The organism is Gordonia sp. NPDC057258 (assembly GCF_042668985.1).
Classification (GTDB): Bacteria; Actinomycetota; Actinomycetes; order Mycobacteriales; family Mycobacteriaceae; genus Gordonia; species Gordonia hongkongensis.
The window spans coordinates 1-48,823 of sequence record NZ_JBHUXZ010000036.1; the positions used below are offsets into that span (position 1 = coordinate 1).

A 48,823-nucleotide genomic window follows, 5' to 3' on the forward strand; every position below is an offset into this window, starting at 1 on the left:
CGTTCGCCCAGCAGGGACGCCAACCCGGTCGACTCAGCCACCGCCATGACCGGTACCAGCCCGGCGTGCGACACCAGGTTGTCGTCGTCGAAGACCGCGGACTCGGCGGAGAACGTGTGCGATACTTTCACTGAAAATGCCTTCTGAGCTGGAATGTTTTGTTGTCTCAACACCACCAATCATTCCAGCTCAGAGGGCATTTTCTTGTCATCGACACCCCGCACCCATCCACGGATCCAGGCTCAGGGAGCGGGGTTGGTCGCCCTCCGCAAGCTCCGGGCGCTCCTCAGGGAGCAGGGGCAGGGCGTTCTTTCGGATCCGGGAGCAGGGCTGGTGAGTAGCTTGGCGCGTCGAGACGTTCCGCATTCGTCGGTTCGCCTAACAGCCCACGCCCTCCCCGTGCCGACCCGCCCCACCGGCGAATCTGCTTGCGCCGGCCAGGGTGTCGGTGGCGAGCGAGACCATGCCGTGTCGGAGTTCGTTGGCGATGGCCGCGTCCGTGTCCAGGCCGTCCTGTTCGAGGACCGACATCCGGTCCTCGCGCATGCACGTCTGCGGGAACGCGGCGATCTCGGCGGCCAGCGCGATCGCGGCCGGTAGCGCGGTCCCGGACGGCACGACGCGATTGGCGAGCCCGATCGACAGGGCCTCACTGGCGGGTACCGCCCGGCCGGTCAGCACGAGATCCATGGCCCGGCTCTCACCGATCAGGCGCGGAAGTCGAACGGTCCCACCGTCGATCAGCGGGACGCCCCAGCGCCGGCAGAACACCCCGAAGACGGCGTCGTCGTCGACCACATGCAGGTCCGCCCACAGCGCCAGCTCCAGTCCGCCGGCCACGGCGTGCCCGGAGATCGCCGCGATGACCGGCTTGGACAACGTCATCCGCGTCGGGCCCATCGGACCGTCACCGTCGGGTGCCACCCGATTCGGGTCACCGTCCGAGATGGCCTTGAGATCGGCTCCGGCGCAAAAGGTCCCGCCTTCGCCGTAGAGCACCGCGACCGACACCGAGTCGTCGGCGTCGAACCGCCGGAAGGCATCCGCCAGCGCATCGGCCGTCGCCCGGTCGACGGCGTTGCGCCGATCCGGCCGGTCGATCCCGATGATCCGCACCGGCCCCTCGGACCGCTCCAGAACCGTCATCGCCTGTCCCCCGTCCCTCGATCCGGTGGCGAAGTACGTCAGGTGTTGAAGTACTTCGCCTCCGGATGGTGCAACACGAACGCGTCGGTCGACTGCTCGGGATGCAACTGCAACTCCTCGGACAGTTCGACGCCGATGCGCCCTGGCTCGAGCAACTCCATCATCTTCGCCCGGTCCTCGAGGTCGGGGCAGGCGCCGTAACCGAACGAGAAACGCGCGCCGCGGTATTCGAGGTCGAAGAAGCCCTGGGCGTTCTCCGGGTCCTCGCTGGCCATCGTGCGGTCGCCGAACGCGAGTTCGCTGCGCACCCGCTGGTGCCAGTATTCGGCGAGCGCCTCGGTCAGCTGCACGCCGATGCCGTGCACCTCGAGGTAGTCGCGGTAGGCGTTGTCGGCGAACAGCTTGTTGGCGAAGTCGGCGATCGGCTGTCCCATGGTGACGAGCTGGAACGGCAGCACGTCGACCTTGCCGGCCGCCTTCGCGTCGGCGCGGGACCGGATGAAGTCCGCGATGCACAGGAACCGCGACCGCTGCTGACGCGGGAACGTGAAGCTGAACCGCACCGGCGCATCGGGTTCCGGCTCGGTGAGCACGTGGACGGTGTCGCCGTCGCTGACCGCCGGGTAGTACCCGTAGACCACCGCGGCGTGCTGCAGGATGTTCTCGGTCGACAGGCGATCGATCCAGTACCGCAGTCGCGGACGGCCCTCGGTCTCGACGAGGTCCTCATACGACGGCCCGTCACCACCGCGGGCGCCCCGAAGACCCCACTGACCCAGGAACAGCGCGCGCTCGTCGAGGAGCTGCATGTAGTCCGCGATCGGGACGCCCTTGACGATCCGCGACCCCCAGAACGGCGGGGTCGGGATCTCGTTGTCGGCGGCCACATCCGAGCGGGCCGGCACCTCGACGGGTTCCTCGGCGGCCTTGCGCTTGGCCGCGATGCGCTTCGATCGCTCATGGCGGGCCTTGCGTTCGGCGGCCTTCTCCGCCGCGGCCTTCGCCTCGTCGCTGTCCGGGTCGGGTCCCCCGCCACGCTTGGTCGCCATGATGTCGTCCATCAGGCGCAGACCCTCGAAAGCGTCGCGCGCATAGTGCACGTCGCCCTCGTAGGTCTCGGAGAGATCGTTCTCGACGTAGGAGCGGGTGAGTGCGGCGCCGCCCAGCAGCACCGGGTACTCGTCGGCGAGCCCACGGGAGTTGATCTCCTCGAGGTTCTCCTTCATCACCACGGTCGACTTGACCAGCAGCCCGGACATCCCGATGACGTCCGCCCGCTTGTCCGCGGCGACGTCGAGGATGGTCGCGATCGGCTGTTTGATGCCGATGTTGACGACCTCGTAGCCGTTGTTGGACAGGATGATGTCGACGAGGTTCTTGCCGATGTCGTGCACGTCGCCCTTGACGGTGGCGAGGACGATGCGTCCCTTGCCGTCCTCGCCGGTGGCCTCCATGTGCGGCTCGAGATGCGCCACCGCGGTCTTCATCACCTCGGCGGACTGCAGCACGAACGGCAACTGCATCTGGCCCGAACCGAAGAGTTCGCCGACGGTCTTCATCCCGGCCAGCAGCGTGTCGTTGATGATCGTCAGCGGCGGGACCTGGGTCATCGCCTCGTCGAGGTCGTCGGTCAGACCGTTGCGCTCACCGTCGACGATCCGGCGCTCCAGGCGCTCGAACAGCGGCAGCTTCGCCAGTTCCTGGGCCCGCGACTCACGCGCCGAGGCGGCCGAGACACCCTCGAACAGCTCCATGAGCTTCTGCAGCGGGTCGTAACCCTCACGTCGACGGTCGTAGACGAGGTCGAGGGCGACCTCGCGGTGCTCCTCCGGGATCCGGGCCATCGGCAGGATCTTCGACGCGTGCACGATCGCGGTGTCGAGGCCGGCCTGTACGCACTCGTGCAGGAAGACCGAGTTGAGCACCTGTCGCGCAGCGGGATTGAGCCCGAAGGAGATGTTCGAGATGCCCAGCGTGAAGTGCACGTCGGGGTGGGCCTCGTGCAGCCGGCGGATGGCCTCGATGGTCTCGATGCCGTCGCGTCGGACTTCTTCCTGACCCGTCGAGATCGGGAAGGTCAGCGTGTCGAGGATGATGTCTTCTTCGGCGAGTCCCCAGTTGCCGGTGATGTCGGCGATCAGCCGCTCGGCCACCCGGACCTTCCAGTCCGCGGTACGCGCCTGCCCCTCCTCGTCGATGGTGAGCGCGACGACCGCCGCCCCGTGTTCGACGACGAGCTGCATGATCTTGGTGAACCGCGAATCCGGTCCGTCGCCGTCCTCGTAGTTGACCGAGTTCACCGCGCAGCGCCCGCCCAGCGACTCCAGACCGGCTCGGATGACCTCCGGCTCGGTGGAGTCGAGCATGATCGGCAGCGTCGACGAGGTGGCGAACCGGGTGGCGAGAGCCGTCATGTCGGCGGCACCGTCGCGACCGACGTAGTCGACGTTGAGGTCGAGCATGTGCGCGCCGTCGCGGGTCTGGTCCTTCGCGATGTCGAGGCACTTCTGGTAGTCCTCGGCGATCATCGCCTCGCGGAAGGCCTTGGAGCCGTTGGTGTTCGTGCGCTCACCGATCACCAGGAAGCTGGCGTCCTGGTCGAAGGGCACCGCGGAGTACAGCGACGACGTCTCCGACTCGTGTTCCGGGGTCCGGGTCGCCGGGGTCACCTCGGACACCGCGTCCGCGACCTGCCGGATGTGTTCGGGTGTCGTGCCGCAACAGCCGCCGACGAACTGCAGGCCGAACTCGCCCACGAACTGCGACATGGCCTGCGCGAGTTCCTCGGGCGTCAGCGGGTACTCGGCGCCGTTGGCACCGAGGACCGGCAGACCGGCATTGGGCATCACCGACACCGGGATGCGCGCGTGCTTGGAGAGGTACCGCAGGTGCTCGCTCATCTCGGCGGGACCGGTGGCGCAGTTCAGGCCGATCAGATCGATACCGAGCGGCTCCAGCGCTGTCAGCGCGGCACCGATCTCCGAGCCGAGGAGCATCGTGCCGGTCGTCTCGACCGTGACGTGGGAGATGATCGGGATCCTGCGGCCCACCCGCTCCATCGCACGGCGGGCGGCCACCACCGCCGATTTCACCTGCAGCAGATCCTGCGAGGTCTCGATCAGGATCGCGTCGGCACCGCCCTCGAGCATGCCGATGACGCATTCCAGGTAGGCGTCGCGGATGTCCGCATACGTGGTGTGGCCGAGGCTGGGCAGCTTGGTGCCCGGCCCGATCGAACCCAGGACGAAACGGTCGGTGCCGTCGGCCGAGGGACCCATCTCGTCGGCGACGTCGCGCGCGATCGTCGTTCCCTTGTACGACAGCTCCCGGATCCGGTCCGCGATGTCGTAATCGCCCAGATTCGAGAGGTTGCACCCGAAGGTGTTGGTCTCCACGGCGTCGGCGCCGGCCTCGAAGTACGCACGGTGGATGCCCTCGAGGACGTCGGGCCGGGTGTCGTTGAGGATCTCGTTGCAACCCTCGAGGCCACGGAAGTCGTCGAGCGTCAGATCCGCGGCCTGCAGCATGGTGCCCATCGCCCCGTCGCCGATCAGTACCCGACGCGACATCGCCGACAGAAATGTCGTGTCGAAATCGCGTGGATCGGTTCCGGAGAAGTCAGGGGACATGGTTGACAGCGTAGTTCGCCCTCTCTGCGTGTTCGGTCGTAGGCTGGATCGGTGAACGCTGAGCAGACGTCGAACCTTCCCCAGCTGCGCAGACCCATTCTGCTCGCGGCCTTCGAGGGGTGGAACGACGCCGGGGACGCCGCCAGCAGCGCTGTCGAGCACCTGGCACTCGAATGGGACGCCCGACCCCTCGCCGACATCGACTCCGATGAATACTACGACTTCCAGGTCAATCGCCCCACCGTGAATCAGATCGACGGGGTCACGCGCCGGATCGACTGGCCGACGACGTCCATCTCGTACTGCAGCCCGCGGGGCGCCGACCGCGACATCGTGCTGGTCCGCGGCATCGAACCCAACATGCGGTGGCGGGCGTTCTGCGCCGAGATCGTCGACCTCGCGCAAGAGCTCGGTGTCGAGACCACGGTGATGCTGGGCGCGTTGCTCGCCGACACCCCGCACACCCGCCCGGTGCCGGTGACCGGCGCGGCCTACAGCAGCGAGTCCGCGGCCCGGTACAACCTCGCGGAGAGTCGCTACGAGGGACCGACCGGCATCACCGGCGTGCTCCAGGATCTCTTCGTCCAGGCGGGTCTGCCGGCCGTCTCGTTCTGGGCGGCCGTCCCCCACTACGTGTCGACGCCGCCGAACCCGAAGGCCACGGTGGCGCTGCTGACCCGGGTCGAGGAGGTCCTCGACATCGAGGTGCCGCTCGGCACCCTCCCCGAGCAGGCGGAGGAATGGGAACGCGCGGTCACCGAGATGACGGAAGACGACGAGGAGATCGCCGACTACGTGCGCGGGCTCGAAGAGCGCGGGGACGCCGAGGTCGACACCGACGAGGTCATGGCGAAGATCGACGGCGACGCGCTGGCCGCGGAGTTCGAGCGGTATCTCAAGCGTCGCGGCCAGGGCCCGTTCGGACCCTGAACCAGGCGTCCGGCCGGAATCCGGGTCGTCAGCCGATCTTCTCGATGGACACCACGGGGGTGGTGATCCGCCACGTGCGGACGTCGGGATCGTCGGCGGCGCGCACCCAGAATTGCGCGGACTCCCCCAGGCGACAGGACTTCACCCCGAGCAGCGGGATGTCCTCGGAGTCGCGTCGGAGCCTGCTGACCGTCCAGTCCTCGTTCTCGGTGCCGCCGACCCCGGGGGCCCGGAGCAGCGTCATCTCGGTGAAATCCAGCAGGTAGGTCGACGTCCGGGTGACGACGGTGTACACCCCGGCGTCGGTCTCGGGTCGGATCTCTTGCACGCGCGCCACGTCAGCACTCTACCCAGACGTCGGCGCGCGGACATCCGGGCGTGGGGACAACGCCTATCGGACGTCGGGGACGAGCGGGATTCCCAGCAGCGCGTCGACCGCGGCCGCGAGTTCGGCGGGCGCCGTCGTCGACGAACCGATTCCGTTGCGCACATCCGCGCACCAACCGTCCACTGCGGCAAGCGCTTTGGGGGTGTCGAGATCGTCGGCGAGATGCTGGCGGAGCCGCGCGATGACCGGTTCGGCGTCGGGTCCGGCGCCGGCGCCGAGCGCCGCACGCCAGCGACCGAGGCGTTCGACGGCCGTGTCCAGGACCGCGTCCGTCCACATCCGGTCACCGCGGTAGTGGTCGGCGAGCAGTGCGAGTCGGATGGCCGCGGGGTCCACGCCCTCGCGACGCAGGACCGACACGAACACGAGATTGCCACGACTCTTCGACATCTTCTCGCCGTCGAGCCCGACCATCCCGGTGTGCACGTAGTGCCGGGCGAACCGCCGCGAGCCGGTGAGGGCCTCCCCGTGGGCCGCCGAGTACTCGTGGTGCGGATAGATGAGATCGTTACCGCCGCCCTGGATGTCGAACTCGATCCCGAGCCGGTTCAGCGCGATCGCCGAACACTCGATGTGCCAGCCCGGCCGGCCCGGACCGAACGGCGACTCCCACGACGGCTCACCCGGACGTTCGGCGCGCCACAGCAGCGCGTCGAGCGGATCGCGCTTACCGGGACGATCGGGATCGCCGCCGCGCTCGGCGAAGAACCGTTCCATGGTCTCGCGGTCGTATCCCGACTCGTAGCCGAACTGTTCGGTGGCATCGGCGCGGAAATAGACGTCCGGGAACTGCGCGTCGTCGACGGTGTAGGCGGCCCCGGAGGCCAGCAGCTTGCCGACGACCTCGACGACCTCGTTGACCGACTCGACCGCGCCGATGTAATCGCGCGGGGGCAGGACGCGCAGAGCGGTCATGTCGTCGCGGAACAGCTGCGTCTCCCGCGCCCCGAGATCACGCCAGTCGACGCCGTCCCGGTCCGCCCGTTCGAACAGCGGGTCGTCGACGTCGGTGACGTTCTGCACGTAGTGGACCTCGTGGCCCTGATCGCGCAGGATCCGGTTGACCTGGTCGAAGGTCACATAGGTGGCGGCGTGCCCCAGGTGGGTCGCGTCGTAGGGGGTGATGCCGCACACGTACATGGTCGCGGTGGCCCCGGGGGCGACGGGACGGACCGCACGGTCGGCGGTGTCGTAGAGACGGAGGGCGGGTCCACTGCCCGGTACGGCGGGGAGTTCGAGATCGGGCCACGTCTGCATGCGTCCACTGTATTGCCCACCGCGCGCAGGCCCTTCACGGCCTCGTCCGGGACGGAGCGCACTCGCTCAGAACGGCGGCCACGGGATGGGCCGGTGACCGGGCGGGTGCGGCATGGTCGCGCTCTCGGCGACCACGATCGCGCGGATCGCGAGCGACTCGATCTCGTCGGGCGTGATGTGTTCGGCGAGCTGTGCGCGCAGCGCCGAGCCGTCGGTCGCCAGGCGTTCGGCGAGTTCGGCGACATCGGCGACGAGGTGCCCGGGTACCGGTTCGCCCGCCCAGCCCCACAGCACCGTGCGCAGCTTGTCCTCCTCGTGCAGGCAGATGCCGTGGTCGATCCCGTAGACGGTGCCGTCCAGACCTTCCAGGACGTGACCGCCCTTGCGGTCGGCGTTGTTGAGGATGACGTCGAGCACCGACATGCGCTGTAACCGCGGGTCGTCGGCGTGCACCAGCACGACGGGGTCGCCGTACGGGTCGTAGGCCTGCAGGACCGCGAGGTAGCCGGTGGGTACCGCGCCCACCGGGCACAGGTCGACCAGGTCGACCCGCGGTTCGGTCTCCGGGATCGGGTGATCGGTGTTGTCGGGTGTATCGACCCAGCGCTGCACCATCCCGGGCCCGAGCGGCCCGTCGCGGTGCACCGTGGTCGGGATCGTGTCCCACCCCAGCGCCTCCGAGATCAGATACGACGCCACTTCCCGTCCGGCGAGCGTGCCGTCGGGGAAGTCCCACAGCGGCACCTCACCGCGCACCGGTTTGTACACACAGCGCACCGAGGTCCGGTCGTCGAGCACCGCATCGCACACGAGCGTCGCGTTGCTGGCCGAGGGGATCCGGCCGAGGATGGTGAGTTCGCCGTCGCGGAGGACGTGGTCGACCGCGGGCTCGTCAGTCACGTGCGGAAGAGCCGGCGTCACCGGGCTCGTCGGGGTCGTCCGGGTCACCGGACGGCGGGGTGTCCCCCGCCTGACCGAAGGGGTCGTCATCAACCGCCAGGCCCGGATCATTCTGTGCGGCAAGGCTGTTGAAGACATCGGGGTCGATGAAGTCGAGGGATTTGCTCAACTCCGCGGCCCGTTTGTACCCGTTGGTCCGGATACACAGGTGACCTTCGGGATCGAGCGGTTCGCTGCACAGCGGGCACGGCTGTCGTCCCGCGGATATCACCCTCGACGAACGGGCGGCGAACTCACGGGCCGCCGCGGTCGTCAGGAAGACCCGCACCGCGTCCGGGCCCTCGTCGGTGTCGTCGAGGACCACGCTCTCGTCGAACTCCCCCTCGGTGATGGCGAGCAACTCGACCACCACCGCCTCGGATTCGGCGTCCCAGCCGAGACCCATGGTGCCGACCCGGAACTCGGCGTCGACCGGCATCACCAGCGGACTCAGGTCACCGACCCGGTCGGTCTCCGGCGGGATCGGCGTGCCGAAGCGTCGGTGGATCTCGTCGAGCAGGGCACCGATCCGGTCGGCGAGGATCTGGACCTGCTGCTTCTCCAGCATCACGCTGATGATGCGGGCCTCGTGGACCGCCTGGAGGTAGAACGTGCGGTCACCGGGCTGCCCGATCGTGCCCGCCACGAAGCGGTCCGGGCTCCGGAACACGTGAATCGCTCGAGACATCACACCTCCTTCGTCGTCTGGTTCATTATCCCGATGTCGCCGGGATCGTCGCGGCACCGTTGGCGGACGGCGCGACATCCGCGCCCGTGTCGCCGCCCACCACCGCGTCGTCGGACGGTCGCTGCCCGTCCTGCGCCGGCGGCGGGGGCTTCGGGATGGACAGCAACTCGGTCGCATTCACCGTATGGACATACGGACGCGACGGCGTGTAGCGGATCACGCTGATCGACGCCGGTTCGACGACGATGCGCTGGAAGGCGTCGAGGTGGCTGCCCATGGCGTCGGCGATGATCGACTTGATCACGTCACCGTGCGAGCAGGCGATCCACACCCCCGAACCGTCCGGGCCGCCGTGGACGCGGTCCAGTTCGCGGATGGCGCGTACGGCCCGTGCCTGCACATCGGCGAGTCCCTCCCCGTCGGGGAAGATCGCGGCCGACGGCTGCCGCTGCACGACCTTCCACAGCGGTTCGGTCAACAATTCCGAGATCGGACGCCCGGTCCACCCGCCGTAGTCGACCTCGGCGAGATCGTCGACGACGATCTCGGGTGGCGCCTGCCCGTCCCCGGCCAGCGCCGCCAGCAATGGCTGGACGGTCTCGGCGCACCGATCGAGCGGCGAACGCGCCACCGCGCGGATGGACCCGAGATGGTCGCCGAGCCGACGAACCAGATCATCGGCCTGGGCGCGCCCGCGGTCGTCGAGGTGGACGCCGGCGCTGCGACCGGCGAGCACCCCTGAGGTGTTCGCCGTCGAACGGCCGTGCCGGAGAAGGATCACGGTCATCCCACAACCATAGGCACCGGCCCGGCGGGACCGCACGGCGCGACCGCCCGGCGCCGCGGCCGTGGCATCAGGTCGCCGAGACGACGCCGGTCGACAACAGGATGATCAGCGTGACGCCCAGCACGATGCGATAGGCGCCGAACCAGTTCATGGAGTGCGCGCTGACGAACTTGAGCAGCCAGGCGATCGCGGCATAACCGACGACGAACGCGACCAGCGTCGCGACGAGCAGCTGGGGCCCGCTGGCCTCCATGCCCTCCCCGCTCGGGTTGAACGCGTCCGGGAGGCTGAACAGGCCGGATGCGGTGACCGCGGGGATGGCCAGCAGGAACGAGAAGCGGAAGGCGGCTTCGCGTTCGAGTCCGAGGAACAGGCCGGCACTCGCGGTCGCACCGGAGCGCGACACGCCCGGGATCAGCGCCAGACATTGGGCGCCACCCATCACGAGGCCGTCCCGCAGGGTGAGCTGTTCGAGGTTCCGCTGCTTCTGCCCGTAGCGCTCGGCCAGCCAGAACACGCCGGCGAACACGATCAGCATGATGGCGACGAGCCACAGATTGCGTCCGGTGGTGCGGATCTCGTCCTTGAACAGGAAACCGATCAGGCCGATCGGGATGGTCGCGAAGATCACGTACCAGCCGATCCGGTAGTCGACGTTCCGCTCGTCGGCATGACGGAGCCCGCGGAACCACGCGGTGATGATGCGGACGATGTCGCGGGCGAAGAAGACGAGGACCGCGGCCTCGGTGCCGAGCTGCGTGACCGCGGTGAAGGAGGCCCCGGCGTCCTCGCCGAACATCAGTTCGGAGGCGATCCGGAGATGCCCGGACGACGAGATCGGCAGGAACTCGGTGAGGCCCTGCAACGCCCCGAGGACGATCGACTGGGTCCACGTCATGGTGTCGGTCACGGCGCCCGATGCTACTTGGGACCGCCGCAGCCGACCCGACACGACGACACGGCCCCGACCCGCCTGAGCGGCGCGCGGAAGCGGTCGCGCAAGATGGGGACATGCTCTTCCCGCGACCTTCACGCCCAAGTCACCAGCCCCACACGGGCGTGTCGCGGCTACGGGGTCCGATCGCGGCCACGGCGGCACTGGTCATCGGTGTGGGCATGATCACCGCGTGCGGCTCCGACGACGGCACCCCCGACGTACCGACCGTCGTGCCCGCGACCGCGCCGGAGGCGCCGGCGAATTCGACGACGGCTCCCGCGGGCACCGTCGCGCCCGCCCCGGCCGAGGCGCGTGCGCTCGCCGCGTCGGGTGGCAGCGTCGCCGTCCTGTCAGCCGACGGCAACCAGATCCTCCGATACGACGCCGGGGCGCTGACGACCCCGCCGCAGACGATCGCGGTCCCGGGCCTCACCGCCCTGGCCGCCGGCGACGACGGCGGGTTCGTCGGCGCGGGCCCGGGTGCGCTCGTCGTCGTCGATGCCGACGGACGGGTCCGCACGGGCGACCTCGAGTCCGACCAGCCGACGGCGATCGCCCGGACCACGGCCGGGCTGCTCGTCGTCGGCACGGCCGATGGACGAGTCCTCGTGTACGACAACGATTTCGCGAAGAAGCACGACGTCGATCGCTTCGTACGGGTGGACTCGGTGACGGCCGCGCCCGAGTCTGCGGAAGGCCTCGACGGCCAGGTCGTCGTCCTGGATCGGGCGCAGTCGTCGGTGACCCCCGTCGACCCCGAATCCGGTGAACTGGGGCCGGCGCTGCGTGCGGGCAACGGGGCCACCAACTCGACCGTCGACGAGTTCGGACGCGTGCTGGTCGCCAACACCCGTGACGGCGAGATCCTCGGCTTCTTCGGATCACCGCTGGTGATGCGCTTTCGCTACCCGGTGGCCGGCGGACCGTACGCCGTAGACTACGACGACACCCGGGACCTGCTCTGGGTCTCGACGACCGGCGACAACGAGGTGGTGGCATTTGACCTGGCAGACGGTGAACCCACCGAGGTCCGGCGGTTCGCTTCGGTCGTACAGCCCGACCGCATCGTGGTCGACGGATCGGGCACCGTCTACGTGCTCTCGGCGCGGAACGGCGGACTCCAGGTGGTTCCCGACGACGGGCGGGCCGAATGAATCCTGACCGGCGTCCGCACGCTCGTAGTGCGCGTACTGCTGCGCGCCTCGGTTCGCGCTATCCCGACGGGTGGGAGGTCACCTCGGAGGATGTCGAGTGCATCCTGCTGCGTCTTCCCCCTGACGTCACCCGGGTGACCGCCTCGATGCGGTTGGCCCTCGAGGCGGAGTTCGGCGGTTGGGAGCTGTCCCGGGTGCGGCTCTACTCCGACGGAACCCGCAAGGTGCTGCTCAAACGGCGCCGGCCGCCGCGAGGTTCACGCGGGCCCGACACCGCCGACCCGACCGGCGACCGGTCCACCGGATTGACCGACAACGACCCACGGAGCGCCCGCGCATGCTGATGTCCCGCAGCACCACCCGAGTACTTCCCGTGCTCAACCGGTGGTGCTATCCCCTGCTGCGCTCGATCATGTTCCGCGTCGATCCGGAGCGAATCCATCACATCGTGTTCTCGGTCCTGCGCGTCGTCGGGCGGTTTTCGCCGTTGGCGTTCCTGACCGCGAGGCTGTTGGCCCGGCATGATCCGATCCTGCGGACGCGGGTGTTCGGCGTCGACTTCCCCGCCCCGATCGGTCTGGCGGCCGGGTTCGACAAGACGGCCGGCGCGTTGAACACCTGGGGTCAGCTCGGCTTCGGGTTCGCCGAGATCGGCACGATCACCGGTCAGGGGCAGCCCGGGAACCCGACGCCGCGATTGTTCCGGCTACCCGCGGACCGTGCGCTGATCAATCGGATGGGCTTCAACAATCCCGGTGCCGAGGTGGCCGCACAGCACCTGACCGAGGTACGACGGGGGCCGGTGTCGGTCCCCATCGGAGCCAACATCGGCAAGACCAAGGTCGTCCCGGTCGAGGACGCCATCGACGACTACCGGCGTTCGGCGGAACTGCTCGGACCGCTCGCGGATTTCGTCGTGGTCAACGTGAGTTCGCCGAACACCCCGGGACTGCGCGATCTGCAGGCCGTCGACTCCCTGCGGCCCATCCTGGCCGCGGTACTCGCCGCCGTGGACGTCCCGGTGCTGGTGAAGATCGCCCCCGACCTCGTCGACGACGACATCGACGCCGTGGCGGACCTGGCCGTCGAGCTCGGACTGGCCGGGATCGTCGCCACCAACACCACGATCGGCCGCGAGGGTCTGCGCACCGCGTCGCACGAGGTCGACGAGATCGGTGCCGGTGGCCTGTCCGGGCCGCCGGTCGCCGCTCGGTCGCTGACGGTGCTGCGTCGCCTCTATGACCGCGTCGGCGGACGTGTCGCGCTCGTCAGCGTGGGCGGCATCGAGACCGTCGACCAGGCCTGGGAGCGGATCTGCGCCGGCGCCGACCTGTTGCAGGTCTACACCGGCTTCATCTACGGCGGCCCGGTGTGGCTCGCCGAACTCCATGCCGGACTCGCCCGGCGCGCCCGGGACGGTGGCTTCGCCTCGATCTCCGACGCGGTCGGTTGCGCGGCCCGCAACCGGCCCTGACGGCCACCGATCGCCCGGTACGCAGGTGCACCGGGCGATCGGCCGTGCGAGAACTCAGACGTTCTCGGCTGGTTGTTCGTAGGTGCCGACGAGGGTCGCCCGCGCGATCGCATGCGAGAACAGGTTGAAACCCAGGTAGGCCGGTGTCGCGTTCTCCGGCAGCCCGAGCGATTCGGTGTCCACGGCGTGCACGACGACGAAATAGCGGTGCGGGCCGTGTCCGGGAGGCGGCGCGGCACCGATGTAGCGGCGTAGCGAAGCGTCGTTGGTGAGGGTGACCGCGCCGTCGGGGAGCCCGGACCCGTCGTCGTCGCCGGCGCCCTCGGGCAGGCTCGTGACCGAGGCGGGGATGTCGGCGACGGCCCAGTGCCAGAACCCGGCGGCGGTCGGAGCGTCGGGGTCATAGACGGTGACGGCGAAACTCTTGGTCTCGGCGGGGAAGCCGGACCAGCTCAGCTGCGGGGAGAGGTCCTCGCCACCCGCACCCATGATCCCGCTCACCTGCCCGTTGGCGAGTGCGGCCCCGTCGGTGAAGCTCTCCGAGGTCAGGGTGAAACCGGGAAGGCTCGGCAGCGGGGAGTACGGGTCGAATGACGACATGTGTTCACCTTTCTCACGTTTCGCGCGTCGGAAGAGTGCCGGTCACCCTCCGAACCGGTGCGCCCGGATCGGCGGGAAGGCCGTGCCGCCCACTGTAGTGGTGTGCTCAGCTGTGCCGCAGAAAGTGCTCGAAGACCTTGGTGCCGAACAAAACCGAATCGACGGGCACGCGCTCGTCGACGCCGTGGAACAGGGCCGCGAAGTCGAGTTCGGGCGGCAACCGCAACGGCGCGAACCCGAAGCACCGGATGCCCAGCTTCGCGAACGCCTTGGCGTCGGTGCCGCCGGAGAGCATGTACGGCACCGTCTTTCCCTGCGGATCGTGCTCGAGGACGGCGGCGTTCATCGCATCCACCAGGTCACCGTCGAAGGTCGTCTCGTAGGAATCGAGATGGGTGATCCACTCCCGCCGCACGTTGGGGCCGATGAGTTCGTCGATCTCCTTCTCGAACGCGGCCTGCCGCCCGGGGAGCACGCGGCAGTCGATGACCGCCTCGGCCTTCTGCGGGATGACGTTGGCCTTGTAGCCGGCCTTGAGCATCGTGGGATTGGCGGTGTCACGCAGGGTCGCGCCGATGATCCGCGCGAGGTTGCCCAGCTTGGACAGCGACGTCTCCAGGTCGGGGGCCTCGGGACTCAGGTCCAGGCCCGTCTCCGCACTGACCTCGGCCAGGAACTGGCTGACCGATTCCGTCATCACCAGGGGGAACGTGTGCCGACCGATCCGGGCGACCGCCTCGGCGACCTCGGTGACGGCGTTCTCGTCGTGCAGGAACGATCCGTGCCCGGCCCGCGCCTCGGCGGTGAGCCGCATCCACGCGAGCCCCTTCTCGGCCGTCTCGACCAGATAGAGACGTTTCTGCGTGCCGTCGGGCCGGTCGACGGTGAGCGAGAAGCCGCCGACCTCGCCGACGGCCTCGGTGATGCCCTCGAACAGGTCGGGCCGGTTCTCGACGAGCCAGTGCGCGCCCCACGCCCCGCCGGCCTCCTCGTCGGCGAGGAACGCGAACACCAGCTCCCGGGGCGGCACGGTGCCGTCTCGTTTGAACTGACGCGCGAGCGCCAGGGCCATTCCGGCCATGTCTTTCATGTCGACCGCGCCGCGGCCCCAGATGTAGCCGTCCTTGATGGCACCGGAGAACGGATGCACGCTCCAGTCGGCCGGTTCGGCGGGCACGACGTCGAGGTGGGCGTGGATCAGCAGCGCGCCGCGATCGGAGTCGGGCGGGCCGGCGAGGCGCGCGAACACGTTGCCGCGGCCGGGACGGCCGGACTCGACGTACTGCGTGGTGTAACCCACCTCCTCGAGCTGCTGGGCCACCCACTTGGCGCACTCCTCCTCGCCCTTGGTGGTCTCGGGCTCGCCCGTGTTGGAGGTGTCGAAACGGATCAATTGGCTGACCAGATCGACCACTTCGTCGGTCGCAGACTGTGAAGACACCCCTCACTCCTACGGGATTTGGGATACACGGGCAACCTCGGTTAGGGTTATCCCGCTGCAGCGAGACGGGGTCGAGAGACCACCGGCGGGAGATCGCCGGACGCTCACCGCGGCACGCAGGTCCGAGTGGCGGAATGGCAGACGCGCTAGCTTGAGGTGCTAGTGTCCTATTAACGGACGTGGGGGTTCAAGTCCCCCCTCGGACACCAGAACAACGAGAAGAACCCCGGCTCACCGCCGGGGTTCTTCTCGTTGTGCCGCAGGCGATCTCCGCGTCAGGGTGCGACCGAATCCGCGAGCGCCGCCCACGCCCGCGAGTACGGCAGATCGATCGAGTTCTCCACGAAGGCCCGCAGGATCGCCCGACGCAGTCGCCGCTGCACCGCCCACTGGCCGTTCGGTTTGGTCTTCACCGTCAGACGCAGGACGACCTGATCCGACGACACCTCCTGGACGCCGAGCATCTCGATCTGGCCGAGGATGTCGGTCGAGTCCTCCTCCACCGCGGTGCGGGCCGCCTCGTCGGCCACCTGCTGCGCCTTGTCGATGTCGGCGCCGGGCGCCACCGGGACGTCGACGCGCGCGACCGCGAACTCCTGGCTCATGTTGCCCACGCGGGCGATCTCGCCGTTGCGGACGTACCAGAGAGTGCCGTCGATGTCGCGCAGGGTGGTGACGCGCAGCCCCACCGATTCGACCTCGCCCACGGCCTCGCCGAGATCGACGATGTCACCCACGCCGTACTGGTCCTCGAGCAGCATGAAGACGCCGGTCACGAAGTCGCGCACCAGGTTCTGCGCACCGAAACCGATGGCGAGGCCGACGATGCCGGCCGAGGCGATGAACGGCGCGATGTTGACGCCGAGGACGCTCAGGACCGACAGCACCACCCAGACGAGCAGCACGATCGACACCGTCGACTTGAGCACCGACCCGATCGTCGCGGCCCGCTGTGCACGGCGTGCGGCGATCTGGGCGTTGCGCTCGGTGGAGGCCGACTTCGACCGCAGTCCGCGCATGAGAGCGGAGCCGCGGCCCGGCTCCCCGCCGGCGGTCCGTGGCCGGGTGGCGCGGTCGATGGCACGGTGGATCACGAAGCGGACGATCAACGCCACGGCCACGTAGGCGACGATGCGAGCGGGATTCTCGATCAGCCATTCGCGGTTCGTTTCCGTCCATTCGAAGGCAGAGTCCTGAATCGACATGGGTCCGACCGTACGGATGATGAGATCGTTGTCCAGTCGTGACCGACCCCGTGTTGGGTGCCGGTTGGGAGGTGGTGACGCCGGAAACCGTTGTCAGCCTGCGGTGAACGTGACGATGTTCTGATCGAGGATCATCTGCTTCTCGTGTGTGCTCTCCGTCACGCCGGGGGCGAGCCGCAACGGCACCCCGGTGGCCTCCGAGGCGTCGAACGCCGCATTGTCGACCACCCGGCCGGTGATCGTGAACTCCTCGGTCACGCTGGGCACACCCTGCGAGCCGAGGAACTCCGGCCCGTTCATGACGTGGACGTGCAGGTGCGGCGCCACCGAGTTCCCGGTGTTGCCGACCTTGCCGATGACCTCACCCCGGCGCACCCGGTCGCCAGGGGCGAAGCGGACCGACCCGGGTTGCATGTGCGCATAGTTCACGTAGAAGCCGTCGCCGATGTCGAGGACGAGGTTGTTGCCGTCGGCGTCGCCGATGGCGAGATCCGGCGGGAACGTCCCCGGTGTCTGCTCCGGCAGGTCGTTGCGGCTGGCGACCACCGTGCCGTCGGCGACGGCGAGCGCGTCATCGCCGAAGATCCGGTAGCTCGCCGGATTCTTCGCGTCGCCGACGAAGATCCGACCATCGGCACCGGCCTGCTCCCAGTCCACCGCGTACCGCTGGGCGAGGACCGGTGATCCGTTCAGTGGGAGAAGCGCGCGTGTGTGCCGGACGGCGTCGCAGCACGCGTCGGCGGCGATGTAGTGCTCACCGAGCAGGGGTGGTCCCAGGACCGGGACGGTTGAATCGCCCACCGTGACGGGCGCGAGGCGTTCGTCGACATCCCGCATACCCGGTCGCGCCGCGTCGGCACGCACGGAGATCTCGTGGATCAGCTGCTTCGGCGCATTCCCGGAGAAGGTCACGTGGAGGAAGAGGACGCCGTTCTGTCCCGGCGCCAGCACGTCGGAGTACCCCTCGGGTGCGCCCGGACCGGGCGGCACCGACGGGGCGCCGGTGGGCTTGAGCCGGTCGCGGACCCCGTTGTCGTCGAGTGTGAGCAGCGGTTCGCGGTCGGTGGTGGCGTCGAGCACCTCGACTCCGGCGACCGTCACCGGTGTGCGCCCGTAGTTGGTCAGCGAGATCTCATAGACGAGGTGGTTGTCGCCGTCGGAACCGGCGAACGGTGTCGGCGCGAACATCACCGACCCGACCACCGGTGTGACGACGGGAGCCGACGGCGTACCGCTAGCGCCGGCCGAACCACTCGTCGAGGAAGCCTCGGGCTCGGCGCTGTTCGCGCCGCACGCGCTCACCAGGAGGACCGCACCGGCACCCAGGGCGGCCAGCGTGTGTCGTGTCGGGGCCATCGGTTCCTCCGGGGCTCATCGGGCCGACGACGGTCCGCCCCGGCTGCCGTGAGCCTAGGGTCCCGACGGGGTGGTGGACCCGCGTTCGCAGCGGACCCGGCACAATTGTGCGGTGACCCAGCGCCTGTTCTTCGACTGCGACACCGGCATCGACGACTCACTCGCGCTGATCTATCTGCTCGCGCGCACCGATGTCGACCTCGTCGGAGTGGCCTCCACGGCCGGCAATGTGCCCGTCGATGTCGTGACGGCCAACAATCTCTCGTGGCTGGAGCTGTGCGGACGCTCCGAGGTGCCCGTCCACACCGGCCCGGCCACTCCCCTCGTCGCCGCGCTGATGACCACCGAGGACACCCACGGTCCGCTGGGCGTCGGACACGCCGAACTGCCGGCCCCGACCACGACGCCGAGCCATCTCGACGCCGCCGACGCCTGGATCGAGGCGTCGCAGGCGCACTCCGGCGAACTCGTCGGCCTGGTGACCGGCCCCCTCACGTCCCTGGCGACCGCGATCCGACGCGACCCGGACCTGCCGGCGCGCCTGCGGCGCCTGGTCATCATGGGCGGCGCCTTCCACACCCACGGCAACACGACGCCCACCTCGGAGTGGAATGTGGCCGTCGACCCGGAAGCAGCGGCCGAGGTGTTCACCGCCTTCGGCACCGCGGGCGCCCCGGAACCGATCGTCTGCGCGCTCGACCTCACCGAGTCGGTCGTCCTGACACCCGATCACGTGGTCCGACTCGCCGCCGCGGCCGGCAGCACACCCGTCGAGTGCCCGGACCCGACCGACGAACGCGGACTCCGTTCGGTCGCCGACAACGAGATCATCCGGCATCTCGTCGACGCGCTGCGGTTCTATTTCGAGTTCCACGACGATCACGACGAGGGTTACATCGCCCACCTGCACGACCCGTTCGCCGCACTGGTCGCGCTGGCCCCCGACACGGTCGAGACCCGCCCGGCGCGCGTCGACGTCGAACTCGCCGGGACGCTGACGCGGGGCATGACCGTGGCCGACGAACGCGCGATGACCGCGCCCGGACCCAACGCCCGCATCGCGACCTCCACCGACGTCGACGCCGTATTCGACGAATTGATCGAGACGATCGGCGCGTTCGCACGCAGTCGCGCACCCGAAATCGTCGGCACCGCGCCGGAGGAGTCCACCGGACTACTCTGAACGGGTGACTCGACTCGGTTACCAGATCCCGAACTTCACCTACCCCGGCGTCGCCGCCGACCAGTTGTTCCCCACCGTGGTCGCGCAGGCGCAAGAGGCCGAGAACTCCGGTTTCGACACCGTCTTCGTGATGGATCACTTCTATCAGTTGCCGATGCTCGGTGAGCCCGACGACCCGATGATCGAGTGCTACACCCTGCTCGCGGCACTCGCCCAGCACACCTCGAAGGTCCGTCTGTCGTCGCTCGTCACCGGCAACACCTACCGCAACCCGACGCTGCTCGCGAAGACGGTCACGGCGCTCGACGTGGTGTCGGGTGGTCGGTCCCAGCTCGGCATCGGGGCGGGATGGTATGAGCTGGAACATGATTCGCTCGGGTATGAGTTCGGGACGTTCACCGACCGGTTCGAGCGCCTCGAGGAGGCGCTGCAGATCATCCTCGGCATGCTCGCCGGCGAGGCACCCAGCCTCGACGGTGACCGCTATCGGGTCACCAACGCTCTCAATGTGCCTGCGCCGCTGTCGAAGATCCCGGTGATGATCGGCGGCGGCGGCGAGCGCAAGACGTTGCGGATGGTCGCGCAGTACGCCGACGAATCGAACCTGCTGTGCACACCCGCCGACATCCCCCGCAAACTCGACGCACTCGCCGAACACTGCGAACGACTCGGCCGGGACCGCTCGGAGATCACCGTGACCGTGCAGACGTCGGCGTGCGTGGCGCCGACCGCCGCCGAGGCGACCGCCGAGCTGGAGGCGTACCTGGAGCGCACACCGGCGGCCGAGGTTCGCCGCGGATCGACGATCGTCGGGGATCCCGACGAGGTGGCCGCCCGCTACGCCGAGCTGCTCGCGACCGGTGTCGACGGTGTCACGGTGAACGCTCCCGCCAACGGCCATGTGCCGGGGCGGGTCTCGCTACTCGGCGAGACGCTGGCACCGCTGTTGGCCTGATGCTCTAACCCCGGGGGCGCCGGGCCGCACCAGATGTCCGCGCCGCCGCCGGGATTGACGTCGCATGCGACCTCAGTCCGTTGACGCGACCTCGATCGAGGTCGCACGGACGGATCGAGATCGCATGCGACCTCGATCGGTGCACTCAACGCTCGTCGAACGCGTCCACGATCCGTTGCGCGGCGAGGGCCGGGGTCAGCGACCCGTCCCGCAGTTGCTGCTCCACGTCGCCGCGGATCCCGCGCACGGCCGGTGAGTCACCGAGCCGTGACAGCACGATGTCGTTGACCATCGCCCAGGTCCAGTCGATCTGTTGCTGGTTGCGGCGGGCGGTGAACTCTCCTGCCGCGGTGAGGGTCTCGTTGTGGCGTACCACGGTCTTCCAGAACTCGTCGACGCCGGTGTTCTCGATCGCGCTCATGGTCAGCACCGGCGGCATCCACAGCGCGTCGTGCGGATAGATCAGCTTCAGCGCGTTCTTCAACTCGCGTGCCGCGCTCTTCGCCTCGTTGAGGTGTTTGCCGTCGGCCTTGTTCACCACGACCACGTCGGCGAGTTCGAGGACACCCTTCTTGATGCCCTGCAACGAATCCCCGGTGCGGGCCAGGGTGAGGAACGTGAACGTGTCGACCATGTTCGCGACCGTCACCTCGGACTGCCCGACTCCCACCGTCTCGACCAGCACGACGTCGAACCCGGCCGCCTCGACGAGCACGATGCTCTCGCGGGTGGCCTTGGCCACGCCGCCGAGCGTGCCCGACGTCGGCGACGGCCGGATGTAGGCGTTCTCGGCCGTCGACAGCCGGCCCATTCGGGTCTTGTCGCCCAGTATCGAGCCCCGCGTGCGCGTCGAACTGGGGTCGACGGCGAGCACCGCCACCTTGTGGCCCAGCTCCAGCAGGTGCATGCCGAGCGCCTCGATCGTCGTCGACTTGCCCACCCCGGGGACGCCGGTGATGCCGACGCGGAACGACTTGCCCGCGTGCGGCGTCAGCTTCAGCAACAGCTCCTGGGCGGCGGCCCGGTGATCGGCGCGCTTGGACTCGACGAGCGTGATCGCACGCGCCAGATCGGCGCGGCGATCGGCCAGGACAGCGTCGGCCAGCGCGTCGACGTCGATGGGACGTCGCGGTTGGACCGCCATCAGTTCGCGGTCGCCCCGGGCAGTTCCAGGCCGAGGGTGTCGGCGAGCTTGCCGATGAGTTCCACGGCCGAGTCGGCGATGACCGATCCGGGCGGGAAGATCGCGGCGGCGCCGGCCTCGTACAGTTCGGCGAAGTCGCCGGGCGGGATCACGCCGCCGACGACCACCATGATGTCCTCGCGGCCGACCTCACGCAGCGCCTCCCGCAGGGCCGGGACCAGCGTCAGGTGCCCGGCGGCCAGCGACGACACACCCACCACGTGCACGTCGTTGTCGGCGGCCTGCGCGGCCACCTCCTCCGGCGTGGCGAACAGCGGGCCCACGTCGACGTCGAAGCCGAGGTCGGCGAACGCGGTCGCGATCACCTTCTGGCCGCGGTCGTGGCCGTCCTGACCCATCTTCGCGACCAGGACACGCGGCTGGCGGCCCTCCGCCTCGGCGAACTGGCGCACGGCCTCGATCGCCGCGTCGATGTTGCTCACCTCGCCCGCCTCATGTCGGTACACCCCGCTGATCGTCTTGATCTCCGCCTGATGGCGACCATAGACCTTCTCGAGTGCCTCGGAGATCTCACCGACCGTCGCCTGATGCCGTGCTGCCTCGATGGCCAGCGCCATCAGGTTGTTCTCCAGGCCACCCTCCGACGACGCGGCCGCGCGGGTGAGATCGGCCAGGGCCGCCTCGACCGCAGCCGAATCGCGTTGTCCGCGAAGCCGGTCCAGCTTCTCCAGCTGCTCGGCGCGCACCTTCGAGTTCTCGACCTTGAGGACCTCGATCTCCTCGTCGTCGGCGACCTGGTACTTGTTCACGCCCACCAACGGCTGCTGGCCGGAGTCGATACGCGCCTGGGTGCGTGCCGCGGCCTCCTCGATGCGCAGCTTCGGCAGGCCCTCGTTGATGGCCTGCGTCATGCCGCCGGCCTCTTCGACCTCGCGGATGTGCTTGCGCGCCTTCTGCGCCAGCTGATGCGTGAGCCACTCGACGTAGTTCGAACCGGCCCACGGATCGATCGGACGGGTGGTGCCCGACTCCTGCTGCAGGAGTAGCTGGGTGTTGCGCGCGATGCGGGCCGAGAAGTCGGTCGGCAGCGCGATGGCCTCGTCGAGGGCGTTGGTGTGCAGCGACTGGGTGTGACCCTGCGTGGCGGCCATCGCCTCGACGCAGGTGCGGGCCACGTTGTTGAACACGTCCTGGGCGGTCAGCGACCAGCCCGAGGTCTGCGAATGTGTGCGCAGCGACAGTGATTTCGCGTTCTTCGGACCGAACTCGGCGACGAGCTCACTCCACAGCAGACGCGCCGCACGCAGCTTCGCGACCTCTATGAAGAAGTTCATGCCGATGCCCCAGAAGAACGACAGTCGCGGGGCGAACTTGTCGATGTCCAGGCCGGCCTCGAGTCCGGCGCGGATGTACTCGACGCCGTCGGCGAGCGTGTAGGCCAGCTCCAGATCGGCCGTCGCCCCGGCCTCCTGGATGTGATAGCCGGAGATCGAGATCGAGTTGAACTTCGGCATCTTCTGGCTGGTGTACTCGAAGATGTTGGAGATGATCCGCATCGACGGCTTCGGCGGATAGATGTAGGTGTTGCGGACCATGAACTCTTTGAGGATGTCGTTCTGGATGGTCCCGGCCAGCTTCTCCGGCGGCACACCCTGCTCCTCGGCGGCCACGACGTAGAGCGCGAGGATCGGCAGCACCGCGCCGTTCATCGTCATCGACACCGACACGCTGCCGAGGTCGATCCCGTCGAAGAGCTGACGCATGTCGAGGATCGAGTCGATCGCCACACCGGCCATGCCGACGTCACCGGCGACGCGCGGATGGTCGGAGTCGTAGCCGCGGTGGGTCGCGAGGTCGAATGCGACCGACAGTCCCTTCTGGCCGGCCGCGAGGTTGCGACGGTAGAAGGCGTTGGATTCGGCTGCGGTCGAGAAGCCGGCGTACTGGCGGATGGTCCACGGCTGGTTGACGTACATCGTCGGGTACGGGCCCCGGATGAACGGTGCGGCACCGGGAACGGAGTCGAGCGGGTACGGATGTTCGGCATCGTCGAGGACGGCGTCGCGCTCGGCGCGCGTGTACACCGGCGTGACGTCGATCTGCTCCGGGGTGCTCCAGGTGACCTGGTCCACCGAATAGCCGTGCGCCGAGGCGAGTTCCTCGGCGACCGCGGCCGCGGCACCATCGGCGGTCGTCGCACCGGTGTCGTCCGATGTCAGACCGATTCCGGCGAAGTTCGGAATCGTCTGTGTCAGATCGGGTTCGGTCTGGGTCATGCCGTTGCTCCCGCCGTCTTCGGGGATGTCGAGACCAGCTGGTCGAGAAGGTCGCCGAGGGTGCTCACCGCATCGATGCCGACTCGCAGCGAACCGTCGGGACGGTCGTCGCCCTCGGGCCATTCCTTGTCCGGTCCGGCGAGGAGCACCGTCGACAGACCGGCCGCGCGAGCGGCCGCGAGTGCGGCGGGCCCCTCCTCCGCATAGCGCGCCTTGGTTCCGCAGAGGACCGCGATCGGGGTGTTCGCCCCGGCCACCGCGTCGCCGACCTTGTCCGCGGTCAGCGGGCCCGGGTTGACGACGGTGATGCCACCGGCACCCAGGAAGTTCGCGACGAACGTGGTGCGGCCGTTGTGTTCGGCGACACTGCCGAGCGGGATGAGCAGGATCGACGGCCGTTCACCGTGCTCGGCGAGCACGACGTCGGACCGGTCCCGCAGTTCCTCGAAGGCGCGTCCGATCCGCGCGAGGCGCGGCGTACCGGTGACGACGTCGGTGACCGCGGAGGCCGGGGCCCCGGTCGTCTCCGACAGTGCGCGCTCGTCGATGTTGGGGAACTCGTTGACGCCGGTGACCGAGATGCGGCGATGCGCGACCTCGGTGTCGCGGCGAGCGAGGGAGGCGTCGACCTTCTCGGCGATCCAGCCCGTGTCGAGCGCGACACGGTAACCGCCGGCGGCCTCGACCTCGGTGAACACCGTCCAGGCGTTCGTGGCGAGATCGTCGGTCAGGGACTCGACGAACCACGACCCGCCGGCCGGATCGAGGACGCGTCCGATGTTGGACTCCTCGAGCAGCAGCAGCTGGGTGTTACGGGCGATGCGTCGTGAGAAGGACGCGCTCGAGGTGCGCTTGTCCGCCGGGATGGTCGCGTCGTAGCCCAGGACGGTCAGCTGGTCGGCGCCGCCGACCCCGGCGCCGAACGCCGCGATGGTGCTGCGCAGCATGTTCACCCACGGGTCCCGCTGGGAGTACATCGACAGATCGGTCACGCCGTGGGTCAGCGCTCCGCCGACCTCGGGTGCGCCGACGACTTCGGCCACCCGAGCCCAGATCTTGCGCAGCGCACGGAATTTCGCGATCGTGGCGAATTGGTCGTCGTCGGCGGAGACGCCGAAGGTGATCTGACGCAGCGCGGCCTCGGGTGAGAGGCCGGCCGCGGTGAGATCACGGAGGTGGGCGACCGCGGCCGCCACCGTGAGTGCGAGTTCGAGGCCGTTGTCGGCACCGGCGGTGGCGAAGTCGCTGCCGTCCACCCGGAAGGTACGGACCCCGTCGGGCAGCCCGGATGCGGCGAGGGCCGTGGCCTCATCGGGATCGACGGTCGCCCGGCCCGAGAACGCGGCCGTCAGCGGCGACAGGCCGAAGGAGTGGACGGTGGCCGCCGTCGGAGCGGCGGCGACCGGAGCGGCCTGGGCCTTTTCCTTCAGGCCGAGCAGTTCGCGGGCCGCCGCGATGCCCTCGGTGCCCGCATCGAGCGTCACCGGCACCAGATCGAGGTAGACGCCGCGCAGCGCCGTCGCGAGGTCGGCGACCCCCAGCCCGTCACCGGGCCTGCTCACCGAGAGCCAGAGACCGCTCGTCCCGTTGGCCATCGCCTCCAGGATGAGCTCATTGAGGTCCGCCGCCGGCGTCGCGTCGTCGCCGAACCGTTCCGTGACGCGCCAGCCGGTGGTGACGTCACGCGCGGGGTCGGCGCCGCGGACGAACGGGAAGCGACCGGGGACACCGGGCTCGGCGAGTTCGTCGCGACGTGTGTAGAGCGGCCGGATGGTCAGCCCGTCGGCGGTGTCGGTCGAGAGCAGCGCCTCGGGTGTGTCGGGCAGCTCGTCGACGTCGACGCGTCGCGACTTCGCCAGAACGGCCGCGGCGGCCGTCGACCACGCCTGGTAGGCGTCGTCGAGTTCTGACTCGGGTTTGGGCTGGTCAGTTTGCTGTGGCATGTGGGGAAGCACACCTCCGTGAATGCACTGTGATGAGCGCGTACACGACACTAGCCGATCGCTCGCTCGGCTCGGCGTCGAGGTCGGCGTGACGTGGCGCACTCGGGGACCCGGTACACCGCTGGGCCCAGCGTAGAGTGTCCGGGTGCCCGATCGATCCGCTGTCAGCGAGGATGTCGCCGGCCCGACCGCGGCCGACGCGGAGATCGCGGACGCGGCGAGCGCCGGAGACGGTCACCCGCCGACGTCGGGCCGTCGTCGGGCCGATCGACGGATCCTGCGCCGGGCTCTCGTCGCCGCCGTGCTCCTCGCCGCCGTCCTGGCCGCGTCCTACTTCGTCCCACTGCCCTCGATCTCGAGCGTCCGCGACTGGGGCGCGGATCTGGGACCGGCCTTCGTGTGGTTGTTCTTCCTCGCCTACGCGGTCGTCACCATCGCCCCGATCCCGCGGTCGACGTTCACGGTGATGTCCGGGATCTTCTTCGGACCGCTGGTCGGTTTCGCGGGGGCGATGATCGCCTCGTCGGTGGCGGCGGTGGCAGCCTTCGTCCTGGTCCGCAGGGTCGGACGCGACCGCGTGCAGCCGTACCTGAAGGCACCGGTGGTCCGTGCCGTCGAGTACCGGCTCGAGCGTCGTGGCTGGTTGGCGGTCGGGTCGCTGCGGTTCATCGCGGCATGCCCGTTCTCGGTGGCGAACTACTGCTCGGCTCTGTCCTCGGTGCGTCTCGCGCCGTACGCGATTGCCAGCATCCTCGGTATGGCCCCCGGCACCGCGGCGGTGGTCATGCTGGGCGATTCCCTGACCGGTGACACGCATCCCCTCCAGCTCGCGGTCACCGGTGGCCTCTTTGCGATCGGCATCGCCGGTCTGGTGCTCGACTCCCGCCTGCCGGTCTCGTCGTCGAACGCGACAAGCGCAGCGACTTGATCCCCGAGGATCAAGTCACCCAGCGCGATCCCATCCAGCCAGGGGGCTTGATTCACCGCGATCAAGTGCATAGCCTTGAATGATGTTCGTACTCACCGTCGACCAACGCGGGAGTCGCCGCGACATAGACCGGGTGGACGCCATCCTCACCGCTCTCGCGACGGTCCAGACCGTACGGGCCTTCGAACGTACCGCGGGCGACGAGATCCAGGGAGTCCTCGCCGATCCGGTGACGGCCGCCCGACTGGCCGTCGAACTCACCGCCGAGGGTCACTGGAGTGTCGGCATCGGCACCGGACCGGTCGATGAACCTCTCCCCCCGTCCACCCGGGCCGGTCGCGGGCCCGCCTTCGTCCACGCTCGCGACGCCGTCGAGGCCGCCAAACGACAGCGGGTCCCCCTCTGTGTCCGCGGCCCGGAAACTCGCTGGTCCCGTCACGCCCAGACGGCCGGCCGTCTCATCGCCGATGTGATCACCGCCCGCAGTGCCGCCGGCCGGGAGGCGGTGGAGCTGATGCGCCGCGGCCTCACCCAGGTCGAGGCCGCCGCCGAACTCGACATCACGCCACAGGCCATGAGTCAGCGGCTGCGGACCGCGGCGTGGGATCTGGAATCCGATTCCCTCGGCCTCGTCGCCGACGCGCTCGCCGAGGCCGACCGACACAACCCGTCCGGAGGATCGGCATGACCACCGCAGCGATCACCCTTCTTCTCCTGACCGCACTGGCGACGCCGACCTGGGCGCTCGCGACGCGAGAGAAGCGCAACCACGCGCCGGTGTCCGTCGTACGCAGACTCGACGTCATCGGAGCCGTCGTCCTGCTGGTCCTGGCCGGGGTGACCGCCGTCCTCGCCGCCGTGGCCGCGCCCGCCAGCGGCTTCCTCGCCTCGGCCGTCCCGGTGGTCGCCGCGCTCGCGGCGGTCACCGGCGGCGGACCCGTGGTCCGGACGGTCCTCGTCGCCGGCGGTGTCGGCCAGCACCCGGGGCCCGGACCCGATCCGGAGGGGTCGCCGGATGACGGATCCGGGGACGACACCGACGCGCCCGACTCCCCAACGCCCGCCCCGACCGACCCGGCCGAAGCCGGGCCGTTGCGCGGCGGCCGGGTGATCGGATACCTCGAACGCCTCGCGGTCGTCACCACGTTGATGGCGGGGTGGCCCGAAGGCCTCGCGATCATCCTGGCCGTGAAGAGCCTCGCCCGCTACCCCGAGCTGCGCGCCCCGCATGCGGCCGAGCAGTTCATCATGGGCACCTTCGCCTCGGTGATGTGGGCGGTCGGCATGGCGGGCGTCGAGCACCTCATCCGCTGAGCCGTTCTCAGGTCGTGGGCTCGGCCGGCCCCGGCTCCTCGGGCTGTACGGGCTGGGACCACGCACCATCGGTGAGCTCGGCCGGCTCGGACCCCACCGGCGACGCATGGCGCGACGCGCGCGACGCACGAGCGGTGATCTCGGGCGCGACCGGGGTGCGGGCCACCGCCTCCGCCTCGGCAACGGCCTGGGCGACCTTGGGATCGGAGGCCATCGAGAACCAGTCCTCGGTCTCCGAGTCGTCGATCGGCGAGGGCGGCGAGTCGGCCGGCTCGTACCGGAACACGCCGTCGTCTCCCTGGACACCGAAGGATTTCGCGAAACCCTGGAGGGCCGAACCGAAGTCGGACGGCACCACCCACACCTTGCTGCCCTCGCCCTTGGCCATCTCGGGCAACTGCTGCAGATACTGGTAGGCCAGGAGTTCCGGGGTCGGCTTGGCCGCCTTGATCGCCGCGAAGGTCTTCTCGATCGCCTTCGCCTCACCCTGGGCGTTGAGGTACGACGCGGCGCGGTCGCCCTGCGCCCGCAGGATGCGCGACTGCCGATCCGCCTCGGCCGCGAGGATCGCGGCCTGCTTGGCACCCTCGGCGGCGAGGATCTGCGACTGCTTGTTTCCCTCGGCGGTCTTGATCGCCGACTCGCGCTGGCCCTCGGCCGAGAGGATCGTCGCCCGCTTCTCGCGGTCGGCCTTCATCTGCTTCTCCATCGACTCCTGGATCGACGGCGGCGGCATGATCGACTTCAGCTCGACGCGCGCGACCCGGAGGCCCCAGCGGCCGGTCGCCTCGTCGAGGACTCCGCGCAGCTGGCCGTTGATGGAATCGCGGGAGGTCAGGGTCTCCTCGAGCGTCATCCCGCCGACCACGTTGCGCAGCGTCGTGATCGTCAGCTGCTCGACGCCGGCGATGTAGTCGTCGATCTCGTACACGGCGGCCCGGGGATTGGTGACCTGGAAGTAGACGACGGTGTCGATGGACAGCGTCAGGTTGTCCTCGGTGATGACCGGCTGGGGCGGGAACGACACCACTCGTTCACGAACGTCGACGCGGGCGCGGATGCGGTCGATGAACGGCAACAGCAGGGTGAGCTGGCCGGAGACGGTGCGGGTGTAGCGGCCCAGTCGCTCGATGACCGCGGCCTCCGCCTGCGGGATGAGCGCGACGGACTTGACCAGCATAACCACCACGAGCAACACGAGCAGAACGATGACGGTCAGGCCGAAGACCTCGTACTCCATGGTCACCTTCCAGCGTTGTCGTTCGGCGGTGTCGCGGCGGCCGCTCAGGCGCGCCACACCACCGCGGTCGCGCCGTCGATCTCCACGACGGTCACGTGGGTTCCGGGTTCGAGCACCTGGGTCGGGTCCATCGTGCGGGCCGACCACACGTCGCCGCCGATCTTGACGCGTCCGTCACGGGCGTCGACCTGTTCGGTCACCACCGCCGGCCGACCCTCGAGCGCCTCGGTGTTCATCAGGACCGCCGGACGGTTCAGCATGTGCTTACGGGCGATCGGACGGACCGCAACCAGCAGCAGCACCGAGACGAGCGCGAAGACCAGTCCCTCGACCCACAGCGGCGTCTCGAACGCGAAATCGACACCGGCGGCCGCGAATGCGCCCCCGGCGAGCATGAGCAGGACGAGTTCGCCACCGAACATCTCCGCGACCACCAGGACGATCGCGGCCGCCAACCACAGCAGGGCGCTCATGGGTCCAGTCTGCCAGAGATGTCCGAACCGCCTTCGGCGCTCACGACGCGGGTGGGCCCCGGTGGGCGTCAGGCCGTGTGCGTCACCTGGGCTCTTCGGCCGCGGTCACGAAGTCGATGAGTTCTTCCACCGACCGCAGCAGATCGACCTCGAGATCCCGGAAACTGCTCACCCCGCCCAGCACCCGGCGCCAGCCGTCACGAGGGTCCCCCCAGCCGAGCTCGGCACACACACCGGTCTTCCAGTCGGTGCCCCGCGGGATGTGCGGCCACGCCGGGATCTTCACCGACGCCGGCTTCACCGCCTCCCAGACGTCGATGTAGGGATGCCCGCACACGAGGACGTACTCCCCGACCTCGGCGGTGAGATGTGCTTCTTTGGAACCCGCCACCAGATGGTCAACGAGGACACCGGCCCGGCGATGAGGTGCCGGCTGGAATTCATCGAGTGCCGCCTCGAGGTTGTCGAGGCCGTCGAGGCTGACGACGACCACGCCCTCCGCGCGGAGGTCGTCACCCCATACGCGCTCGAGGAGTGTCGCGTCGTGCACGCCCTCGACGAAGAGCCGGCTGGCGCGCGCGGTCCGCGCGCGGGCGCGAGGGGCGGCTCGCGATCCCGACGCCGTCATGGCCGGCTGCTGCGGGCCTCTGGTGCGCGGCCGTACGAGCGTCACCGGCCGACCGTCGATGAGGAACGCGCCGGGGTGCATCAGGAACACCCGCGTCTGACCTCGCCGGTCCTCCAGCCGGACGAGATCGCCGGCGTAGCTCTTCTCGAGCCCGACGACCGCACCGCAGAAGCCGGTGGCGGCGTCCTCGACGACCAGATCGCGATCCGCGGCGACCTCCGCGGGACGCGGCTTCGCCCGACGGGGCTGGGAGAGCACATCGCGTCCGTAGCGGTCATCCATCGCACACCACCATCTCTCGATCGGTCATCTCGTGATCACGCCGCCGCGATGGACAGGTCGGGCGGCGCACACACCGTATGCCCCGCGGGCCCGCCCGCGGGGTTGCCACGCCCGGCTCCCACCGGCCTCGCCGGTATCCTGGCTTCTTGATGAAACGCAGCCGCCTGCTCTCCGCCACCGTCGCGTGGCCGACGTGCGCCCTCGGCGCGTGGTCGGCCGCCTGGCTCACCGGCCGGTGCTCCCCCGACGACGTGATCGAAGCCCTGGCGGAATCCGCCGACCGGCACCTCCTGCACTGGCCCGACGGCGGGGTCGCCGGGGCCGAACAGAATTCGCCCGCAACGGGTTCGGCGAACGGGGTGCTCGATCTGCTCGCGCTGCTGCGACCCGCTCGACGCCTCGTCGTCCGCCTGCCCTCCACGGGTGATCCGCAGGGACTCCCACCGCATGTCGCGACGTCGGCCGCACTCGGCGCGGGCGAGGTGCTGCTCGTCGACGACGCGGCGGGCGCCGGCACGCTCGCGCTCGTAACGGAGTTCGCCGCCGACACCGCCGATCCACCGTTCGTCACGTGCACATGGTCGGCCTACCGCTACGACGCGACCCTCGACCTCGGTCATCTCGTATCCGCGGGACCCAGTGCCGGTGATCTGGAATACGAGCTGCGGCAAGCAGTTCGAGGGGCGACCACGATCATCGGCGGGCTCGGCGGACGCCGGTCGGCCGACGCGAGCGACCTCCGTACGGAACTCGCGGCGCTCACCTCGAGGCATCGGGTCGCCCTGCCCCCGCACCTCCTCGACGCGCGCTCCACCCGCCTGATCGACACGGCGGCACAGGTCGAGGCGATCGTCGACCTCGCCGGAGCGCGCAATGTGGAGATCGGAGACAGTGCCGGACAATGGGATTCCGGCGACGCGACGCTCCGGGGACTCCAGGCGCTGACGCGGACCGCACGGGCGGCGGCGGTCAATCACACGATCCTCGAGCTACTGCGACGCTAGGACCCGGGCCGCCACCGCCGGAAGGTCACTCCCGGAGCCGCGGCGGACGTTCGGACACGACGCCGTACAGATCGAGTCCGTTCCGCTGTTCGGTGGCGAACAACGTCGCCCCCCATTCGTGGACGAACCAGTCCCGCAGCCGAGCGGAGCCGGTCCAGGCGTAGTACGGCCGGGCCGCAGAGACACAGAACCGTTCCACTTCGCGCATCATGCGAACGAGAGCGTCGCCACCACGAGCTTCGGGAACAACCGCCGCGATCCGCACATCGACGGCGTCCGATGCCGGGGAGGGCAATTGTGGGCTGGTGAGGAACTCGATCAGCCGTTCGCGGAGTCCGGGAATGGCCGCGACCCGGACGAAATCAGCCGGGACGAGCGGCGGTTCGCCGTCGGGCGACAATTCGACATCGTGGGGATGCCAGATCAGAATTCCGACGAGATGCTCGTTCTGGAAGGAACCCAATACGCAGCCGGCTTTGAGATAAGGCCGCACCAAGATCTCGGCCAACCATTCCCGCAGCGTGAGATCCGGGAGGTGGTCACCCAACACCCATCGATACAACGGAATGTCCTCGACCGCTCGTGCGAGTAGCTGCGTAGCAGGTCGGAGATCAACTGGGATGAGTGGTCGTTCCGCGGTCAACACTGTTGATACACGCGCACAAAGGAGAGATCACGCCGCTGTGGGCTACGTCGTCAACGCAGCCCACAGCGGAAACGGATCTCAGTTGACGGGCTCGCTGCTACCGTCCGCGGAGCCGGTGGAAAGTGTCTCCAGAATCGGTCCGAGGAAATCGATCTCGAGCCTCAGTGGTCCTTCTGCCATGGGAATTCCTCTCTCACGTTCGCACCCCGATTCAGATGCGCGTACCACGAGAGTTTCATTTCGATTGAGGCGCAGATCACATTATGGACCCGTTCCTATATCAAATCGTTATGAAGGCAAACAAAGCCAGTGAATCTACGCGCGGTCAGATGGCCTCGCCGCAGATCTAGGCCGCGCCGCGGGCACACAGCACCGGTCTCGACAGGTGCTGCCGTTGTCTCCGCATCCCATCGCCGACAGGTCGCCCAAGCCCCCGGCGTAGGCCTCCACGAATTCGCCGATCATCGAGATGAACCGCGGATCGGGACCCACGGTGTCGGCGCGGACATAGTCCAGGCCGAGGCGCTCGGCGACCTCCGCGGCCTCGTTGTCGAGATCCCAGATCACCTCGAGATGGTCGGAGATGAACCCGACCGGGTAGACGACCACCCGTCGAACACCCTCCGCGGCAAGGCTCTCCAGATGGTCACAGATGTCCGGCTCCAGCCACGGGATCTGCGGTGGACCCGACCGTGACTGCCAGACCTGATCGAAGTCGGCGACGCCGAGCTCGTCGGCGACCGCCTGCGACGCCGCCAGCACCTGGCGCGAGTACAGCTTCCCGCCGTCGGCCGCCGGACCCGACGCCTCATCGGCCGAGGTCGGGACCGAATGGGCGGTGAACACCAGCCGTGGCGGCTCCTCGCCGGGCCCGAGTGCGTCCAGAGCGCGGCGCACCGCGTCGGCCCCGGCAGCGACGAACGCCGGATGCGACCAGTACTGCGGGAGCTTGCGGAGCACCACCGCACCGTCGGGTTCGCGGCTCGTCGGTTCACGGTCGGCAAGCGCCGTCACCGCCCGGTCGATGTCCTCGTGATACTGCCGACACCCCGAGTAGCCGCCCCACGCCGAGGTCGGGAACACGAGGATCCGGCGATGACCGGCGCGGTACATCTCGGCCAGGGTGTCCTCGACCATCGGGTGCCAGTTGCGGTTGCCGAAATACACCGGGAGGTCGACACCACGTCGGTCGAGCTCGGCACGCAGGGCATCGATCATCTCGAGGTTGAGCCGGTTGATCGGTGAGACGCCGCCGAAGTGCAGGTAGTGCTCGGCCACCGACTCGAGCCGTTCGCGCGGGATCCCCCGGCCGCGAGTGACGTTCTCCAGGAACGGCATCACGTCCTCGGGCCCGTCCGGTCCGCCGAACGACAGGAACAGGACGGCATCGAACGGAGCGGGATCGAACGGAGCGGGATCCACGGGCGCGGTGTCCCCCGGTGCTGGCGAACTCATGAGCCGGTGGTCATGCCCTCCGGGAACCAGGTGTTGTGGCTGGCGCCACCGTCGACGTAGACGATGGAACCGGTGGTCGCCGGCAGCCAGTCGCTGAGGAGGGCACACACCGACTTCGCGACGACGGTGGGATCGTCGACGTCCCAGCCGATCGGGGACGCGCCGTCCCAGTACTCGTTGAGCATGTTGAGCTGCTTGGCGTCATCGGTCGCAGTACCCGCGATCGCCTTCGCGGCCAGGGTCTTGATCGGGCCGGCGGCCACCAGGTTCGACCGGATGTTCTTCGCGTTGCCCACTTCGCGCGCCACGTACCGGTTCACCGACTCGAGCGCGGCCTTCGCTACACCCATCCAGTTGTAGTACGGCATCGCGGTGCGGGGATCGAAGTCCATGCCCACGATGGAGCCGCCCTCGTTCATGGCGGGGAGCACGGCGCGGGCGAGCGAGGCGTAGCTCCACGCCGAGATCTCGAAGGCCTTGGCGGCGTCGGGGCCCGGCCCCTCCAGGAACGGCTTGGCCTCGGGACCCATCAAGGTGCGCGGCGCGAAGGCGATCGAGTGCATGACGCCGTCGATGCCCTGCGGCGCCAGCTCGGCGAGCTTCCCGGCGAGCGCGCCGAGATCGTCCTCGTTGGTGACGTCGAGCCCGATGGCCGGCGGCACCTCCTTCGGCAACCGCTTGGCGATCCGGTCGATCAACCGGAGCCGTTCCGGGATGCCGGTGATGAGGACCGTGGCGCCCTGCTCCTGCGCCATGGCGGCGGCGTGGAAGGCGATCGACGCATCGGTGATGATGCCCGTGATGAGGACGGTCTTCCCGTCCAGGATTCCGCTCACGAAGATGTGCTCCTGAGTTCGACGTTGATTGACGTGCCTTACGACCGCGCTGTGCGGGTCAGTAGCCGTGCGACCGCGCTCGGCAGTTTCAGTGCCCCATGCCCATTCCGCCGTCGACGGGCAGGACCGCACCGGAGATGTAACCGCCCTCGTCGGAGGCGAGGAAGCTGATGGCCGCCGCGACGTCCTCGGGCTTGCCGGTTCGGCCGAGCGGGATCGCCTGCTTGGCCATGTCGACGTAGCGGTCCTCCATCGACGCGGTCATGTCCGTCTCGATGAACCCGGGCGCCACGACGTTCGCGGTGATGTTGCGCGAGCCGATCTCACGCGCGATCGAGCGCGCCATCCCGATCAGGCCCGCCTTCGAGGCCGCGTAGTTCACCTGGCCGGGGATGCCGGACATCGCGACCACCGAGCCGAGGAAGATCATCCGGCCCCACTTGGCGCGCTGCATCCCCTTGGTGGCGCGCTTGGCGCACCGGAACGCGCCGGTGAGGTTCGCGTCGAGGACCTTCTCGAAAGATTCCTCGGACAGTCGCATGAGGAGCATGTTCTCGGTGATCCCCGCGTTGGCGACGAGGATCTCGACGGGACCCTGATGCGCCTCGACCTCGGCGAAGGCGCGGTCGACCGACTCCGAGTCGGTGACATCGCACTTGACGCCGAACAGCCCGTCCGGGGCTCCGGAACCGCGGTGCGTCACCGCCACCCGGTGACCGTCGGCTGCCAGTCGCTGGGCCACGGCCAGGCCGATTCCGCGGTTGCCGCCGGTCACCAGGACCGAGCGGGAGGGATTCTGCGCTTCGTTGCTAGCTGCCGTCATGGGTGTTCAACTTATCCGTTCTCGTTGCGGGGGTGACACGCGGTCGGTGGGCGGGGCGCACGGCGGCACACCCCGGACACGTCCGCGTCAGGGCAGCCGGCGGTTGATGGCCAGCGCGGCGAACGCCGCCACCAGCGCGAACAACGTACCGGCGACCAGCCACGGCTTCGAATTGTCCCCTCGACGGGTTTCGTAACCGATCTCGTCCTGGAGCTGCTCGTAGACCTTGTTCAACTCGTCGAGGCTGGCCGCGGTGAAGAAGTCGCCACCGGACAGATTGGCGATCTTGCGCAGCGAGTCGTCGTCGACCGGCACCGGCACCCGGTCGCCCTCGAGTTCGACGGTGCCGGTCCGGGTACCGAAGGAGATCGTGGAGACCGGGATCTTCTCCTCCTTGGCCTTCCGGGCCGCGGTGAAGGCACCCCGCGGGTCGTCGGGGTCGTCCGGGACGGTCTCCTTACCATCGGAGAGCAGTACGATCCGCGCAGGTGGTGCGCCCTCGGTCCCGCCGAGCACCGCGTTCAACGTGCTGATCTGCTGCAGGGCCGCGAAGATGCCCTCCCCGGTTGCCGTCTTGTCGTCGAGCCGCAGTTTGTCCACCGCGACCTTGGTGGCGTTGTGATCCGGCGTCGGCGACACAAGGCTGGCGGCGGTACCGGCGAAGGAGATCAGTCCGAGGTTGATGCCCTCGGTCAGCTCGTCGGCGAACTTCTTCGCCGCCTCCTGCGCCGCGCGGATCCGCGACGGCGACACGTCGGTGGCGTTCATCGACCGCGACACGTCCATCACCAGGACGACGGTCGCCTTGTTGCGCGGCACCTTGCGATCGGCCTGCGGCCCGGACAGCGCGACCGTCAACAGGATCAGCGAGACGATCAGCAGTGCGATCGGCAGGTGCCGCAGACGACTACGGTCCGCGGGCGCGACCGACTTCAGCAGGTCCAGGTTCGCGAAGGTCAGCGCACGCTGCCGCCGCCGGCGCAGCATGTAGACGTACGCGGCGCCGAGCAGCGCCACGACCAGGAGCAGGAGCAACCACCAGGGACTGGACAGCATCGACCTACCCCACCCCCGCCGCGAGACCGCGGCGGCGTTGTGCGACGAACTTGACGGTGTCGGCGATCCACTCCCGATCCGTGCGCAACGTCAGGATCGCGCCGCCACAGCTGCGCAGGGTGCGGTGGACCCGCTGCTGGTGTGCGCGCGCCGCGGCCGCGAAGTCGCGCCGGAGGTCGTCGGTGATCGTCACGTCGTGGATCTCCCCGGACTCCGCGTCGGCCAGGGTGACCTCCCCGATCGCCGGGAGGTCGAGATCGCGGGGGTCGAGGACCTCGACCGCGAGGAGTTCGTGGTGTGCGCCGATGGCGCGCAGCGAGCGCTCCCAGTCGATGGGGCCGAGGAAGTCGCTGATGACGACGGCGAGGCCGCGACGGCGCTGGGGCCGTCGGAGCGCCTCGATCCCCGCCTTGAGGTCACCCCGGACGCCGGGCGAGCTGCGTCGCGTGGTGGCGATGGTCTTGAGGAGGTTCTGGGCGTGCGCGCGCCCGGCACGGGCCGGTACCCGCACCACGTCGTCACCGGTCACCACCAGCGCGCCGTGCCGGTTGCCGCCGCCGGTCGTGAGGTGGACCAGAGCCGCGGCCGCGGCGACGGCCAGGTCGCGCTTGGTGCAGTCGACGGTGCCGAAGTCGAGGCTGGCCGAGGCGTCGACGACGAGCCAGGTCTCGAGTTCGCGGTCGGCGATCATCTGCCGGACGTGCGGTTGGGTCGTGCGTGCGGTGACCGACCACTCCATCCGCCGGACGTCGTCGCCCGGCTGATAGGCCCGCGCTTCCCCTGGTTCCGAACCCGGTCCGGGGATCAGGCCCAGGTGCTCGCCCTGGAGCACGCCGTCGAGTTTGCGCCGCACGGTGAGCTCGAGCATCTTCAGCGCCGCCGTCAGCTGCGCCTCGTCGAGCAGCCCGGCGCCGAGACGCGGTAGGTCCCGATTAGCCGCCATACTGAGGTGAATTCCGGTTCGCCGGGGCCGAATTCGGGTCCATCGGACCGGCGGACTGCGGGACCTGCTGTCCCGCATACCCATTCGGCCCGTGTCCGGGATTGGGCGCGTGCTGCTGTCCGGGCGGGTACTGCCCCTGCGGCACCGGTTGCGCGCCGACCTGCGGCAGTCCGACGGTCTGCAGGACGCGGGCGATGACCTGGTCGGCATCGATCTCGTCGGCCAGGGCGTCGTAGGACAGCACGAGGCGGTGCCGCAGCACGTCGGGCATGATCTCGACGACGTCCTGCGGGATCACGTAGTCGCGTCCGCGGACCAGCGCCAGGGCGCGGGCCGCGGCCACGATGCCCAGCGTCGCACGAGGCGACGCGCCGTAGGACAGCCACGACGCGACGTCGTTCAGGCCCAGCTCGGCCGGCCGGCGGGTGGCGTTGATGACCCGGACGACGTAGTCGACGAGCGCGTGGTGGACGAAGACGTTCGCCGCGGTCCGCTGCAGGCGCAGCATCGCGGCGGGGTCGAGAACCTGGGAGGCGGTCGGCGGGACGTTGCCCATCCGATAGACGATCTCGCGCTCCTCCTCCACTGACGGGTAGTCGACGAGGACCTTGAACAGGAAGCGGTCCCGCTGCGCCTCGGGCAGCGGGTAGACACCCTCGTTCTCGATCGGGTTCTGCGTCGCCATGACCAGGAACGGATCCGGCATCGAGTACGTCTTGCCGCCGATCGAGACGTGCCGCTCGGCCATCACCTCGAGCAGTGCCGACTGCACCTTCGCGGGTGCGCGGTTGATCTCGTCGGCGAGCAGGAAGTTCGCGACCACCGGGCCGAGCTCGGTGTCGAACTCCTCGCGGCCCTGACGGTAGATACGCGTACCGATCAGGTCGGTGGGCACGAGGTCAGGGGTGAACTGCACTCGCGAGAACGACCCGCCGACGACGCGGGCGAACGTTTCGACAGCGAGCGTCTTCGCGACACCCGGCACGCCCTCGAGCAAGATGTGTCCGCGCGCGAGGAGACCGACGAGAATGCGCTCGACGAGCTGATCCTGGCCGACGATGACGCGCTTGACCTCGTAGATGGCCCGCTCGAGCAGGGCGACGTCGGCGTCGCTCAGCACCGAGCCGTCCGCTCCTGCCGCCGCGGGATCCCCCGTGGCCGCCTTGCCGAGGGAGTGCGATTCGGTCAACCCGTGCTCCTGTTCCTCTGAACTGCTGTTCCGTCGAACCGCGAGGGCCCACGGGCGGCGCGAACGCGCAGCGCGCAGGCGTCGACCCCGCGTGTCTGTGCCAGCCTAGCCGTGCCGGCTGAAAAGGTGCCAAGAAGACTCGACGGGTGTCGGTCGTTCACAGCTGCCGCCGGAACCACCACGCCTCAGAGCAGACGGACCACGTTCGGCATCGCACCGTTGGTGCGCAGCGGGGACACCTTGACCACGTCACCCGACTGCGGTGCCTCGACCATCTTGTTGTCGCCGAGGTACAGCGCGACGTGCGCACTCGCGTTGGGGCCGTAGAAGATCATGTCGCCGCGTCGCATCTGTGACAGCGGGAACTGCGGTCCCGAGGTGTACTGGTAACCGGTGTAGTGCGGCAGTTCGATCCCGACGCCGGCGAACGCGTAGATCATCAGGCCGGAGCAGTCGAAACCGATCTTGTTGTAGTCGCCGTAGCTGTCGGCCACACCGCCGTCGCGGATTCCCTGCGTCGGGCCGTTCGCGTCGCCACCGCCCCAGGCGTAGGGCACGTTCAGCTGCGAGAGCGCACGGTTGACGGCGATCTCGACGGCTTGCGGACCGCGCAGCCCGGGTCGGACGACGCCGCCCCCGCCCCCGCCGCCGCCGGAGGAACTGCCGAACAGAGAGCCGAGGCTTCCCGAACCGAGTCGCGCACTGAGGGTGTCGCCACCGCTGCTGCCGGTGATGTCCGCACCACCGATGCCGAGCTCGTTCAGCAACTCGGACTGGGGCAACTGCTGCTGCCCGACCAGACCGGCGAGGATCGACGAACCGACGTCGATGGCGAGGCGCGCGGCGGCCTCCGCCGCGACGGCCAGTGCCTGGTTGTCGGTGGCGGGCGTGGCGGGTAGCGCCTTGAGCGCCCCCTCGGCCGACGGATCCGTCGGGAACAGGTTCGAGAGCAGATCGCTCGCCGACGGCCCCTCGACCGTCTTCTTCGGCACGTATCCGCGAATCGTGTTGAGGCGCTTCTGGACCCGGTCGCGTTCCCCGATCAGGGTGGCCTTGCGCTTCTGCTGCGAAGCGATGGCGGCCTTCGCCTCGGTGACCGCCGCCATGGCGTCGGTCTTGCGATGTTCGGCGCTCTTGGCCGCGAACGACGCCTGCCGGCGGGTGGCCTCGACGGCGGCGAGTCGGTTGGCCTTCTGGTTGCGGGCCACCTGCAGCCGTCGAATCATCTCCTGCTGCTTCTTGCCGACCTGATCGATCAGCTTCATGCGGTCGAGGACGCCCTGCGGGTCTTCGGAGGCAACGTAGTTCGACATCGAACCCTGCTCGGGCCCCTGCTGGTACGCCAGGCGGGCGAACCGGTCGAACTCCTTCTGCGCGTCGACGACGGCCTTGCTCGATCGGTCGAGTTCGGTGCGTGCTCCACGCGCGGCCACCGTGGCGAGGCGCTGCTGCGCGAGCGAGTTCTGGAAGTCGACGATCGATCGGTTCACGTTCTCCTGGCGGGACGCGAGCGCCTGGTCGAGGTCGGCGATGTCCTGGTTGACCGTCGCGATCCGGTTGATCAGACCGGAGATGGGCGACTCGGGCGTCTTCTTGGGCGCCGCGTCGGCATGACCCGCGCCGACCGCGCAGACGAGTGCGACAGCAAGGGCCGCCGAGACGCGCGCCGGCCATGACGCACCAGTTCTTCCTCGCCTCACCTGGAACTCCTCGCGATTCGCGGGGATCTTCCGATCCCCGGTCCGGCGACCGTCCGGGGTGTCTGAACCCGCGGCGATCACGCACTGCACTTCCGCCACATCGGACCCTGTAGAGAACACAGGCATCACACGCGACATCAGAACCGTACGTCACATCAACCACACGAGAAAACCGTGTTCGCGAATTACAAAGGCGTGATTACCTGCGAAAATGCCGTGAACTGGCGAAAGATCGAACGGTCGTCAAGGTCTCGAATTGGCAACAGACCGGAAGACACGCCGTGAAGGGTCCCCGCCGCGCGAGAACGAGGTGCCAGGAGCCGGGCCCGCCCGCCGCATCGCCGGCCGGCCGAGGCGGCCCTGGCCTGCGTACTACCGGCCGGAAGCGGTCGGCTCGCGACGTGGTGCCGACGAGTCATCCGACTCCGCGGCGGTGGCCCGCACGGGTCCCAGCGGACCGGCGGCCAGGTTCTTGCGGGTGCGGACCTGCCGGAGCCGGGCGAGCACGGCTCCGCCCGCGACGACCAGGATCAGCAGGAGGCCCACGATCGTCCAGTCCACGTTGGGACCGGTCATCGTGTCGATCATCTGTCGCGCCGCACCCGCGGGGTCGGTGAGGGTCAGGCCGTCGGTGGCCTGTTCCTGCACCACCCGGCTGAATTCGGGCGACGAGCTGCCGACCGAGTTGGGGCCGAGCACGATGACGGTGCCGCCGACCTGTTCCTGCAACTGGTTCGCGACGTCGCGGTAGAGAGTGAACCGGGGCTGAACCTGGTCGATGACCACGAAGCTGACGTCATGGCCCTTCGACTGGGCGTATTCGACGACCTCGAGCATGCCGGGCAACTGTTCGGGCGTCGCCCCCGCCACGCCGTCGTCGGCGATGTCCCGCGACAGCTCACCCATGTCGACCCCGACGAGTCCGGTGAGTTCGTTGTTCTCCGCGGGAGCTGCCAGCACCAGCGTCGTCGCCTGCGGACCCATCCGCCACCCCTGCCTCTCGAGATCACCCGGGGTTGCGTGCACGTTGACGGGCGGTATCGCGCCGGCGTCGAGTGTCTCCTCGCCGAACCCCGCCCTGCACCGTACGACACAATGGACTCGTCTGGGTATTCCGGTGTCGGCAGGTCCGATCCGGCGTGTCCCGGCCCGAGCTTGGTAACAGTACGCTCGTACTGTTAGACTGGACGACGTTGTCGCGGGTGGCCCTCGCGGACATCCGATGGTGCCGGCGCAGCCCGCCGGTGCAGAACGTCAGCCGGTGCGGCACGACTGCGCCGGATCGACCAGCCCCGCCCGACCGCAAGTGGATCATCGAGTAATCGCCGGCGCAGCCCGCCGGCACACGAGGAGAGTGGATTTAGACGTGAGTATCAATTCCTTCGGCGCCCGCGGCACGCTGGACGTCGGTGACAACAGCTACGAGATCTACCGTCTGAACGCTGTCGAGGGCACCGCCAAGCTCCCCTACGCTCTGAAGGTCCTCGCCGAGAACCTCCTGCGCACCGAGGACGGCGCGAACATCACCAAGGAGCACATCGAGGCCCTGGCGAACTGGGACCCGAACGCCGAACCGAGCGTCGAGATCCAGTTCACGCCTGCCCGCGTGATCATGCAGGACTTCACCGGCGTGCCCTGCATCGTCGACCTCACGACCATGCGCGACGCCGTCAAGGAACTCGGCGGCGACCCGGACAAGGTCAACCCGCTCGCGCCGGCCGAGATGGTCATCGACCACTCCGTCATCATCGAGGCTTTCGGCAATGCCCAGGCGTTCGAGCGCAACGTCGAGATCGAGTACCAGCGCAACGAAGAGCGCTACAAGTTCCTCCGCTGGGGTCAGGGCGCCTTCGACGACTTCCGCGTCGTGCCGCCGGGCACCGGCATCGTGCACCAGGTCAACATCGAGCACCTCGCGCGCTCGGTGATGGTCCGTGACGGCGTCGCCTACCCCGACACCTGCATCGGCACCGACTCGCACACCACGATGGAGAACGGCCTCGGCGTCCTGGGCTGGGGCGTCGGCGGCATCGAGGCCGAGGCCGCGATGCTCGGTCAGCCGGTCTCCATGCTCATCCCCCGCGTCGTCGGCTTCAAGCTCACCGGCGCGACCAAGCCGGGCGTCACCGCGACCGACGTGGTCCTCACCATCACCGAGATGCTGCGCAAGCACGGCGTGGTCGGCAAGTTCGTCGAGTTCTACGGCAACGGTGTCGGCGAGGTCCCGCTCGCCAACCGCGCCACCATCGGCAACATGAGCCCCGAGTTCGGCTCGACCTGCGCGATGTTCCCGATCGACGGCGAGACCGTCAACTACCTCCGACTCACCGGGCGCAGCGAGGAGACGCTCGCGCTCGTCGAGGCCTATGCCAAGGAACAGGGCATGTGGCTGGAGAAGGACGCCGAGGAGGCCGTGTACTCGGAGTACCTCGAGCTCGACCTGGCCGACGTCGTCCCGTCGATCGCCGGCCCGAAGCGTCCGCAGGACCGCATCGAGCTGTGGGACGCGAAGAACGCGTTCCGCAAGGACATCCACAACTACGTCGAGAACGGCAACTCCGCTCCGCAGACCAAGCTGGACGAGGCGGTCGAGGAAACCTTCCCGGCGTCCGACCCCGCGACCCTGTCCTTCGCCGACGACGACGCCGAGCCGCTGCACTCGGCCGCCAACGGCGCCGAGGGCCGGCCGACCAATCCGGTCCGGGTGGATTCCGAGGAACGAGGATCGATGATCCTCGACCACGGGATCGTGACGATCGCGTCGATCACCAGCTGCACCAACACCTCCAACCCGTCGGTCATGCTCGGCGCGGCGCTCCTGGCCAAGAAGGCCGTCGAGAAGGGCCTGTCGTCCAAGCCGTGGGTCAAGACGTCGATGGCACCGGGCTCACAGGTCGTCACCGGCTACTACGACAAGTCCGGTCTCTGGCCGTACCTGGAGAAGCTCGGCTTCTACCTCGTCGGCTACGGCTGCACCACGTGCATCGGCAATTCCGGCCCGCTGCCGGAGGAGATCTCGAAGGCGATCAACGACAACGACCTCACCGCCACCGCGGTGCTGTCGGGCAACCGCAACTTCGAGGGTCGCATCAACCCCGACGTGAAGATGAACTACCTCGCGTCGCCGCCGCTGGTCATCGCCTATGCCCTGGCCGGCACGATGGACTTCGACTTCGAGACCGACGCGCTGGGCAAGGACACCGACGGCAACGACGTGTTCCTCAAGGACATCTGGCCGACCAACGAGGAGATCGAGGCGACCATCGCCTCGTCGATCTCGCCGGAGCAGTACGCCTCGGACTACGCCGACGTCTTCAAGGGTGACGAGCGCTGGCAGAACCTGCCGACCCCGTCGGGCAAGACCTTCGATTGGGACGACGAGTCCACCTACGTCCGCAAGCCTCCGTACTTCGAGGGCATGCAGCGTGAGCCGTCGCCCGTCTCCGACATCAAGGGCGCACGCGTGCTCGCGAAGCTCGGCGACTCGGTGACCACCGACCACATCTCCCCCGCGTCGACGATCAAGCCCGGCACCCCCGCCGCGCAGTACCTCGATGCCAACGGGGTGGCCCGCAAGGACTACAACTCGCTGGGCGCCCGCCGCGGCAACCACGAGGTGATGATCCGGTCGACCTTCGGCAACATCCGCCTGCAGAACCAGCTGCTGGACGGTGTGACCGGCGGTTACACCCGCGACTTCACCCAGGAAGGTGCACCGCAGTCGTTCATCTACGACGCCGCGCAGAACTACGCCGAGCAGAACATCCCGCTCGTCGTGCTCGGCGGCAAGGAGTACGGCACCGGATCGTCGCGTGACTGGGCGGCCAAGGGCACCAGCCTCCTCGGCGTGAAGGCCGTCATCACCGAGAGCTTCGAGCGCATCCACCGCTCGAACCTCATCGGCATGGGCGTCATCCCGCTGCAGTTCCCCGAGGGCGAGTCGCACAAGTCGCTGGGCCTCGACGGCACCGAGACCTACGACATCGCGGGCATCGAGGAGCTCAACAACGGGACGACGCCGTCGACCGTGCACGTCACCGCCGCCAAGGAAGACGGCTCGACGGTGGAGTTCGATGCCAAGGTCCGCATCGACACCCCGGGTGAGGCCGACTACTACCGCAACGGAGGCATCCTGCAGTATGTGCTGCGCAACATGATCAAGAGCTGACAGGAGGCACTCGACGTGCCCAAGGTCAGCGATGACCGGCTTGCCGCGCGTCGTCGGGAGATTCTCGACGGCGCGCGGCATTGCTTCGCGGAGTACGGATACGACGGCGCGACCGTCAAACGGATCGAAGAGTCCACCGGCTTGTCCCGGGGTGCGATCTTCCACCATTACCGGGACAAAGAGGCGCTGTTCCTCGCGCTCGCGCGGGAAGATGCCGAGCGCATGGCCGACGTGGCGGCCGAGCAGGGCCTGGTGCAGGTCATGCGCGACATGCTCACGCGGCCTCAGGATTTCGACTGGCTCGGCACGCGCCTGGAGATCGCGCGGAAACTACGGACGGACAACGGCTTCCGCGCGGAGTGGGTGTCCTACGCGGCCGAGGTCGAGCAGGCGACACTCAGTCGGCTGGAGCGGGGTCGGCAGGCGGGGCGCCTGCGCGACGACGTCCCGACCGACGTTCTGCTCAACTACCTCGACCTCGTGCTCGACGGTCTGATCACCCGGCTGGCCACCGGCCAGCCCACCGACGATCTGCACGCGGTGCTCGACCTCGTCGAGGAGTCCGTGCGCGCACACGACTGACCTCAGTCCGGGGCCAGCAGGGACACGACCTCGTCGATCGAACGATTCGCCGACAACCGGTAGGCCCGCACCGCCTCATCGCCGGTCAGCTGGACGACGGGATCGCCTCTCGTACCTCTCGTCGTCCAGCGTGGCGATCCGGCCACCCCTGATCCCATCGGCCGCAGCTCCGGCACCGGCAAACGGGGGTCGTTCGGGACCGGCGTGAGTCCCTGCACCTGTCGCATACGCATTCCGACGGCCGCGACCAGCCAGCACTCGGCGACGCCGACGGGTCGGATCGACGACAGGACCTGATTCGCCCCGTCGAAGGTCATGGTCATGGTGTCGGCGCGCTGTACCCGCCACATCGAGCCGACCAGGTCGAACCGTGCCATCCGGTCGTTGTGCAGATCGAACTCCGCACCGAAGCCGCGCAGCGCCGCGGTGCACTCGCCGGTCAGATACCTTGTCGCCGAATCGCGTTCGCGGCGACGCTCGTCCTCCTCGCGTCGCCGATCACCGATCGGGCGGTACTCGCGTTCGAGGGCGCCCCGGTCCGCCGCGGCCCCCTCGGCGAGGCGCCGATGCAGCCACGCCGGGTCGATCTGCAGGAAATACCGGTAATGAATCCGGCACGGCACGTCGTCCGCGGTCACCGGTCCGTCCCCGACGAGCATCTGCACACCGTGGTCGGCCGACCAGACGGCGGCGACCCGGCCGTCGACGTCGGCCACCCAGGACCAGCCCCGAGAACGGATCTCGGGCGCCGCCGCGGCGAGGACGACACTCAGCGCCGTACCCGGCTCCACAAGGAGTGAGTGTGCGTGGGAAGCGACGTCATCCCCCATCGCCACGCTGTCGCGGTCCACCTCGATCTGCAGCGCAGCCGTCACACCCCGGAGCCTAACGTCCCGCGGCCCCGGCCGACTCGCCGATCGCGCACCGCGCCGGACGGCAACACCTTCGCCACGACGACCAACCCAGACAAGCGCGCCGCGTGGTTCGGCAGCCCCGCCGGGGCGAGTGCAGCGAGCGGCCTCCCGGTCGAGCCGTACCCCGGCGTCCTCGACCATGTGATGGGCAACGGCGTCGAGGCCGTGTACGGCGCGGGCGTCGGCGGTGGGTCGCTCGTGTTCGGCTCCTTCACGCCCGTCCCCCGCCGACAGGACTTCGAGCACATCTTCCCGGCGGCCGCCGACTACGCGCAGCTCGCCCAGACCTACTTCCCGCGCGCGAAGGCCGGGCTCGGCGTCTCGCCGCTGCCCGCGGACATCCTCGCGCACCCCAAGTACGTCGGGGCCCGGTCCTGGCTGAAGGTGATCGAGCGCTACGGCGCGTCACCGCACTTCTTCGACTTCGCCATCGACTGGGACATCCTCCGCGACGAACTGGCCGGCCGGGCCACCCCGTCGGTGACCGCGGGCGAACTGAGCTACGGCGTCAACAGCGGCGCCAAGAGGTCTCTCGACCGCACCTACCTCCTCGCCGCCGAACGGACCGGCAACGTCACCGTCAAGCCGATGCACGAGGTCTTCGACATCCGGCCTCGCTCGCGCCGCGCCGGATTCGTCGTCACCGCACGGGTTCTCGACGAGCAGGGCCGCACGGTACGCACCGTGACCACCGAGGCCGATCACCTCTTCATGGCCGCGGGCTCCTTCCACACCACCCGGCTGCTCGTCGAAGCGCGCGCGCAGGGGCGCCTGCCGCGACTGTCACCGCGAATCGGCGACGGCTTCGGCGTGAACGGCGACTTCCTCACCATCCGGGCGAACCCCCGCGAGGATTTCGGCGCCGTCCAGGGCGGACCGGGCTACGCACGGATCTACGAGGACAACCTGCCCGGCGGACCGGTCTCGATGGTCTATCAGGCCACCCCGCTGCCGGCACCGCTCGGCAAGGCCGCGACCACCCACCTCGTGCAGGCCCACACCGACGAACGCGGCACGATCGACTACGACCATCGCACCCGGCGGGCGCAGCTGAACTACCCCCACCCCGCCGACCGCAACGATCTCGACCGCCGGAGCAACGCCTTCATCAAGCGTTTCCACGAACGCACCGAGGGCCGTTTCGGCTTCGCCCTTAACGGAACCCACGTGTCGTCTCGCGCGCTCGGATTCGGTTCCGCGAGTACCTATCACGGGCTCGGCGGCGTCGTCATGGGTGCCGCGGCCGACACCGACGGCGGAATCCGGGGCTACGACAACCTGTGGGTCGTCGACGGTTCCTTCGTACCCGGGGCAGTCGGCCTGGTGAATCCCGCGCTGACCATCACCGCGCTCGCGGAGCGAACCATGGACAGGTTTCTCGCGACGCACTGAGGAACTGCGAAATCGGACACGACGCTAGGGTACTGTGACTCGCAACACCCCGAACGAGCGTTAGATACGGTCGTTCGGGGTGGCCATCCCCTTCGTCACGAGGAGCGTCACTCTTGTTTCCTGGAGTCTTCGCGAAATCCACCCCCGACAAGCCGGCCGTCATCCGGGCCGCTACCGGCGAGGTACTGACCTACCGACAACTGGACGAGAACTCGACCCGGCTCGCCAACTACCTCGACTCCCTCGGACTCCGACGCGGCGACAACATCGCCGTGGTCTCCGCCAACGACTTCCACGTCTTCGAGGTGTACTGGGCGGCCCTGCGCAGCGGTCTGTACGTGACCGCGGTCAACCACCACCTCACCGCGGCGGAGACCAACTACATCCTCTCCGACTGCAACGCGCAGGTCCTGTTCGCCGGCGCCTCGGTCGTCGAGGCCGTGTCGGCCGCCGGCGAGATCGAGGCCCTTGCCGGCCCGGGTCGCCGCATCGTGTGGGGTGGCGATCTCGACGGCTTCGAGAGTTACGACAAGGTCCTGGCCAATGCGTCGGCAGAGCCCCGCACCGACCAGCCGCGCGGCACCGACATGCTCTACTCCTCCGGGACCACCGGCCGTCCGAAGGGCATCAAGACACCGATGCCCGAAGGGCAGGTCGACCAGGTGCCCGACGCCTACACCGCGATCTTCGCGCCCATGTACGGCTACGACGACTCCGCGGTCTACCTGTCCCCCGCACCGCTGTATCACGCAGCGCCGCTGCGCTATTGCGGGATGACCAACTCGGTCGGCGGGACCGTGGTCATGATGGACCGGTTCGATCCCGAAGCGGCCCTCGCCGCCATCGAGAAGTATCGCGTGACCCACAGCCAGTGGGTGCCCACCATGTTCATCCGGATGCTGAAGCTGCCCGCCGACGTCCGCTCGAAGTACGACGTCAGCAGCATGAAGATCGCCGTCCACGCGGCCGCGCCCTGCCCGGTCGAGGTGAAGCGGGCGATGATCGAGTGGTGGGGCCCGGTCATCCACGAGTACTACGCATCGACCGAGGCCGCCGGCGCGACGTTCATCGGCCCGCAGGAGGCACTAGATCATCCCGGCTCGGTGGGCAAGCCGCTGCTCGGCGTGGTCCACATCTGCGATGAAGACGGCAAGGAACTCCCGACCGGTGAGGTCGGCCAGGTCTTCTTCGAACGCGAGGACGTGGCGTTCCAGTACCACAACGACCCCGACAAGACCCGCAAGGCCCAGCACCCCGAGCACGAGAACTGGTCCACCACAGGGGATGTCGGGTACGTCGACGACGAGGGATACCTGTATCTGACCGACCGCAAGGCGTTCATGATCATCTCCGGCGGCGTCAACATCTACCCGCAGGAGGCCGAGAACGTCCTCATCAATCACCCGGCGGTGTTCGATGTCGCGGTGATCGGTGTCCCCGACCCCGACCTCGGCGAGGTCGCGAAGGCCTGCGTGCAGCTGGCCGACGGCCACGAACCCACCGATCGGCTCGCCGAGCAGCTGATCGCGTTCACCACCGAGAACATCGCGGCCTACAAGGCGCCCCGGTCGGTCGACTTCGTCGACGACCTGCCGCGCACGCCCACCGGGAAGCTCGTGAAAGGCGATCTGCGCAAGCGGTATTGGCCGGAGACACCAAGCCCGTCAGCCGGTTGAGCCGCCCCACCGCCGGTTGAGCCGCCCCACCACTGGTCGAGCCGCCTCACCGCTGGTTTCAGTGTCAGGGTTGTCTAGCCACTTCGGTGGTGGTTGGGTTCTGACCATCAGGCATCTGGCTCTACCGCTGGTTACCGCCCCT

The 48,823-nt window shown here is 68.8% G+C and carries 42 protein-coding genes and 1 tRNA gene; 15 read left to right on the forward strand and 28 right to left on the reverse strand.

Features of this window, described 5'->3' with window-relative positions:
* Nucleotides 1–378 precede the first annotated feature (378 nt).
* Both ACFUEJ_RS19905 and metH read right to left on the reverse strand, forming a co-directional pair.
* On the reverse strand, nt 379–1,146 hold the full coding sequence (locus ACFUEJ_RS19905) for a crotonase/enoyl-CoA hydratase family protein (protein ID WP_388031364.1): 768 nt from the start codon (nt 1,144–1,146) through the stop codon (nt 379–381).
* A 38-nt stretch (nt 1,147–1,184) separates the two neighbouring features.
* Entirely contained in the window at nt 1,185–4,775 is a 3,591-nt protein-coding gene (gene metH, locus ACFUEJ_RS19910) for a methionine synthase (protein WP_137810577.1), read from the reverse strand.
* A gap of 51 nt (nt 4,776–4,826) precedes the next feature.
* Between metH and ACFUEJ_RS19915 the strand changes: the two genes are divergently transcribed.
* Nucleotides 4,827–5,705, forward strand: coding sequence for a PAC2 family protein (locus tag ACFUEJ_RS19915; RefSeq protein WP_058250418.1), 879 nt, complete (start codon nt 4,827–4,829; stop codon nt 5,703–5,705).
* A gap of 28 nt (nt 5,706–5,733) precedes the next feature.
* Here the strand turns inward: ACFUEJ_RS19915 and ACFUEJ_RS19920 are convergent, their stop codons facing one another.
* The 6 genes from ACFUEJ_RS19920 to ACFUEJ_RS19945 form a co-directional block, all read right to left on the reverse strand.
* Nucleotides 5,734–6,042, reverse strand: a complete 309-nt coding sequence (locus ACFUEJ_RS19920) for a hypothetical protein (RefSeq protein ID WP_058250417.1) — start codon at nt 6,040–6,042, stop codon at nt 5,734–5,736.
* Between the two features lie 54 nt (nt 6,043–6,096).
* Nucleotides 6,097–7,350: a cysteine--1-D-myo-inosityl 2-amino-2-deoxy-alpha-D-glucopyranoside ligase gene (gene mshC / locus ACFUEJ_RS19925; protein WP_388031368.1), complete on the reverse strand. Its 1,254-nt coding sequence runs from the start codon at nt 7,348–7,350 to the stop codon at nt 6,097–6,099.
* Between the two features lie 66 nt (nt 7,351–7,416).
* Entirely contained in the window at nt 7,417–8,271 is an 855-nt protein-coding gene (locus tag ACFUEJ_RS19930; protein WP_137810575.1) for an SCO1664 family protein, read from the reverse strand.
* On the reverse strand, nt 8,243–8,977 hold the full coding sequence (locus tag ACFUEJ_RS19935) for a DUF3090 domain-containing protein (RefSeq protein ID WP_065632197.1): 735 nt from the start codon (nt 8,975–8,977) through the stop codon (nt 8,243–8,245). The genes ACFUEJ_RS19930 and ACFUEJ_RS19935 overlap by 29 nt, the downstream gene beginning before the upstream one ends.
* 25 nt (nt 8,978–9,002) lie before the next feature.
* On the reverse strand, nt 9,003–9,764 hold the full coding sequence (locus tag ACFUEJ_RS19940; protein WP_065632196.1) for an MSMEG_4193 family putative phosphomutase: 762 nt from the start codon (nt 9,762–9,764) through the stop codon (nt 9,003–9,005).
* A 67-nt stretch (nt 9,765–9,831) separates the two neighbouring features.
* Nucleotides 9,832–10,674 (reverse strand): undecaprenyl-diphosphate phosphatase, encoded by an 843-nt coding sequence (locus ACFUEJ_RS19945; protein WP_058250412.1) that lies wholly within the window; start codon nt 10,672–10,674, stop codon nt 9,832–9,834.
* Between the two features lie 149 nt (nt 10,675–10,823).
* Between ACFUEJ_RS19945 and ACFUEJ_RS19950 the strand changes: the two genes are divergently transcribed.
* Genes ACFUEJ_RS19950 through ACFUEJ_RS19960 form a run of 3 tightly spaced genes read left to right on the forward strand, consistent with a single transcriptional unit; the run spans nt 10,824 to nt 13,329 of the window.
* The gene (locus ACFUEJ_RS19950; RefSeq protein ID WP_388031371.1) at nt 10,824–11,855 is read left to right on the forward strand and encodes a hypothetical protein; all 1,032 of its coding nucleotides are present in this window, start codon (nt 10,824–10,826) and stop codon (nt 11,853–11,855) included.
* Nucleotides 11,852–12,199, forward strand: a complete 348-nt coding sequence (locus ACFUEJ_RS19955; RefSeq protein ID WP_388031374.1) for a DUF5703 family protein — start codon at nt 11,852–11,854, stop codon at nt 12,197–12,199. Before ACFUEJ_RS19950 ends, ACFUEJ_RS19955 begins: the two co-directional genes overlap by 4 nt.
* Entirely contained in the window at nt 12,193–13,329 is a 1,137-nt protein-coding gene (locus ACFUEJ_RS19960; RefSeq protein WP_388031376.1) for a quinone-dependent dihydroorotate dehydrogenase, read from the forward strand. Before ACFUEJ_RS19955 ends, ACFUEJ_RS19960 begins: the two co-directional genes overlap by 7 nt.
* Nucleotides 13,330–13,383: 54 nt before the next feature.
* Here the strand turns inward: ACFUEJ_RS19960 and ACFUEJ_RS19965 are convergent, their stop codons facing one another.
* Nucleotides 13,384–13,929 (reverse strand): YbhB/YbcL family Raf kinase inhibitor-like protein, encoded by a 546-nt coding sequence (locus tag ACFUEJ_RS19965; RefSeq protein WP_065632231.1) that lies wholly within the window; start codon nt 13,927–13,929, stop codon nt 13,384–13,386.
* A gap of 106 nt (nt 13,930–14,035) precedes the next feature.
* The gene (locus ACFUEJ_RS19970) at nt 14,036–15,370 is read right to left on the reverse strand and encodes a M20/M25/M40 family metallo-hydrolase (protein ID WP_388031378.1); all 1,335 of its coding nucleotides are present in this window, start codon (nt 15,368–15,370) and stop codon (nt 14,036–14,038) included.
* A 120-nt stretch (nt 15,371–15,490) separates the two neighbouring features.
* Between ACFUEJ_RS19970 and ACFUEJ_RS19975 the strand changes: the two genes are divergently transcribed.
* Nucleotides 15,491–15,579, forward strand: a tRNA-Leu gene (locus tag ACFUEJ_RS19975).
* A gap of 66 nt (nt 15,580–15,645) precedes the next feature.
* On the opposite strand, the gene ACFUEJ_RS19980 is transcribed toward ACFUEJ_RS19975, so the two are convergent.
* Nucleotides 15,646–16,575: a mechanosensitive ion channel family protein gene (locus ACFUEJ_RS19980; protein ID WP_065632191.1), complete on the reverse strand. Its 930-nt coding sequence runs from the start codon at nt 16,573–16,575 to the stop codon at nt 15,646–15,648.
* 93 nt (nt 16,576–16,668) lie between these two features.
* Entirely contained in the window at nt 16,669–17,931 is a 1,263-nt protein-coding gene (locus ACFUEJ_RS19985; protein WP_388031382.1) for a M23 family metallopeptidase, read from the reverse strand.
* A gap of 112 nt (nt 17,932–18,043) precedes the next feature.
* Here ACFUEJ_RS19985 and ACFUEJ_RS19990 point away from each other — a divergent pair, with 112 nt between their 5' ends.
* Nucleotides 18,044–19,114, forward strand: coding sequence for a nucleoside hydrolase (locus ACFUEJ_RS19990; RefSeq protein WP_388031384.1), 1,071 nt, complete (start codon nt 18,044–18,046; stop codon nt 19,112–19,114).
* Between the two features lie 4 nt (nt 19,115–19,118).
* Entirely contained in the window at nt 19,119–20,069 is a 951-nt protein-coding gene (locus ACFUEJ_RS19995) for an LLM class F420-dependent oxidoreductase (RefSeq protein WP_388031387.1), read from the forward strand.
* 145 nt (nt 20,070–20,214) lie between these two features.
* Here ACFUEJ_RS19995 and meaB read toward each other — a convergent pair whose 3' ends face one another.
* The 3 genes from meaB to ACFUEJ_RS20010 are packed head-to-tail and all read right to left on the reverse strand — an operon-like array spanning nt 20,215 to nt 25,432.
* Nucleotides 20,215–21,213, reverse strand: a complete 999-nt coding sequence (gene meaB, locus ACFUEJ_RS20000; RefSeq protein WP_058250405.1) for a methylmalonyl Co-A mutase-associated GTPase MeaB — start codon at nt 21,211–21,213, stop codon at nt 20,215–20,217.
* Nucleotides 21,213–23,489: a methylmalonyl-CoA mutase gene (gene scpA / locus ACFUEJ_RS20005; protein ID WP_388031389.1), complete on the reverse strand. Its 2,277-nt coding sequence runs from the start codon at nt 23,487–23,489 to the stop codon at nt 21,213–21,215. The genes meaB and scpA overlap by 1 nt, the downstream gene beginning before the upstream one ends.
* Entirely contained in the window at nt 23,486–25,432 is a 1,947-nt protein-coding gene (locus tag ACFUEJ_RS20010) for a methylmalonyl-CoA mutase family protein (protein ID WP_137810565.1), read from the reverse strand. Before ACFUEJ_RS20010 ends, scpA begins: the two co-directional genes overlap by 4 nt.
* Nucleotides 25,433–25,577: 145 nt before the next feature.
* Between ACFUEJ_RS20010 and ACFUEJ_RS20015 the strand changes: the two genes are divergently transcribed.
* The 3 genes from ACFUEJ_RS20015 to ACFUEJ_RS20025 all read left to right on the forward strand — a co-directional run bounded on the left by ACFUEJ_RS20015 (nt 25,578) and on the right by ACFUEJ_RS20025 (nt 27,674).
* Nucleotides 25,578–26,360, forward strand: coding sequence for a TVP38/TMEM64 family protein (locus tag ACFUEJ_RS20015; protein WP_058250402.1), 783 nt, complete (start codon nt 25,578–25,580; stop codon nt 26,358–26,360).
* Nucleotides 26,361–26,442: 82 nt separating this feature from the next.
* Nucleotides 26,443–27,048 (forward strand): hypothetical protein, encoded by a 606-nt coding sequence (locus ACFUEJ_RS20020; RefSeq protein ID WP_137810564.1) that lies wholly within the window; start codon nt 26,443–26,445, stop codon nt 27,046–27,048.
* The gene (locus ACFUEJ_RS20025; protein ID WP_388031393.1) at nt 27,045–27,674 is read left to right on the forward strand and encodes a hypothetical protein; all 630 of its coding nucleotides are present in this window, start codon (nt 27,045–27,047) and stop codon (nt 27,672–27,674) included. The genes ACFUEJ_RS20020 and ACFUEJ_RS20025 overlap by 4 nt, the downstream gene beginning before the upstream one ends.
* A 7-nt stretch (nt 27,675–27,681) precedes the next feature.
* Here ACFUEJ_RS20025 and ACFUEJ_RS20030 read toward each other — a convergent pair whose 3' ends face one another.
* The 3 genes from ACFUEJ_RS20030 to ACFUEJ_RS20040 form a co-directional block, all read right to left on the reverse strand.
* Nucleotides 27,682–28,914, reverse strand: coding sequence for an SPFH domain-containing protein (locus ACFUEJ_RS20030; protein ID WP_388031418.1), 1,233 nt, complete (start codon nt 28,912–28,914; stop codon nt 27,682–27,684).
* 44 nt (nt 28,915–28,958) lie between these two features.
* On the reverse strand, nt 28,959–29,387 hold the full coding sequence (locus tag ACFUEJ_RS20035; protein ID WP_065632182.1) for an NfeD family protein: 429 nt from the start codon (nt 29,385–29,387) through the stop codon (nt 28,959–28,961).
* An 82-nt stretch (nt 29,388–29,469) separates the two neighbouring features.
* Nucleotides 29,470–30,297, reverse strand: a complete 828-nt coding sequence (locus ACFUEJ_RS20040) for a DUF3097 domain-containing protein (protein ID WP_388031396.1) — start codon at nt 30,295–30,297, stop codon at nt 29,470–29,472.
* 149 nt (nt 30,298–30,446) lie between these two features.
* Here ACFUEJ_RS20040 and ACFUEJ_RS20045 point away from each other — a divergent pair, with 149 nt between their 5' ends.
* Entirely contained in the window at nt 30,447–31,301 is an 855-nt protein-coding gene (locus tag ACFUEJ_RS20045; RefSeq protein ID WP_388031399.1) for a serine/threonine protein kinase, read from the forward strand.
* Between the two features lie 25 nt (nt 31,302–31,326).
* On the opposite strand, the gene ACFUEJ_RS20050 is transcribed toward ACFUEJ_RS20045, so the two are convergent.
* The 9 genes from ACFUEJ_RS20050 to ACFUEJ_RS20090 form a co-directional block, all read right to left on the reverse strand.
* Nucleotides 31,327–31,851, reverse strand: a complete 525-nt coding sequence (locus tag ACFUEJ_RS20050; RefSeq protein WP_388031401.1) for a hypothetical protein — start codon at nt 31,849–31,851, stop codon at nt 31,327–31,329.
* 411 nt (nt 31,852–32,262) lie between these two features.
* Nucleotides 32,263–33,402, reverse strand: coding sequence for a ferrochelatase (locus ACFUEJ_RS20055; RefSeq protein ID WP_374610463.1), 1,140 nt, complete (start codon nt 33,400–33,402; stop codon nt 32,263–32,265).
* The gene (gene inhA, locus ACFUEJ_RS20060) at nt 33,399–34,238 is read right to left on the reverse strand and encodes an NADH-dependent enoyl-ACP reductase InhA (RefSeq protein WP_137810558.1); all 840 of its coding nucleotides are present in this window, start codon (nt 34,236–34,238) and stop codon (nt 33,399–33,401) included. Before inhA ends, ACFUEJ_RS20055 begins: the two co-directional genes overlap by 4 nt.
* An 88-nt stretch (nt 34,239–34,326) precedes the next feature.
* The gene (gene fabG1, locus ACFUEJ_RS20065; RefSeq protein WP_388031404.1) at nt 34,327–35,061 is read right to left on the reverse strand and encodes a 3-oxoacyl-ACP reductase FabG1; all 735 of its coding nucleotides are present in this window, start codon (nt 35,059–35,061) and stop codon (nt 34,327–34,329) included.
* A gap of 87 nt (nt 35,062–35,148) precedes the next feature.
* Nucleotides 35,149–36,117, reverse strand: a complete 969-nt coding sequence (locus tag ACFUEJ_RS20070) for a VWA domain-containing protein (RefSeq protein ID WP_388031407.1) — start codon at nt 36,115–36,117, stop codon at nt 35,149–35,151.
* Between the two features lie 4 nt (nt 36,118–36,121).
* Nucleotides 36,122–37,060, reverse strand: coding sequence for a DUF58 domain-containing protein (locus tag ACFUEJ_RS20075; protein WP_058250392.1), 939 nt, complete (start codon nt 37,058–37,060; stop codon nt 36,122–36,124).
* A complete protein-coding gene (locus ACFUEJ_RS20080; RefSeq protein WP_065632174.1) occupies nt 37,050–38,249 on the reverse strand; it encodes a MoxR family ATPase in 1,200 nt (399 codons plus the stop codon). The genes ACFUEJ_RS20075 and ACFUEJ_RS20080 overlap by 11 nt, the downstream gene beginning before the upstream one ends.
* Nucleotides 38,250–38,434: 185 nt before the next feature.
* Nucleotides 38,435–39,949, reverse strand: coding sequence for an NlpC/P60 family protein (locus tag ACFUEJ_RS20085; RefSeq protein WP_388031411.1), 1,515 nt, complete (start codon nt 39,947–39,949; stop codon nt 38,435–38,437).
* Nucleotides 39,950–40,321: 372 nt separating this feature from the next.
* Nucleotides 40,322–40,933, reverse strand: coding sequence for a DUF6676 family protein (locus tag ACFUEJ_RS20090; RefSeq protein ID WP_065632173.1), 612 nt, complete (start codon nt 40,931–40,933; stop codon nt 40,322–40,324).
* A gap of 382 nt (nt 40,934–41,315) precedes the next feature.
* Between ACFUEJ_RS20090 and ACFUEJ_RS20095 the strand changes: the two genes are divergently transcribed.
* Both ACFUEJ_RS20095 and ACFUEJ_RS20100 read left to right on the forward strand, forming a co-directional pair.
* Nucleotides 41,316–44,117 (forward strand): aconitate hydratase, encoded by a 2,802-nt coding sequence (locus ACFUEJ_RS20095; protein ID WP_388031413.1) that lies wholly within the window; start codon nt 41,316–41,318, stop codon nt 44,115–44,117.
* Between the two features lie 15 nt (nt 44,118–44,132).
* The gene (locus ACFUEJ_RS20100) at nt 44,133–44,699 is read left to right on the forward strand and encodes a TetR/AcrR family transcriptional regulator (protein WP_058250388.1); all 567 of its coding nucleotides are present in this window, start codon (nt 44,133–44,135) and stop codon (nt 44,697–44,699) included.
* Between the two features lie 2 nt (nt 44,700–44,701).
* Here the strand turns inward: ACFUEJ_RS20100 and ACFUEJ_RS20105 are convergent, their stop codons facing one another.
* Nucleotides 44,702–45,490, reverse strand: coding sequence for a hypothetical protein (locus tag ACFUEJ_RS20105; protein ID WP_223258976.1), 789 nt, complete (start codon nt 45,488–45,490; stop codon nt 44,702–44,704).
* A 66-nt stretch (nt 45,491–45,556) separates the two neighbouring features.
* Here ACFUEJ_RS20105 and ACFUEJ_RS20110 point away from each other — a divergent pair, with 66 nt between their 5' ends.
* Nucleotides 45,557–47,005: a GMC oxidoreductase gene (locus ACFUEJ_RS20110; RefSeq protein WP_388031421.1), complete on the forward strand. Its 1,449-nt coding sequence runs from the start codon at nt 45,557–45,559 to the stop codon at nt 47,003–47,005.
* A gap of 113 nt (nt 47,006–47,118) precedes the next feature.
* Complete coding sequence (locus ACFUEJ_RS20115) at nt 47,119–48,681, forward strand: AMP-binding protein (protein WP_388031416.1); 1,563 nt, start codon at nt 47,119–47,121, stop codon at nt 48,679–48,681.
* Nucleotides 48,682–48,823: the final 142 nt, after the last annotated feature.

Coding starts and splice junctions, on each gene's coding strand:
- ACFUEJ_RS19905 (WP_388031364.1), bottom strand. CDS start 1,146: ATGACGGTTCTGGAGCGGTCCGAGGGGCCGGTGCGGATCATCGGGATC.
- metH (WP_137810577.1), bottom strand. CDS start 4,775: ATGTCCCCTGACTTCTCCGGAACCGATCCACGCGATTTCGACACGACA.
- mshC (WP_388031368.1), bottom strand. CDS start 7,350: ATGCAGACGTGGCCCGATCTCGAACTCCCCGCCGTACCGGGCAGTGGA.
- ACFUEJ_RS19935 (WP_065632197.1), bottom strand. CDS start 8,977: ATGTCTCGAGCGATTCACGTGTTCCGGAGCCCGGACCGCTTCGTGGCG.
- ACFUEJ_RS19940 (WP_065632196.1), bottom strand. CDS start 9,764: ATGACCGTGATCCTTCTCCGGCACGGCCGTTCGACGGCGAACACCTCA.
- ACFUEJ_RS19955 (WP_388031374.1), top strand. CDS start 11,852: ATGAATCCTGACCGGCGTCCGCACGCTCGTAGTGCGCGTACTGCTGCG.
- ACFUEJ_RS19960 (WP_388031376.1), top strand. CDS start 12,193: ATGCTGATGTCCCGCAGCACCACCCGAGTACTTCCCGTGCTCAACCGG.
- ACFUEJ_RS19965 (WP_065632231.1), bottom strand. CDS start 13,929: ATGTCGTCATTCGACCCGTACTCCCCGCTGCCGAGCCTTCCCGGTTTC.
- ACFUEJ_RS19980 (WP_065632191.1), bottom strand. CDS start 16,575: ATGTCGATTCAGGACTCTGCCTTCGAATGGACGGAAACGAACCGCGAA.
- ACFUEJ_RS19985 (WP_388031382.1), bottom strand. CDS start 17,931: ATGGCCCCGACACGACACACGCTGGCCGCCCTGGGTGCCGGTGCGGTC.
- meaB (WP_058250405.1), bottom strand. CDS start 21,213: ATGGCGGTCCAACCGCGACGTCCCATCGACGTCGACGCGCTGGCCGAC.
- scpA (WP_388031389.1), bottom strand. CDS start 23,489: ATGACCCAGACCGAACCCGATCTGACACAGACGATTCCGAACTTCGCC.
- ACFUEJ_RS20010 (WP_137810565.1), bottom strand. CDS start 25,432: ATGCCACAGCAAACTGACCAGCCCAAACCCGAGTCAGAACTCGACGAC.
- ACFUEJ_RS20020 (WP_137810564.1), top strand. CDS start 26,443: ATGTTCGTACTCACCGTCGACCAACGCGGGAGTCGCCGCGACATAGAC.
- ACFUEJ_RS20025 (WP_388031393.1), top strand. CDS start 27,045: ATGACCACCGCAGCGATCACCCTTCTTCTCCTGACCGCACTGGCGACG.
- ACFUEJ_RS20030 (WP_388031418.1), bottom strand. CDS start 28,914: ATGGAGTACGAGGTCTTCGGCCTGACCGTCATCGTTCTGCTCGTGTTG.
- ACFUEJ_RS20035 (WP_065632182.1), bottom strand. CDS start 29,387: ATGAGCGCCCTGCTGTGGTTGGCGGCCGCGATCGTCCTGGTGGTCGCG.
- ACFUEJ_RS20040 (WP_388031396.1), bottom strand. CDS start 30,297: ATGGATGACCGCTACGGACGCGATGTGCTCTCCCAGCCCCGTCGGGCG.
- ACFUEJ_RS20045 (WP_388031399.1), top strand. CDS start 30,447: ATGAAACGCAGCCGCCTGCTCTCCGCCACCGTCGCGTGGCCGACGTGC.
- ACFUEJ_RS20055 (WP_374610463.1), bottom strand. CDS start 33,402: ATGAGTTCGCCAGCACCGGGGGACACCGCGCCCGTGGATCCCGCTCCG.
- fabG1 (WP_388031404.1), bottom strand. CDS start 35,061: ATGACGGCAGCTAGCAACGAAGCGCAGAATCCCTCCCGCTCGGTCCTG.
- ACFUEJ_RS20070 (WP_388031407.1), bottom strand. CDS start 36,117: ATGCTGTCCAGTCCCTGGTGGTTGCTCCTGCTCCTGGTCGTGGCGCTG.
- ACFUEJ_RS20075 (WP_058250392.1), bottom strand. CDS start 37,060: ATGGCGGCTAATCGGGACCTACCGCGTCTCGGCGCCGGGCTGCTCGAC.
- ACFUEJ_RS20090 (WP_065632173.1), bottom strand. CDS start 40,933: ATGGGTCCGCAGGCGACGACGCTGGTGCTGGCAGCTCCCGCGGAGAAC.